Below are 56,761 nucleotides of genomic sequence, written 5' to 3'. Positions count from 1 at the left end.
ACCCGCCACAGCCAGTGGTTGCTGGACCAGGATTATTTGTCATCCTTCACCCTGCCTTTGTACGACGAGCAGCAGCTGATAGGTTTCCTGTTTTTTGACTCCTGCCAGGCGGCGGCCTTCACCCCCAAGGTGCAGCGGGATTTACTGCTCTATTCCAACCTGATCAATATGGCCATCAGTGCCGAGTTGAGGGCTATCCGCACTGTGCTGAACTCGGCGCGGGTGGCGCGGGAATTTGCCCATCTGCGGGATTTTGAAACGGGTGCCCACCTGGAGCGCATGGCGCGCTATTCCAGGCTGATTGCCATCGAGGTCAGGGAAGCCTTCGAACTTACCGATGAACAAATAGAGCATATTGCCTTGTTTGCCCCGCTGCATGATGTGGGCAAGATAGGTATTCCTGACCGGGTATTGCTGAAACCCGGCCCCCTGGACGCCGGTGAGTGGCAGCTGATGCGCAGCCATGTGGAAAAAGGAGAGTTGTTGATCCGCAAGATCCTGGGTGACTTTGGGGTCGAGCATCTGCCGGACTCGGACATCATGCTCAATTTGGTGGCCTGTCATCACGAGTTTCTTGATGGCAGCGGCTATCCCCGGGGCCTGAAGGGCGAGGCTATCCCCAAGGTGGCCAGAATAGTAACAGTGGCGGATATCTTCGATGCCCTGACCAGCAAGCGTCCCTACAAGACGCCTTGGCCAATTGCCCAGGCGCTGGAGGAATTGGAGCGCATGGTCGCCTTGGGTAAGTTGGATGCGCTTTGTGTGGCGGCGTTGAAGCGACGCGGTCAGGAGGCCCAGGACATTATTCTGGGCTTCCCTGACGGGGATTGAGCGTCAGTAGTAGGTTTTGAGATAACCCTTGATGTGCTTACGTAAGGACTTGGACAATTTGCCGTTGGCCATGGCACGCAATTGGGCTTCGTACTCTGCCTCTCCCGAGCTGGCCAGGGCCTTTGCCATCCAGGCGTAGGTGTCCACTGATAATCTGTCATCATTCAGGTAGCTTTGCCGGGCAAGTTCCTCGGACAATAGCTTAAGTAAAAAAGGATGATGGATGGCATCGGCTGTAATGGTACGGGCCGCTTCGCGCATCAGCGCCAGATGACCACTGCGCAGGCTGTTGGCCAGGGCATTAATTCTTGGACTTAGCTGCTGATCCCAATGTGCCCGATTGTTGATGATGGGCTGCCACAACTGTTGCTGCTTGAAAATGCTGAGTGCCTCCTTGGCGTACTTGCGCAGTTTCTTGTGGTTGTGTTTGCCTGTGTATTCCTGCAACAGGCTTTGGTACTTGGAATCGCCGGAGTATCCCAGGGCGCGCATTAACCAGGCGCTGAGCTGCAGTTCCTGCTTTCCCATGGACTCCTGCGCCTGGGTCAGTTTGGCCAGTTCAGTGGCAATATTGGCAAAGATTGCCGGTTCGCCCATGCCCTCAAACTGCAGCGCGTCCGAGGCCCGCCTCACTTTATAGACATTTTGGCTACTGAATGCCTCGATAAAATCCTGCTGACTGTATTCCCGGGCACTTAAGCTCAGCGGCGCCAACAACAGTGCCAACAGCAGGGCTGGTTTGCAGATGGTATTCAGTGTCTTGCGCCACATAAGTGAAGTCCTTGTCAGTTATTCCAGCGTTTGAAAATCAGTGAAGTATTGATACCGCCGAAGGCAAAATTATTGCTCATCACATAGTCGGTATCCAACGCCCGTATCCCCGAGTGCAAGTAATCCAGTTCGCCGCATTGGGGATCGATATTGTGCAGGTTCAGGGTCGGTGCAAACCAACCGGCATTCATCATCTCAACGCTGAGCCAGGCTTCCAGGGCACCGCAGGCGCCCAAGGTGTGGCCCGTGTAGCTTTTGAGGGAGGAGATGGGCATGCGGGCACCGAATACTGCTGCCGTGGCCTGAGTTTCGGCGATATCACCCCGGTCGGTGGCGGTACCATGGGCATTGACATAGCCTATGGCGTCGGGTGCGAGGTTGGCATCTTTGAGGGCCAGGCGTATGGCCTGCTCCATGGTGTCGGCATTGGGCTGGGTCACATGAAGACCATCGGCGTTGGTGCCAAAGCCCACAACTTCCGCAAAGATCCTGGCGCCCCTGGCCTTGGCATGTTCAAGCTCTTCCAACACCAGGGTACAGGCTCCTTCACCTATGACCAGACCATCGCGATCGCGGTCGAAGGGGCGCGGCGTCAGCTGAGGGCTGTCGTTGCGGGTGCTGGTGGCGAACAGGGTATCGAATACCACGGCCTCGCTGGCACACAGCTCCTCGGCGCCGCCGGCGAGCATGGCCGTCTGGCGGCCGAACTTGATCGCCTCGTAGGCGTAGCCCAGACCCTGACTGCCCGAGGTGCAGGCGCTGCTGGTGGTGTGCACCCGGCCCTTGAGACCGAAGTAAACGCCTACGTTAACCGCCGTGGTGTGGGCCATCATACGTATATAACTGGTGGCATCTATGCCGGACATATCACCATCGGCCAGCATGCGGCCAAAGCCTATCAGGGGATCTGTGCTGCCGGTGGAGGAACCGTAGGCTATACCCATATCGCCACTGGTCAGCAGAGGGCTGTTCAGCAGACCGGCCGCTTCCAGGGCCAGCTCACTGGCTCGGGTTGCCATCAGGGACACCCGGCCCATGGAGCGGATCTTCTTGCGCGAATAGTGCGCCGGTACCACAAAGTCGGTGACCGGTGCTGCGAGACGGGTGTTCAGGCCATCAAACCTGTCCCAGTCGGACATGCGCACTACCTTGTTTTCCATGGCCTTGAGGCTGGCGGCTATGCTGTCCCAATCCTGTCCCAGACTGGAAATGGCCGCAGCACCTGTGATCACTACCCGGCGGCTCACAGCATACCTCCGTTAACCGAGATCACCTGACGGGTGATGTAAGCGGCATCGTCGGACATCAGGAAGGCGGCCAGGGCGGCAATTTCCTCCGGCTTGCCCATGCGCTTGAGCGGTACCAGTTCGTTGACTATGTCCTTGGGGAAATCGCTCACCATGTCGGTCTCAATCAACCCCGGCGCTATGCAGTTGACTGTGATCTTGCGCTTGGCCAGCTCCAGCGACAGTGCCTTGGTGGCGCCTATGATGCCGGCTTTGGACGCGGAATAATTCACCTGACCACGGTTACCGGCCAGACCGGAAACGGATGCCAGGGTGATGATGCGACCGCCCTTGCGTGTCTGCACCATGGGCATGACACAGGGGTGCAGCACGTTGTAGAAGCCATCGAGATTGGTGTGGATCACTGCATCCCACTCCTGCTCAGACATGGCGGGGAAGGCTGTGTCACGGGTGATGCCGGCATTGAGTACTACACCATAAAAGGCGCCATGGGCTGCTATATCGGCCTCGATGGCTTGACGTACCGCCTGACGATCGGCCACGTCAAATTGCAGCAGACTCACCTTGGCGCCCAGAGCGGTCAGTTCGGCGGCTGTGGCGTCGGCGGCGGCAGCATTGCTGTGATAATGCAGCCCTATATCATAGCCGGCCCCGGCCAGTCTGAGTGCTATGGCCTTGCCTATTCCACGGCTGGAACCGGTAACCAAGATCCTGTTTTTCATTATTATTCTCCTATGTCGTCCGCTTCAATCCTGACGGCTTTCGGCTATATAGGCCAGGGCATCATCCGGCTGGAATACGTTGATATTGGCACTGGCCACCACTGTCTCGTCCACCAGGATCTGACAGTCGAATACCGCCAATCCCGTGTCTTCCTGATACAGGCGCTGTACCCGGACACGATATTCATGCCCCGCCAGGAAGCAGCCTTGATGCAGTTGCAGTTTGCGGCTGCCCAGCAAAAAACCAATACGGACCGGCAGGCCGGCCAGCTTGGCCTCAATGCCTGCCAGGGCGGCAATGCTTTGGGCCATGTACTCTATGCCCACATAATTGGGCACGCCGCCTTTGAGCCCATCGAAGAAGGGGCTTTGCTCATCAATGCACACCTGAGTTTCGAGGAAGTCCTTGCGATGCTCAAGGGCCCTGTCGATAAGCACCATGGGCGCGCGGTGGGGAATAAAGGTCTCAATCGGCAGTTCCACCAAGGCTGGGGTTTGCCACACAGCATCAGTCATCGGCTTGGCTCCGGCTGAAAATCAGGCTGGCATTGCTGCCGCCAAAGGCGAAGGAATTGCTCATCACATGCTTGGGCCAGAATCTGGGCGCCTTGGCGGACACCAGCCGCAGCTTGGGGTCGGCCGGGTCGGCCACACCATCCCAGTGCTGGAGGGGCAGGCCACCCCTGCGATTCAGATCGGACAGCAAGAGGACGCAGAAGGCGGCTTCCAGGGCGCCGGCGGCACCCAGGGCATGGCCCGTCAGCGGCTTGGTGGAGCTGCACCAAGGCCTCTCTGCACCAAATATGCCGGTGACGGCCCGGCTTTCCATGGCGTCATTTTTCGGCGTTGCCGTGCCATGGAGATTGATATAGTCGATATCTGCCGCGGTCAGGCCGGCATCGGCCAGGGCTGCGCTCATGGCGGCCATGGCGCCCTCTCCCTCGGGATGGGGCGCTGAAATATGATGGGCATCGGCCGATTCCCCTATACCGCTGAGCAATATACCGTTGTCGCCGCGCTCAAGGGCAAACAGCGCCGCACCCTCGCCAATGTTGATGCCATCGCGGTTGGCGCTGAAGGGATTGCAGTGGCCCTTGGACACAGACTCCAGCGCATCGAAACCGTTAAGGGTCAGCTTGCACAGGGTATCCACGCCGCCCACAATCACCATATCCGCCAGATTGGCATCCAACAGGCGCTTGCCACTGGCAAAGACCTTGGCACTGGATGAACAGGCCGTGGACAGGGTGTAGCAGGGGCCATCAAGGTCGAAAACCCGCCGTAAAAAGTCGCTGGTGCTGCCCAGCTCCTGCTGAAAGTAATGGTACTCCGCCGGGAAGTGGCCGTTCTCGGCCCGGTATTTCAGCGCTTCTTCACCCTTGGAAATGCCTGAGGTGCTGGTCCCCAGGACCACGGCAATGCGATCGGCACCGTAGCGGGCTCGCGCCGCGGCCACGGTTGCTTGCAGCGACTTGGCAGCGGCCAGCAACAATTGGTTGTTGCGGCAATCAAAACGGGCCAGCTCGGGAGCAATCTGCGGCAGATCTGCATCCCCGACCGCACCGACGAGGGTTTGCTGTTGCAACAGCAGGTCATCACGCCAGACCATGGCAGAGGTATCTGCTGCCAGCAGGCGGTTGAGCACGGTATCCGGGTCGCTTCCCAGAGGTGTACACAGTCCGATTTGTGTAATGGCTATCTTTGTCATATTTATCAACTACCCCAAGTCCGGCGGGGTTTATCAGGAATCCAGGGGGGTCACTGTCATGCTCAGAGCCACCGCTGGAATGCGCAGGTGGATTCTTGCCTGCCAGGGATCCCTGTGGCTGTAATCTATGCTGAGGATCTGCTCTTTGCCGCCATCGGGGTACAGTACCCGGCACAGTACGGCGTGACAGGGTTCCTGCACCAGGGCACCACCCTTGAGGCTGGCATTGATGCTGTCCAGGGGCCAATACATGAGTTGCATCAAGGCCATAAGATACTCGGCCCGAAACTCATCGCCCAGCAGCAGGCTCTGTTCGCTCTGTAAGCTGACGCCATCATAATCAAGGCTGAACAGGGGTTGTCCCAAAGGGGCCAGTCCCACCAGGGTCAGGCGTTGTGGCGTCAGTACCATTTGGCCCAGCAATTCATGCTGGGTTTCACCCAGTTGCAGGTTTACTTTTTGGGTTCCACTCTGGCCGGCGGGTTGCGATGCCCCGTGGGCCTGATCCTTTGGCAACAGATCTTTATCCTGCAGCGGTAATGGAGCCAGGCAGTAATTGATGTCCGTCGCCAGGCCGACACAGGTCTGACGCAGCAGCAACTGGCTGCACCCGCCAAGGGTCAACAACATTATGAGGCTGAAAGGCCAAAGGAATAATCGCTTCATTGACTAACTCGGCTCTGGGGTGGGGCTGCTTTGTCTATCCGCGCATAATTCTACCACCATATTCAGCCGCCTTAGCGAATCTTTCACAAAGGGGTTGTCCCTGTCCCAGGCATAGCCGGCGAGAATGGAGCAGATCATTTGTTTGACCTTGGGGTTCTGATCTTCGCTGAAGATCACCTGTTGAAAGCGGCCGTCATACCAGGCTTCCACATAGGTACGGAAGGTGTCGACACCCTGAGTCAAAGGCTGGCAATAGTCCTTGTCCCAGTTAACTTCTTCACCATTGTACTTTCTTATTAAACAATCAGCAGCATATGCACTTGATTGCATAGCAATGGTGACGCCTGAGGAGAATACGGGATCAAGGAACTCACCGGCATTGCCTAAGAGGGCGAATTTGTCGGTGGCCAGGGTACTGACCCGTGCCGAGTAGCCGCCCAGTTGCGCCGCATCCCTGACCGCCCTGGCATTGGACAGCAGGCGTTTCAGTCCAGGCTCTTCATTGACCAGGGCGAACAGTTGCTGCTCCAGTGTGCCTTGCTGGTGGGCAAGACGTGCAGGTTCGGCTACAACCCCCAATGAACAGCGGCCATTGCTGAAGGGGATCAACCAGTACCAGATATCCTGGTGCTGTGGGTGGACGCTGATGAGGATCTTATTGCGATCGAAGTCGGGATCGGTAATGCCATCTTCCACATGGGTGAAAATAGCCTGCCTGGGTGGCAAGTTTGAGGGGCGCTCCAAGTCCAGCAGCCTGGGCAATACCCGGCCAAAGCCACTGGCATCCAGGACAAAGTCGGCTTGCAAGCGGTATTGCTGGCCTTGATCATCGCTGATGTCGAGAATGGGGCGCGCATTGAGGTCGATGGCAGTGACGCTGTGGCCATAGCGAATATTGACCCCCTGAGCTGCGGCGGTATCGGCCAGCAACTTGTCGAAATGTGCTCTCTCCACCTGGAAGGTAGTACCCGGGCCTTGAGTGAATTTATCTGTGAAATCAAAGCAGTTGTAATTACCGTTGCGCCGGAAGGCCGCACCGTTCTTAAACTGAAAACCGGCCTTGTTGAGGGCTTCCAACATGCCGGCAGCTTCAATGAACTGCATGCAGCAGGGCAAGAGGCTTTCGCCGATGGAAAAGCGCGGAAATTGTTGCTTTTCCAGCACCAGTACCCGGATCCCGGCTTTGTGCAGCAAGCTGGCGGCAATGGCACCGGCCGGGCCGGCTCCTATGATGGCGACCTGGGTTTCAAATTCGGGGATGGCTGACATTCAGTTCCTCTTTAATACATGCAGCAGCGGCGCCAACAGAAAGGTAAAGCCAATTCCCAGCGCCAGGGTCAGGCCAAAATAGTGAATTGCCGGGGTCTGGCTCAGGGCCAGCAAGCCAAAGGCCAGCAAAGTCGAAATGGCCGACATGCACACCGCCAGCATCACCCGCTCGCCACCCTGCCCACAGCGGGCAAAGAACAGGCTATAATCCACACCAATGCCAAAAACCAGCAACAGGGCCAGGCTGTGAAACAGGGTCAGGGGAGAGCCAAGCCAGCCCAATAATCCGAGGGTGAGTGCCGCTGCCAATGCCGGTACACTTACCATCAGCAGCGCCAGGCGCCAGCCGTGGCCACGGGAGAACAGCAGCAACGCCAGGGTCAGAGCGACGGCCAGCAACGCCAATGTCATTTGCCTTAAGTGTGCCATCAAAGCCGATATATCACCGACCTTGTCCACCAGTTGCACTTCCGGGAAGGCCGCCAGCCTTTGCTTCAATGCCGGCAGATCCCGGATACCGCCCAGCAGCACCATGGCGGCATACTGCTGACCTTGCTGAAGCCACAGGGCGCGTAATTCCCCTGATAGCTGTGATGCAAAAAAGGCCTCGGGTAATAACCAGGCGTCTTTGGCTGCGGCATATTCCCCGGCCAAAGCAGTGGCAACGTCGGTTGTGAGCCCCAAAGAGTCGGTCACAAGCTCCAATCCGCCAGCGTAGATCTGTTGCTGCAGCTGGTAATCCTGTTGCTGACGGGCAATAGAAGGCAGGTACCTGGCCGGGTTCAGGTGACTTTGCAGCTCGCCTGCCTTAACCGCGGCGTCCAAGGTGGGCTGCACTGACTCCAAGGCCTGTAACAGCTGCTGCTGCGACCCGACTCTCAGCAGCAGGAACTGGTTGTCGGTGCCGCCCGCCAGTAATTGCCTGACCCTTGATTCTTCTTGGGTTAATTGTTCGCTGCCCTGTTGCAGCTGGCGAATATCATCATTGGCCTGCAGCAGGCCCAGGCCCAACAACGCCAACAACAGCAATGCAGGCAGAGCCCAAACAGCACGGGAAGCCAGCAGCTTGTGGTACAGCTGCAGCCATTGGTGAGCCAGGGACAGTTTGGGCTCGGGCAGGGGGCGGTCGCCGAGGGCGGGAAAGCAGAGCCACAGAGTGATAAAGGCGCCACTGAGGCCCGCGGCACAGAACACGCCCACCTGTTGCATGCCCGGGAAAGGTGTCAGTGCCAAGGCCAGGTACGCCAGGGCGCTGCTGGCCAATGCCAGCGTCAGTGCCGGCAGGATCCGCGTCAGGGTTGTTCCGGCCGTTTCCTTACGTCCAAGGCGCTCCGCATGGAAATGGAAACTGTAATCTATGGCGATACCGATAAGGCTGGTGCCGAACACCAGGGTCAGCAGGTAAATTTTGCCAAACAACACCAAGGTGCAAACAAGGGCCGACAACAGGCCACCGAGCAGGGTGAGCATGGCCAGCAGCAGTGGTGTCAGGGATCTGAATGCCAACAATACCAACAACACCACACCGGCAAGGGACAGGCCACCGATAAGGCTGATTTCCCGCTTGGCACTGGCGGTGGCTTCGGCCGCATGGAACAAGGCCCCGGCCCGCAGCACTGTGATCCCCTGCGGCAAGGCGGTTGCTGCGGCGTCTATGGCCGCCAGTTGCTGTTGCTGGGCTGCGGGATTGAACACACTGCCGCGCCCCTTCAATATCAGCAGCGCTGCCCAGCCTCCTCGGGTGGGACTGAGCAATATTCCTTGATCGCTTTGCAGTTGCTGCTGGCCCGCCAGTCCCTGGACAAAAGCGGGAAACAGCAATAATGGGTCGTGCTCCACCAGAGCGCTGTGACCCAGGCTGAAGCCACTGTAGAGCTGACTGAGACTGGCCTGCAGCAGCGGATCGAGGTTGGAGGCCTCAAGCAGGCGCCTTTGTTCTTCGGTCAGCAGCCCGAATCGATGGGGAAAATAGAATCTGTACCAGGCCTGGGGGTCAAGGGTATCGGCACTGTGCACTTCCACAAAGGCCTCCGATGCCTTTGTCAGTTGGGCTAACATGGTTTTGCCCGCTTGCACAGCACCTTCCCGGGTTGGGCTTTCCAGCGCCAGGTAAGATTTGTCACCCAATTGGTGTTGTAAGCGCTCCAGAGCCTGGGTCGTTAAGGCATCCTGTTGCATGCTGGGCAACATGGCGAGAATGTCGTTCTCAATCGGGTCGCCCTGCTGCCTGGCCCCCAGATACAGCAGGCCAAACATCAGCAGGCACCATAACAAAAGGCGGCGGAATGGGCTCATGGGGTCTGGCCGGGAATAAAGGTGGCAAGTTCGGCGTCACTTAACGGGCCCGCTTCCTGAGCGCTGAAGTGGATATCGCTGCAGTCGCCATTGGCACTGAACAATTGCAGGCGCTGCACCAGCTGCCCTGCGCCTTCAACCCGGATGCGGCTGAACAGGTTGGCCAGGGCAGGATCTTTTGGCACGAGTCCCAGTTGCCACTCTGGTCCGGCTTGCAGATACAACTGGAACCGCTCCTGTAACGGCGAGATGTCGCCAGAGAGTAAGCCCTTGACCAGTAAAGGCATAATTCCCGCAGGGGAATCGGCGCCACCGGTTGGAAACTGCTGCCAGTGTCCTTGACTGTCTTGCTGCCACAGCTGATGTTGTTGCAGTAACAAACGGTTTGGAAAAGGGGTCTGCTGTTGCCATACCAGTCCCTTATCCGGGGCAAACAAAAAATATCCTTCGCTGCGCAGTGGTCGCTTCAATACCTTGAGTTGACGCAATTGTGCAAATTGGCCGCGCAGCGACTGCGCCCCGCCCATGCCGGCACTGAAGTCGTTCAGCGCGTCGCTGCCGGCGGGAGAGTCGAACAAAGTATCTTCGGCCCAGGCGCCCGTGGTCAGCAGCGCGAACAACAGAATGCCGGATATTAACTTGCCAATCAGTTGCATTGGGGGCTCTTTGTTAATCCATGTTTTCAAGTAATGGCCTGATCTTGGCCTGGAACACCTCGGGCGTAACAAAGCACAGCTCCTGGCTGTCGATGGCGACCGCGGCCTGAATCGTATATCCCTTGGTCAAGCGTGTGCCGGAGTGCGCATCTGTTATCAGATAATCAATCCTGAGGCGGTTTTCCCACTCAACCAGTGAGGCAGTCACTTTGATTTTTTGTTCAAAGCTGCTGGCACGCACATATTTGACCTGCAGATCCACAATGGGCCAGGCATAACCCGAGGCTTGCATCTGGCGATAGTTGTAGTCCAGCTTGTCGAGCAACAGGCATCTGGCCACCTCAAAATAGCGCAGGTAATTGCCGTGCCAGGTAATACCCATGGAATCTACGTCGAAAAAGGGTATCTGAATCTCGGTTTCAACGCTCAGCAGCGCCTTCATCGGCACACCTCCCATTGGCGCTGCTGAATTTTCGCCACGGTATTGCGCAGCAGGGCTTCAAGTGGCCTGTCTTCGGTCAGCAGATCACAATCGGCACTGACCTGGTGCAGGGTTTGGGCCACTGAGGCCGTGAGTGAATCCTGTTGCAATTCGCCGGCGATGATCCGCAAACGGATACCCTGGGTCATGGCCAGCAAGGAGGCTGCGCCAACCTGCTCGGTCAATTGCAGCACCCGCAGACAATCACGCGCCGCTATGGTGCCCATGCTGACCTTGTCCTGGTTATGGCACTCGGTCGAGCGGGAAAACACGCTGGCGGGCATGGTGAGTTTCAGCGCCTCGGCGGTCCAGGCAGAGACCCCAATCTGCACCGCCTTAAAGCCGTGGTTGATGGGACGTCGCTCGCCTCGGGCCGCGGACAGATTGGCCGGCAGGCCATTGTTGAACTTGGTGTCCATGACCAAAGCCATCTGCCGGTCGAGCAGATCGGCTATGTTGGCCACGGCGTTTTTCATGGCATCCATGGCAAAGGCGATATGTCCGCCGTAGAAATGGCCACCGTGCAGTATGTGCTCACCCTCGCCATCCACTATGGGGTTGTCGTTGGCGCTGTTTAGCTCGGTCTCGATAAACTGGCGCAGGAAGGGCTGGGCATCGGCCAATACCCCGATAATGTGCGGCGCACAGCGGATGGAATATCTGTCCTGCAGCCGGTCGGAATTGCGGGGGTGCTCGTGGTGATTGAGATCTTCGCGGATCCAGCTCGCCACCCGGTTTTGACCCGGGTGGGGTTTTACCGCAAACAGCAACTCATCGAAGTGGTTGGAGTTACCCTTGAGCGTTAATGACGCCATGGCGGTAATGCGGCTGGCCAAACGGCACAGGTAATCCGCCCTGTGGTAGGCCAGGCAAGCCAGGGCCGTCATCACGGCGGTGCCGTTCATCAGTGCCAGGCCTTCCTTGGGGCGCAGTTTTAGCGGTGCCAGGTCCAACTGCTGCAATACTTCGATAGCCGGTCGCCTTTGGCCTTGATAGATGACATCGCGCTCACCGACCAATATGGCCGCCAGGTATGATAAGGGGGTGAGATCGCCGCTGGCTCCCACTGAGCCTTCTTCCGGAATGGCGGGGACAACATTGAGGTTTAGCAGGGTCTCTATACGCTCCAGCAATTCATAACTGACGCCGGATTTGCCAATGGCCAGGGAGTTGAGACGGCAGGCCATGACGGCGCGGGCCTGGGGCACGCTGAGGATTTCACCCATGCCGCAGCCATGGAAGCGGGACAGGTGCAGCGGCAGCTCGTGCACCAGATCCAGGCCGACATTGACCGTACAGGAATCGCCATACCCAGTGGTAACACCGTAGACAACACCTTCTTCGTGCAGCAGGCTGTCGATAAAGCGGGCACCCTTTTGAATGTACTCACGGTAATCAGCTTCTTTACAAAGGCTTACGCTAGCACCTTCGGCGATGGCGACGACCTGTTCCAGGCTGAGTATTCTGCGGCCAACATGAACAATCTCTTCATTTGGTGTTGATGGGTTAGCGTTATTCATGAGTGTGTCTGTCCTGTGACCTATCATCGGCAGTTTTGTGTTGCTGCCAAAAATCGAAAAAATTAAACCATTGCATGGGCTGGCGCCGGGCGTAGTGCTCCAACCGTGAGGCATAACGCTTTACCGCCTGCTCTATCCCCGAGGCCCTTTCCTTGCGGGGGAGTTTCAGACTGTCGGCAAAGGGTTCGACAAATACGCGGTAGCGCCCTTCTTCCTTCAGGCAGAACATCAGGTAAACAGGGCAATCCAGCAGGCCAGCCAGGATAAAAGGGCCCTGGGGGAATGCCGCTTCATCGTCGAAAAATGGGGCCATGGTGATGCGGCTCTGATTGCCTGCCGGGGTGCGGTCCGCGGCTATGACGACCAATTCGCCGGCCGCTACTTTATCGGCCAACATGACCGAGGTAGATGGATCCAGCTCATTGATATGTATGAGGTTAAGATCGCTGTCAGGATTGAGCTGCTTCAACACCCGATTGAAGTTGGCGGCATTGGCTGTCATCACCAACACATTCACTGTCACCTTGCGTTGGTTCACTGAGATGGCGCGACATAATTCCGGATTACCCAGATGGGATGCCAGCAGTATTGCTCCCTTGCCACTGTTCAACCTGTCCAGCAAGGATTGCCGCTCGGGAAAGTCCACTTGTTCCATGCCTGAGCGCTGACACCAGGCATCAATGCGGTCGAGGGCGGCATTACCGAATTGAATGAAGTGTTTGAAGCTGTGGTACCAGCGAACCTTGGGCTGTAATTGGGGATGCTTGGGATCCTGAGCCAGCACTTTATTGAGAAACTGCTGTGAGGCCTGTCTGGCCGCGCTGCCGGTCAGAAAGAAATAACCTATTACCGGGTACATGATTGCCCGGCACAGCCAGTGGCCACCAAGGCGGTAGCTGGCAGCCAACAGGCGAATGCCCCAATAACTGCCGCGTTCGCCTATGCTGGCCCAGTGATGTTCCGGCCTGTGGCTGAGCAGTTGCGGCAGGCGCTTCAGCATGCCGAAAAATAACCGGGTATGCAGCCAGCTGATACGCAAATTGTCCTGCAGTCCCTGGAAGTGGCTGATGCCTCCCTCCGGATAAATCACCCGCGTTGGCAAGTGTAATACCGGGGTGCGGCGCCAGAACAGCCGGACCAAAACCTCTATGTCAAAGTCCATGCGTTCGCCGAGACTTTCCTCTTGAAACAGGGCTTCGGTTGCTGCCAATGGATAAATGCGGAAACCACACATGGAATCCTGAATATCGAAACTCAGGGTTTCGACCCAAACCCAGAAATGGGTAATGTAGCGGCCATAGAGGCGCCCCTTGGGAATGGAGGCATCGTATTGGGGCAGGCCGGAGATCACGGCCTCAGGATTTGCCCGGGCCAGGGCTATCATGGCCGGGATATCATCCAGATTGTGCTGCCCGTCGGCATCCACCTGCAACGCGTGGGTGAACCCGGCACGGTATGCCGCCCTGAGCCCCGTCATCACCGCGGCTCCTTTTCCCCGGTTGTAGGGATGGTGCAGCAAGGTAACCCAGGCATACTGCTGTGCCAATTGTTGCAGCACATGGCGGGTGTGATCGTTGCTGCCATCATTGATGACAAATACCGGCAGCCCAAGGGGAGCCAATCGCTCCAGAGTGGCGGACATGGCATCACTGTGATTGTAATTGGGGATCACCAAAGCAAGCCGCATCAGTGCTCTCCCTTGGCGAGCAGTACCCGACCCGAGGCAAAACGGCTGTCACCCAGTTGATAACTGAAGCTGAATTTATTCTGTCCGGGCTGATTGTTCAGTAGCAGTTCAATTTTTGTATCAGGCAGCATTAATTGTTGAAATTTGAGCACTTCCAATGTGGCCACCTCAGTATGGTAACCAAAGTAGTCACAGCCAAAGCGAATAGCCCAATCCAGCTGTGCGACGCCGGGCAATACGGGTTGTGCCGGGAAGTGCCCTTGAAAAAATGGCAGCCCGGCATCAAGCGCCAGTAACAAACGCACTTGCCGTTCTTCTACCTGACGTTCAAGCACCCGGGGCAATTGGGATTCAATCATGACTGAACAACTCCAACAGGGATTGCAGCTGTCGTTTGCCCTGGCTGTTGACCGGTAGCTGCTTGGGGTAACGCCATCGCTTTGGTAAGGTTACCCGTTCAAACTCGGTCAGCAGTTGGGCTTTGAGCAGATTATTGAGCGCCAGCTTACCTTCTTCGGCCAAGACCCTTTGTCCCTCGGCGGACAGTTCTATCACGGCGCCCAATTGGGTGCGTGATTGCTCCAATACCACCAGTGCCGCCTGGTTGACCAGGGGGTGACGGGTCAGCAGTTGTTCCATTTGCACCAGCGACAGGCGTTTCTCTTCAATTTTTACAATCCGGTCGAGGCGGCCTTCAAGCACAAAACGACCATCGGCCAGCAGCGATATCTGGTCATCGCAGCGCAGAGTGTTGGTATCGGCGAGATAGGGTGAGGTCAACAGCAGCGCACCGTCCTTGTCCTGCTTAACGCCAATTCCGGGGAAAGGTTGCCAGGGCTCATCCATATTCAGCTGCCGCCTGTAACCTATGCCACCGGTTTCTGTGCTGCCATACACTTCGATGGGCAGCTTGCCGTACACTTTGGCTATGGCCGCGGCGGCTTCCTGACTCAGTGGGCCGCCGGAGCTGAAGATCAGGCTGGGGCTGTGCTGCTGTGGTTCAAATTCCAGGGCTTCCGGCAAACGGGAGAGCTGCGCCGGGCTGCTGATAAGACAGAGGTTGGGCAGCAGTGCTGTGTAGTAGCTCAGGGTCTCGGGATACTCAATTTGTTCACTCATAAAGGGACGGCTGGCGGCCAGCGGCCAGAGGATTTTAAACAGCAGTCCATAAATATGCTGGTGGGAGACGGTTGCCAGCACGCTGCAATGGGGCAGATGATCGGCGAAGGTTCGCTCCAGGGTTGCGACCTCGGCATCCAACTGGGCCAGAGACTTGGTCACGGCCTTGGGTTCGCCGCTGGAGCCAGAGGTATACAGGGTCAGGCTGCCCAGATGTGACGGGGTCGGCCAATGGGCGTCGGCCAAGCCGTTTTCCTTGCGCAACATCAGCTGAGTGCAACCCTGCGCCAGCTCGGTATCCGCCAGAATGGCATCAAAGGCATGGCTTAAGGCCTGCAGTGTGCCCTTCTGGGTATTGGGGGGTAACACCACTTCCTTTCCCGCCAGCAGGGCGGCACATAATCCAACCGCAAACAGATCGCTGGCTTCGCAGGCCAACAGCCAGCGCTGGGCAGGCTGCTGTTGCAACTTCTGCCACCAATGGCTCACTTGTTGCGTGAAGAGACTTCCCGTCACTATGTCGTGGTGGTTGAAACTGATGAGCTGTTGCCCGGTTGGGCCCTGTTTCAGCCAGTTGATAAGGGATGCTGTCATGTTCTTTTCAACCAGAGTTTACGGTAGAGCCATTCACCACCGGCCAGCAGCCCCATCAACAGATAGGCGATCAAGCCATTGTAAAGGGTCCAGGCATCCAGGCCGGCAAACTGTGCCGTGTAAAATGCCATACCGGCATTGATAACAAACAGGCCACACCAAAGCCGGGTGACATTTCTGAGATAGGGCCTGGCTTCGGCAGGTAAATCCGGTTCCTGCAGACGGGCCAGCCGCTCCACTATGGTGGGTTCCCTGAGCAGAGAGTAACCAAATAACCCCAACATACTCAGATTGATCACTATTGGATAGTAGAGCAACCAATGCTGTTGCTTTGCCAGCAGGCTTAAGGCGCTGAGCAGCAGCCCCGCCAGCAGCGGCAGGGTCAGCAGTTTCAGCTGCTGTTTTTCCAATGCCAGTCGGAGCAGCAGCAACAGGCACAGTGCCAGTGCCAGGGTGCCCGGTGGCAAATAGTTCAATCCCAGCCACACGGCCAAAGGGTAGGCCAGTAGCAGGGCGAATGTCAGCAGCTTAACTGCCTGCATCAGGCTTTAACCAAGCCTTCGATGGCATTGATTACGTCATCGACAGTACGGACGGATTTGAATTCGTCCGGTTGGATTTTTTTGCCGGTCAGCTGTTGCAGCTTAATGACCAAATCCACCGCGTCTATGCTGTCCAGATCCAGATCCTGATACAGGGAGGCTTCGGGTGTGATAGCCGCAGCGTCGATTTCGAATTCGTCTACCAATATGCCCGTGAGCATTTCCAGAATTTGTTCGCGATTCTGCATCTTCTTGTCCCTTAAACCCGTTGTGACTCAATAAAGCTTGCCAGTGTGGCAACGCTGAAAAAATGTGCCTTGGTGGCGTCTGAGTTGGCCTCGATTTTCACATCAAAATGTTTTTTGATCGCCAGACCCAATTCCAGGGCATCGATGGAGTCCAGTCCAAGGCCGTCACCAAACAGGGGGGCTTGGGTATCAATATCGGAGACGCTTACGTCTTCCAGGTCCAGGCAGTCTATGATCAACTGCTTTATTTCATCATGTATAGTCATAAGATTACTTTAAGGTTTTGTTTATAATAATTTTCTAGTTCTCTGGTCAGAACGCGGGCCTGTTTGGCCTCACAGCCGTCCTGCCCCAGAAAGTCCCTGATTGACACTGTGTCACCGGTCTCCACCGTCATGCCTATGGTGCGTCTGGGGATTTCCCACCAGGGCTCCTGCTTGGTCAATCCCGGCGGATGGGTATGCAGCATTACAGGTAATATATCGTTGCCGGTGCGCAGGGCAATATTGGCGGCGCCCCGGGCAAAGGCATTGATTTGGCTTCCCAGGACCGTGCGTGTTCCTTCGGGGAAAATGATCAGGTTGGTGCCCCGTTCAAGTACTTCGCGACAATCATTGAGCAGTAACTCGGCGCCGCGATTGGGAATATAGCCCGCCGCGGCAACAACACCCCGCAAAAACGGATTGCGCCACAGTCCCTGTTTGACTATGCATCCGGCATTGGGCATCAGGCTGATTAACACTACCACATCGATCAGTGTCGGGTGGTTGGCAATAACCAGCACATGGTTGGCATTGCGCAGGGCATCCAGATTGCGGGTCTGTAACCGGATCACACCGGCCCAGCTCAGCATATGCACAAAACCACGAAACATGATGTGCACCGCTTTCTGAACCCGCTTGACCCTGACCTCGGGCTTGCCAGGCCAGTACTTCAGCAGCGGCAGAATTGTCAGTGAGCTCAGCAGTCCACCGAGGCCGAACGCGATATAGCAGCTGATCCCCCCCAGCCAGCGTGGCACGTAGGCCAGACCCGAGAGACGTTTGGGGGATGGCAGGGTGTTTTCAAGCATGGCTGAGCTTCCAGTCCCAGCGGGAAAGTTGTCCCTGGCAATCCTGGCCGGTTGCCAGGGCATGCAACAGGCGACCAAATCCCATGCCGGGCAGTTCGCGACTGTTTTTCAGCGTCAATTGTGGTTTACCTGTGACACCTGCGGGGGCCAATACCAGTCCCATGGCCAGTGGCAATTCATATTCACTGGTGTATTCGTCATAGACGGGCGGGACGGGATCGTCACCGAAAACCAGCAACAGTGGCTCGGGATCTTCTGCCAGCTGGGCGTAGGCTTCCACCATTGCCTGGGACAAGGTTTCGGTGCCGGCGGCGATTGAAGTGGAAGCCGCGCGGTTTTGGTGCACTATGCCGAACAGACCACTGGCGGTGTTATGCACTGACTGGCTGAATCCCATTGGGGAAAGGGGTTCATCACCGATGATGTTTTGCAGCAGATCGATAGTGCGATTGAGTTCACCGTGGCGTGAGGCGAACACGGAACGGCAATTGTCAGGGGCACAGGCTTGGTGGGCTACTTCCAGCATCATCCGGGTCAGGCGACTGAAACGACGTCTTTGCATAGCCGGCACATGCGCAAGGGCAGGTATGGCCTCATTATTGGGCGATTCCTGTTGTGCATGCCAGGCCGACCAGGCATCCCTATGTTGACAATCCGGTGACCAGGCGCCCCAGGATATTAGGCTGAAAGTAAGTTGCACTGCGTTACCTCTGGCACTGCCTCAGCTGCCGTCGTTTTCCATCACTGAAGGTCAAAATGCGGCGAGCCGAACGCCTGACTGCGGCCTGTTGAAGGCCCAGCTTTTCCCATCATCCGCTTTGAGCCGGGTATTCTAAACCGAAAATGTCACATTGAAGAAGTGGAAATAATGAGGTAGGGGTAACCAATCTGTTACCCCTTTGTGAGATCAGCGGCTTAGTTCAGCCTGTAACTTACGGATGGCGGCTTTGATCTTGCGGGTATTTTCCGGTCCCATGCGCAACATCAGCTTCTGCACTGCAGGTAAGGCTTCCAGTTTGGGATCGGCAAAGCGGTAGTTGACGCTGACGCTGGTCAATTCTATCGGCTCTTCAATGACGGGGGCTGCCAGTACTTGCTCGAATGCCTGCTGCAAGCGACTTTCAAAGCTCATGTCGCTGTAGCCCAGCTCGGCGAACGCCTCATTGAATAAGGGGGCCAGTAATTTCAGGCTGGATAACAATTGCTGCTGATCCATGGCCGCTATCAGCGTGGCGTATTTGTCGTACCGGCGAAAACTGTCGGGATTCATATATATCTTGTCGGTGATTTCACTGACGCTGAATGTTTGTTCCGGGCCTTTCACCGGGCTGGTTTTGCGTGCCAGTTCACCCTGCGCCAGATTATCAACAAACACTACAAATTGGCGCGCCAGATCTGCCTGGGCCAGCAAGGGTTGCAGTGGTTTGTCTGCGGCCAACAACAAGGCCTGCTCCTGCACCAGTGCATCGCTGTCCGCCAATGCCGGTAACGGCTCGGGCTCCGCGGGCGCCTGAGTCGCCTCAGGTGCGGCCTCGGGTTCGTCGATCTCGGTGGTTACGGGCTCGGGAGCCGGTTCAACTTCGGGCTCGGCCTGGGCTGGCGGTTGAGGTTCGGGGGCTTGCTCTACCTGCTGCTGCGGTTCCGCCGGGACTGAGGTGGGCTTGGAGAAATAGAAATACAGCCCGGCACCGATGGCGACCAGCAGCACTATGACTACTATGGCCAAACGGTTGCCACTGCCCTGGGATTCGGTGTGAGAGATCCTGTCTTCTTGATTGACTTGCATACGAGGTCCTTGACTGCACTGACAAAAGGCGTTGTTTCCCATTCTGCGCTATCCACGGGCGTTGTCCATAGCCTTGGCGGTCGGAGACCGAATTTATCAGGCCTGGACGTATTGCTCGCGGTCACCGAGCCAACGGTGAATGATGGCATCGACATTGGCCGGCGCCTGTACCATCACGTGTCTGGCGAGTTTTTGTATGTGGGGGATCAGTGCCTGATCCCGCACCAAATCCGCCACCTTCATCTGTGCCAGTCCCGTTTGACGTGTGCCCAATACTTCTCCCGGGCCGCGGATTTCCAGATCTTGCTGGGCAATAACGAACCCATCGTTGCTCTGTCTCAGTACGCCGAGGCGCTTGGTGGCGGTCTGGGATAAGGGCGCCTTGTAGAGCAGGACACAGTGACTGGCGACGGCCCCGCGTCCGACCCGGCCACGCAATTGATGTAATTGGGCCAGTCCCAATCTTTCCGGGTTTTCAATGATCATCAGGCTGGCGTTGGGGACATCCACGCCCACCTCAATTACCGTGGTCGCCACCAGCAGATCCAGGGTGCCGGCTTTGAAGGCCGCCATGATTTCCTGCTTGTCCGCCGCCTTCATCCTTCCATGTACCAGGCCGACCCTGAGTTCCGGCAAGGCGGTGATCAGCTCGTTGGCGGTATCTTCGGCCGCCTGGCACTCCAGTACCTCGGACTCTTCTATCAGGGTGCAGACCCAGTAGGCCTGGCGTTTGTCCTGCAATGCCGCCTGTCGCACCCGCTCTATGATGTCCTGGCGGCGTCCATCGGGAATGGCGACCGTTGTAATGGGTGTCCTTCCCGGCGGCAATTCGTCTATTACCGAAGTATCCAGGTCCGCATAGGCCGTCATGGCCAGGGTTCTGGGGATGGGCGTGGCCGTCATGATCAATTGATGAGGATGATAGCCCTGGCCCATGCCTTTTTCTCTCAGTCCCAGCCGCTGATGGACGCCGAACCTGTGCTGCTCGTCGATAATCACCAAGGCTAGCTGTTTGAAATTCACCTGTTCCTGGAAAATGGCGTGGGTGCCTATGACCATCTGCGCGGCGCCGGATTCGATGTCGGCCAGGGATTGTTGCCTGGCCTTGCCCTTGAGTTTGCCGGCGAGCCAACCGACCTTGAGGCCAAGCGGGGCAAACCAGCGCTCGAAATTGGCTGCGTGTTGCTCCGCCAGTAGTTCTGTGGGGGCCATCATGGCGACCTGATAGCCGTTTTCTATGGCCGCGAGTGCTGCCAGGGCGGCCACCAGAGTCTTGCCGGAGCCAACATCACCCTGAACCAGGCGCATCATGGGGGTGGGCTTGGCCAGATCTTTGTGAATGTCCTTAACCACCCTCTGCTGCGCCGCCGTGGGGCTGAAGGGCAGGGCGGCAAGAAAATCGGGGATCAGCTGCCCCGTGCTGTGCATCTGGATGGCGCTATCCTGATTACTGCGTTGCCGCAGTTTAAGCATGCTGAGGTTGTGTGCCAGTAGCTCTTCCTGTACCAATCTTTGTTGTGCCGGATGCTGCCCCAGTTCAAAGGCCAGGGGATCGGCATCGGTTGGGGGACGGTGCAAAATTCGCACCGCCTGCGCCAAGCTCAATTGATTGGGTTGCAGCGTCGTGGGCAGCAGCTCCTGCAATCCCCCTTCTTCCAGCATTTCCAAAGCCTGCTCCGTCAGCCGGATCCAGCTGGCCTGCTTTAATCCCTCAGTGGTGGGATAGATGGGAGTCAAGGTTTCGCTCAGGGCCGGGGCTTCACCCGGTGCGGTAAGCTTATATTCCGGATGAATGATCTCCAATTGGGACTGGCCACGGCGGATCTCGCCATAGGCCCTGATGGTCAATCCGGGTTGCAGGCCGTTTTTTTGCGCCATGGAGAAATTAAAGAATCTCAGGGTCAGACCGCCACTGTTGTCGCGGACGTTGCAGGTCAGCATGCGCTTGCGACCATTGACTATCTGGGCCGATACAACTTCGGCCTCAACCGTGGCGTAACTGCCGGGCGTCAATCCTGCGATGGGATAAATGCGGGTGCGATCTTCATAGCGCAGCGGCAAATGAAACAACAGATCCTGGACGGTATGTACCCCCAGTTTGGCCAGCTTTTCCGCAACCCGGGCAGCAACGCCCTTGAGCTCGGTAATTGGGACAAGATCCAGTCTCTGCACGCGGTTTGCACCGAATTACTGTGAATTTATACATATACTAACAGAGAATAACGACTGAGCAACCAAGGCTTGTATCCGGTGGGCTTGTCGGATTATTTATTTGCCGTGGGCTGTGTGCCTGATATGAAAGGGGCCTTACGGCCCCTTCAAAATCGCTATTGGAATAATTCTTCCGGCGGTGAGTCGGTGAAGATAGTGCTGCTGTCCTGGGTCTCGGTGGCATATTCTGTTGGTTCAGTACCGGCGCGGAAATATTCAAAGTCGCTGGTTTGGTCTGTTTTGCGACTCAGTTTGCCACTGGCCAGATCTATGCGCGCTGAAACTATGCCTTCGGGCGGCACTATAGCTATCTCTTCCGTTCCCTCTAACGCGTGCAGCATGAATTCGTTCCAACCTGGACCTGCTGTTTTCGCACCGGCTTCGGCGCCTGAAATCTGATCTTTGGCGCCATTGGCGTTCCAAGCTGTACGGCCAAGCTCGCGGCTGTGGTCATCAAACCCGACCCAGAAGGTGCTGACCAACTTGGGGTTGAATCCACTGAACCAGGTGTCTCGGGATTCGTTGGTGGTACCTGTCTTACCGGCAATATCATGACGTTTTATCAGCCTTGCCGCCCGCCAGGCTGTACCGTTCCAACCTGTGCCCTGACTCCAGTCACCGCCACCCCAGATCACGCTCTTGAGTGCATCACCAACCAAGAATGCGGTTTGCTTGGAAATAACCCGCTCGGCATAACGCGCATCTGTGCCGCCGCATGGCGCCTGTGGCGTGCCCGCTTCCTGCTGCATGGCATTGATTAAAGATTGCATTGCCTGATCGTCGCTTTGTGGTGGCTCACAGGCCAATGCCGGGTTCGCCTTTTCCGCCAGTGTGCCATCGGCATGCTCAATGCGATCGATAAAGTAGGGCTCCAGCAGGAAGCCACCATTGGCGAAACTGGCAAAGGCGGTCACAACCTGCAGCGGGGTAACCGAGGGGGAGCCCAGGGCCAGGGATTCGTTACGGGGCAGATCGGCAGGATCAAAGCCAAAACGGGCCAGGGTCGCTATGGTCTCGTCGAGTCCAATGTGGCGCATGGCCCGCACCGACATCACGTTGATAGACTGAGCCAGACCCACTCGAAGTCGGGTCGGCCCGCCATAGATATCCGGTGAGTTTTTGGGGCGCCAAGCGGTTCCCTGACGGATATCGGGTTTGTTGATGGGGGCGTTATTGATCAGGGTCGCCAGGGTAAAGTCTTTTTCCAGCGCAGCAGCGTAGATAAAGGGTTTGATATTGGACCCCAGCTGGCGTTTGGCCTGAGTGACCCTGTTGTACTGGCTCTGTGAGAAGCTGAAACCGCCCACCAAGGCCAAAATGGCGCCATTTTTAGGATCCAGGGTGACTGTGGCACTGGAGACTTCCGGTACTTGGGACAGTTGCCATTGCTCGCCATTATGACGGACCCAAATACGTTCGCCGGGGTTGAGCACCTCAGAGGCCTTGGTCGGCGCGGCTCCCTGACGTTTGTCGCTGATAAAGCGGCGTGCCCATTTGATGCCATCCCAATTCAGCGTCAGTCTCTCGCCGCTGCCAAGCAACACTTCTGCCGCCTGCTCAGCCACACTCAGTACCGCGGCGGGCTGTAATTCCTGAACGGCTACGGTGCGTTTGAGTGTCTTGATGATTTCCGCATCGGCAGGTGGGGTATCCTGCCACAGACGCTCTGCTGCTCCCCGATAACCGTGGCGCTCATCGTAGGCATACACGTTGTTGCGCAGCGCCTGCTGTGCCTTAAGTTGCAGGTCTGAGGAAATGGTGGTGTAAACGCTGTAGCCACCTGTGTAGGCTTCTTCCTCTCCGAATTTTTGGACCAGGTAATCGCGAGCCATTTCTGAAATATAGGGTGCGTACAGATCAATCTCTGCGCCGTGATATTTGGCGACCAGAGGTTCAGCCAGTGCTTCCTGATACTCGTTGGCGCTGATGTACCCCACTTCATTCATGCGCATCAATACCACATTGCGGCGTGCCAGAGCGCGATCGGGGGAGGTCACGGGGTTGAGTGTCGAAGGCGCTTTGGGAAGACCGGCAATAATGGCCATTTCGCCAAGGGTGAGGTCTTTCACTTCTTTACCAAAGTACACCTGTGCCGCTGCACCTACGCCATAGGCCCGCTGGCCCAGATAGATACGATTTACATAGAGTTCGAGAATTTCATCCTTTGTGAGAAGCTCCTCAATATGGAAAGAAATAAAAATCTCTTTTACTTTCCGTATGATAGTTTTATCTCTGGTGAGGAAGAAATTGCGGGCAACCTGCATGGTGATGGTACTGGCACCTTGTTTTTTCTCTCCGGTAGCCAGCATAACCAAGGCAGCTCTGACCACACCGATAGGATCGATACCGCTGTGCTCATAGAAACGGGCGTCCTCGGTGGCTAAAAAGGCCTGCAGCAAGGGTTTGGGAACTTCATCCAATTTTAGGGGAATGCGGCGTTTTTCGCCGAATTGGGAAATGAGCTTGCCATCACTGCTGTATATTTTCAGCGGAGTTTGTAATTTCACCGTTTTCAGGGTGGCGACATCCGGCAGATCGGGTAAAACATAGAAATATGCCGCTGCAATAGCACCAACACAGAGGAGAGCTAGACTAAAGAGGGCAATAAGAATACGTTTTAACCACTTCACCAGAGTTTTCCAAATTTAATCACGGGCCACACAGTATATAAGGCAGCATTGTCTTGGTGAAGTAAAATACGGCGTCAAAAAATTGCCAATTGTAAAAGCCTCAAACATTTAATACAAATAGCTATAACGAGTTGATTTTGTGCTAATCTAACTTCTGCAACCAAAACAATAAGTGACAACAGACTATGCTTTCAAACTTATGGAAGCGTCAGGCTCCGCAGATGGTGGGTGTTGATATAGGCTCCCACGAAGTTAAAGCGATACTGCTGAGCAAGACGGCTGATGGCTATAAAATAGTGAGTCATGCGGCGGTCCCCGTTAAAAAGGGGGCCGTTAACGATCATGATATTCGGGATTCTGCTGCGGTAGTTGAAAGTTTACGGCAAGTGCGGCGCGCGCTTCCCAAGACTTGCAAATTTGCCTCTGTGGCTGTTTCAGGTTCAGCGGTGATGACCAAGGTCATCTACATGGATGCAGCGCTGAGTGAATCTGAAATGGAAGCCCAAATCGAGATTGAAGCTGACAACCTGATACCCTATTCCCTGGACGAAGTCAGTATCGATTTTGAAACGCTCAGCGCCAATCCGACAGATCCCTCCAAGGTGGATGTCCTGCTGAGCGCCTGTCGTACCGAGAATATTGATGCCCGGGTAGATGCTTTGGAGGAGGTCGACCTCCAGGCAAAGGTCGTTGATATAGAAGGTTATGCTCTTGGTCGTTCTGCTGAACTGATTTATCAGCAGCTGCCGGAGGGAGCCGAACAAAAAGTCATCGCCCTGGTCGATATAGGTGCCAACATGACCACCTTTGCCGTGGTTGAGGCCGGCGAGACCGCCTTTATCCGCGAACAGGCCTTCGGTGGTGAGCAGTTCACCCAATCGATTTTGTCTTTCTATGGCATGTCCCATGAACAGGCTGAAAAAGCCAAGATTGAAGGGGATTTGCCTCGGAATTATATGTTTGAGGTGTTGTCCCCCTTCCAAACGCAGCTGCTGCAGCAGGTAAAACGTACCCTGCAGATATACTGCACCTCCAGTGGTCGCGATAAGGTGGATTACATAGTGTTGTGCGGCGGTACTTCACGACTGGAAGGCATGGCCAACTTACTGACAAATGAACTCGGTGTGCACACTATCATTGCAGATCCCTTCCAGGGGGCGCTGCATGCCGACGAACAGACTAAAAATATCCTGCAGCCCAATATCAGCAAATATATGGTTGCCTGCGGCTTGGCATTAAGGAGCTATGGTCAATGGCGAACATAAACTTATTGCCTTGGCGTGAAGAGGCCAGGGAAAAAAGTAAACGGGATTATCTTGGCGCACTTGCGGCCACTTTTCTGTTATCAGCCCTGCTGGTATATGGCGCTTTGGCGGTGCTGGATATGATGACCGAGGAACAGCGTGGCAGAAATGCTTATCTGCAAACGGAAATTCAGTTACTGGAAAAGCAGATCGCGGAAATAAAGAAGATCACCGAGCGTAAAAAGGATATTGAACGCCGCACCGAGATTATTCTCAACCTGCAAAGGTCCCGTAATCTGCCGACCCACGTGTTGGATGAGTTGGTAAAAATAGTTCCTCCAGGCATTTATCTTTCCAGTGTGGAAAAGAAAGGCAGCGTGGTGTCTATTGAAGGACGCAGTGAGTCGAACAATAACGTGGCTAACATGATGCGTAAAATGAAGGCTTCTCCTTGGCTCGATGATCCCACAATGCAGTCGATTGTGGCTCAGAGTGATGATGTCCGTCAGCTGCAAAGATTCACGCTCAAGGTGAATGTGGTTGACAAGGCAATGCTTGAGGCTGGGAAAGATAGCAAGGCTGCCGGCACCAAAGGAGCTGCAAGATGAGTCTGGATCTGAGCCAATTCAACGATATTGACTTTGAGAATGTAGGTGGATGGCCTAAACAGGTTAAGATCGTATTTGCCACTTTTTTGGCATTGCTGGTATTGGTTGCCGGCTATTTTATGTTTGTTGCGGATGCGGTTGATGTTCTCAAGGCAGAGCAGCAAAAAGAAGTGCAGTTAAGAGAGGACTTTAAGTCCAAGTATCAACTGGCTGCGAATTTAAAGCTGTATCGCGAACAGTTGCAGGAAATGGAAGCCCAGTTTGCTGAACTGCTGAAAATGTTGCCTTCAGAAAATGAAATGCCGGGTCTGCTCGATGATGTGACCTTTGTGGCAACCGATTCAGGTCTGAAAATCAACAGCTTGGATTGGGAGCCTGAGGTGCCAAGGGACTTCTACATCGAGTTCCCAATCAGAATGTCAGTGGCCGGTGATTATCATGATATGGGACATATGGTCAGTGGTGTTGCCAAGTTGCCGCGTATTGTGAGCCTGCATGACTTTGTGATAAAGCGCACTGAGAGCGGTTTGTTGACCATGGATATTTTGGCGAAAACTTACAGATTTAAAGAGGGGGCTGAATTACCCTCTGAAAAAGACGCCAAGAAAAAGGCGGGAGGAAAGTGATGATGAAATACTTGCCTCTGGTCTTAACCAGCTTATTTTTGACAGCTTGTGTTGACGATCGTAGTGATTTGGAGCTATTTGTTACTACAACCAAGGCACAACATGTGGCCAAAATTCCGCCACTGAAATCGCCACCCCAGTTCGAGCATTTTGCTTATCAAGCCGAATTAATGCGCAGTCCCTTTGTACCTCCTTCACGGGAATTAACTGAAGAGGTATTGGATAAGACCAAGGATTGTCTGCAACCAGACTTAAAACGTCGCAAGAGCCGCTTGGAAACCTATGCATTGGATAACCTTAAAATGCGAGGTACCTTGCAGGAAGGTGAACAAATTTGGGCTCTAATCCAAACCAATGATGGTGACGTGTTTAGATTGGGTGTCGGTGCATATTTAGGCATGTATCACGGTCATATCAGCAAGGTGACGCCCGTGAATGTCGAAGTCATAGAATTAATTCCGGATGGTTCGGGCTGCTGGTCTGAGCGCACCAGCAATATGGAACTCTCTGGAGAATAACCTGCGAAGGATATGGGAATGATGGAATCTTCTGCCGCTTTTATTACAGTGTCCGGCCGGATGTTTAGATTAATGCTGGGATTAAGCCTCCTGATGGGAGCAACATCCGTGGCGCAGGCAGCCAATCGTCTGGTTGATGTTAAATACCATGGCGTAGTTGATCATCAGGTTGAGCTTGACTTGCAGTTCGAGCAGCCGATATTTGAGCCTCAAATCGATTTGAATGCGACACCGGCTCAAATCAAGATGACCTTTGCCGACAGTATTTCTGGTCTGGAAAAAGACAATTTGCCCATCAATGTGGCCGGGGTAGAGTCTCTGCTATCCACACAGGAAGGCGGTGATTTGGCTTTGACCTTGAACCTCAGCCGGGTAAAGCCCTATCAGGGCCTGGTGATGGGCAACAGCTACAGACTGGTCATCAATGACGAAATTGCTGCCGAGGGCCAGGATCGTAGCAGTCCTTTTGTGAATGGTATCAAGAGTCTGGATTTTCACCGCAATGAGACGGGCGGTGGGGAATTGCTGGTTTATCTCAATAATCCGACCGTGGCCGCCAATGTTGAACAGGTAGGTGCCAAGCTGGAGATCAGTTTTTTCAATACCGATATCCAGTCCGACATGCTCTACGTCATGGATGTGCAGGATTTTGCCACGCCGGTGAAGAGCTTTGAGACCTTTAAAGAGGACATGACCACCCGGATTCAGGTGGATGTAGCGGGCAATTACGAATACAGCTACAAGCAGGAAGGTAATTTGTTCCGCGTCAGCATGAACAAGGTGGAGCGTGCCGATGCCATTAAGGAAGAGAAGAAGTACAACGGTCGTACCTTGTCTCTGAATTTCCAGAATATTTCTGTGCGTACCGTGCTGCAGATTATTGCGGATTACAACAACTTCAACCTGGTAACCAGCGATACGGTAGAAGGCAGCATCACACTGCGTCTGGATGATGTTCCCTGGGATCAGGCCCTGGATTTGATTCTGCAAACCAAAGGCCTGGACAAGCGCATTGAAGGTAACATCCTGATGGTGGCTCCGGCCGAAGAGTTGGCCATTCGCGAAAGTCAGGAGCTGAAGAATCGTCAGGAAGTGCAGGAGCTGGCACCACTCTATTCTGAATACCTGCAAATCAATTATGCCAAGGCCGCGGACATAGCCGAACTGCTCAAGGGCAAGGACACCAGTCTGTTGACCAGTCGTGGCAGCGTGGCCGTTGATGAGCGCACCAATACCCTGTTGGTCAAGGACACTGCCGAAACACTGGAAAATATTCACCGCATGGTGGATGTACTGGATATTCCTGTGCGTCAGGTATTGATTGAATCGCGCATGGTGACGGTGAAAGACAATATTGCCGAAGACCTGGGTATCCGTTGGGGTATCTCAGATAAGCAGGGCACCAAGGGCGCCTCTGGCACCATTGAAGGGGCGCAGGATATGTCCAATGGTGTGATCCCGTCGGTCAATGATCGTCTTAACGTTAACCTGCCTGTGACCTCCACCAGTGCGGCGAGCCTGGCGTTCCATGTGGCCAAATTGGCTGACGGTACCGTATTGGATATGGAGCTGAGTGCGCTGGAGCAGGAAAACAAAGGTGAAATCATCGCCAGCCCCCGTATTACCACCTCAAACCAGAAAGCGGCATATATTGAGCAAGGTGTGGAAATTCCCTATGTGCAGGCGGCATCCAGTGGTGCCACCACGGTAACCTTCAAAAAGGCGGTACTGTCTCTGCGGGTAACACCGCAAATTACGCCTGACAACCGGGTGATACTGGATTTGGAGATTACCCAGGATACTCAGGGTGACACAGTGGACACACCTACAGGTCGCGCCGTGGCCATCGATACTCAACGTATCGGTACTCAGGTGTTGGTGGATAACGGTGAAACCATAGTACTAGGTGGTATCTACCAGCAGAACCTGATCTCCAGGGTCAGCAAGGTACCTGTATTGGGCGACATCCCCTTGGTGGGCTTCCTGTTCCGCAACACCTCGGATTCCAATGAACGGCAGGAGCTGCTGATCTTCGTGACCCCGAAGATAGTGACCGAAAAGATCTGATTTTAGCGTGACACACAAAAGGCCGGCATCTTGCCGGTCTTTTTTTGTCTTCAGCTAATTCCATCATTCATGCAGGACAAACTTGCGTTTCATGGTACTGAACTGAGATAATCCCGGGTCAAGTCTCATTAGAGCAAGGTAACACATAGGTCGGCTTGAAACTAAGTCGGCATAGGCAAACTCTTCATAAGATTCAGACGTACAAGAAATGGCTGAAAAACGTAATATTTTTCTCGTAGGCCCTATGGGCGCAGGTAAAAGCACCATAGGTCGTCATCTGGCGCAAATGCTGCATTTGGAATTCCACGACTCAGATCAGGAGATCGAAAACCGTACCGGTGCTGATATCGCATGGGTGTTCGACGTTGAAGGCGAAGAGGGCTTTCGTCGCCGCGAGGCTCAGGTGATTGCTGATTTGACCGAAAAGCAAGGCATAGTGCTGGCAACCGGTGGCGGCTCAGTACAAAGCAAAGACATACGTAACTTCTTGTCTGCCCGTGGGATAGTCGTATATCTGGAAACCACAATAGACAAGCAGGTCGCCCGTACCCAACGTGATAAGCGTCGTCCGCTGCTGCAGGTGGATGATCCCCGTTCCGTGTTGGAAAATCTGGCCGAAGTCCGCAATCCTCTCTACGAGGAAATTGCCGACGTGATAGTCAAAACCGATGACCAGAGTGCCAAGGTTGTCGCCACCCAAATCGTAGAACAATTGGGATTTTAAAATGTTATGAAACAGGTCTTGGTCGATTTAGCGAGTCGTAGTTACCCCATCTATATTGGCCGGGACCTGTTTAATCATAGCGAGCTTTGGTCCGGCTATTGCCGTGGCAAAAAAGTGCTTATCGTCAGCAATGACACAGTTGCCCCCCTGTATCTCCATGAGCTGAAGCAGCAATTGGGATCCTGTGCCAGCCAGGTTCAGCAAGTGATCTTGCCCGATGGTGAGCAATACAAGACCCTGGAGCAGCTCAATACCGTCTTTACCGCCCTGCTTGAAGGCAACTTTGCCCGCGACAGCTTGCTGGTGGCTTTGGGTGGTGGTGTGATCGGTGACATGACCGGATTCGCCGCCGCTTGCTATCAGCGAGGGATCGATTTTATACAGGTTCCCACCACCTTGCTGTCCCAGGTTGATTCCTCTGTGGGAGGGAAAACCGCGGTCAACCACCCACTTGGCAAGAATATGATAGGTGCTTTCTATCAGCCCAAGTTGGTGATGATAGACACGGATTGCTTGCAAACCTTGCCTGCAAGGGAGTTTGCCGCCGGTATGGCCGAGGTTCTCAAGTACGGCATTATCTGGGATGCTGCCTTCTTTGAGTGGCTTGAAGGCCATATTGAGGCGTTGAAAGCCTTGGATGAGCAGGCGTTGCAGTATGCCATTGGCCGCTGTTGCGAGATCAAAGCCCAAATCGTCGCCGAAGATGAAACCGAGCAGGGGGTGCGCGCCTTGCTGAATCTGGGACATACCTTTGGCCATGCAATCGAGGCTGAAATGGGCTACGGCAACTGGCTCCATGGCGAAGCAGTGGCCACTGGCATGGTCCTTGCTGCGCAAACCTCGGTGGCCATGGGGCTCATGGACGCGTCAATTCTTGGACGTATCGAGGCCTTGATAGAGGCATTCGACTTGCCCACCCAGGCACCAGAATCCATGGGCTTTGACAGCTTTATTCAACATATGCGGCGCGACAAGAAAGTGCTCGCCGGCCAAATCAGATTGGTGTTGCCCCTTGGGATTGGCAGCGCCAAGGTGACAGATGCCGCCGGTGACGAGCTACTCAGAAAGGTCATCAACCGCACGTAACAGCGGGTGAGACGTGACAGATTCCACATCCATACTTCTGCCAACCCAGGAAGCGCTGCTTGAGCGTTTGCTTTACGTTGCCAGTTACAGTCCGCAGCTGCGGGTGCTTTCCGGCACCAAAGGGGTGGGAAAATCCACTTTGGTCACCGCCCTGGTGAGTGAATTGGAGGAGTACAACTCGGCGCTGGTCATATGCCCCATGCATGTCTCCGCGGCTGAAATACGCCGCAAAATACTGATCCAACTGCTCGCCGATCCCCTGTTTGATGACGAAGTGCCCCTCACGGAAACCCTTTTGCGTTTGGCGGCGGATTTCTCCAGGCCCATTCACATAGCCATAGATGATGCGCACTTTATGCCGCTGGAGCTTTGGGCCGAATGCCTGCTGCTCAGTGAAATTCGTTGTGGCGGTCGACCCATATCGGTAACGCTCACCTCAGAGCCGGATATGTTGGAATCCCTGTCGTCCTCCCTGGCGCCGGAGCAAAGGGAGCTGATATTGCAAATCAGCATTGAGTCTTTGCCCATGGCCGAACGGGAAGCGCTCTATTTTACCCTGATGAGTCGCAGCGACAGCCTGCCCTATGTGCCGCGTGAGATAGTAAAAGCCCAGTTGGAGAAGCAATCAGGCAGCCCGGCTGACGTTGTTAATCTATTGCGTAAGGCGCTCGAACCTGAAACCGCTGCCATTAAGGCTCACAAGCCCCTGTGGTGGGTGGTCGCTGCGGCGGTTGTTATGCTCACTGTCGCCATAGGATGGTTCTGGCCAGCCGACAAGCCGGCTACTCAGTGGCCAACACTCACGGGAGAAGCCATCCCCTGGGGAGAAAAGCTGTTACAGGGATACTTTGCTGAACGCCAGCAAAAAGTTGAAGATGAGCAAGAGCTTGTAAGCCATGAGCAGACGGAAGCCGAACGCGCTGAACCACAAGAGGACAATATTGTCGCAGTAGCTGATGCCGTTGAGGATGAGCAAGGCATGGCATCAGAATTACTGGCAGACGCCCAGGCGGTGGCACAAGTCCAGACGGGCGAGCTGCCGGAGGTCGAAAATGGAACCCCCGTGGTTGAGTTGATCCCCTCTTCGCCGCCACAGGAAACGGAGCAGGTCGCACAGACGCAAGAGGAGCAGGAAGTGGGGATGCCTCCTGTATTTCCTGTTGAGGGCTTTACCCTGCAACTGGCGACCGTCAGCAAGCGCAGCTCTATTCCCCGGGTACTCAAGATGCTGCCCAAGGACGTCAGCCCCATCCTGGCCCGCTACCGGCAACAAATTGTGATATTGGTGGGTCAATATGACAGTATGGAGCAGGCTAGGCAGGAAGCCGAAGCCCTATCACGTCACAATCCCAAGCTATCCCCCTGGATAAGGAACTGGCGCCATCTGGCGCAGTATCAGCCACTGGGGGAGGAAGCGCAGTGAATTTTGCTATTAAACAGAGTACAATCATTCACTTCTTTAATTGGGGCGACCTTTCCTGCAAATGACCAAGAAACAAAGAGCCTTTCTGAAATGGGCCGGTGGCAAGTTCAAATTGATGGACGAGCTGGCCAGGCATTTGCCCAAAGGTGACAGGCTGGTGGAGCCCTTTGTCGGTGCAGGTTCGGTATTTCTCAATACGGATTACCCTTCTTATCTCTTGTGTGACATCAACCAGGATCTCATAGGCCTGTACCAGATTGTCAAAGACAGGGCGGAAGAATATATAGTTGCTGCCAAGGCCTTGTTCTGTGAAGAAATGAACAACAAGGAAGCCTATTACGACGTTCGTCAGCGCTTTAACCGCAGTAAAGATCCCTTCAGTCGTGCTGTGTACTTCCTGTACCTCAATCGTCACGGTTTCAACGGCCTTTGTCGCTACAATCGCAAGGGTGCATTCAATGTGCCCTTTGGCTCCTACAAAAAGCCTTACTTTCCTGAGCAGGAAATTCGCGCTTTTTCAGTGAAGGCCAAGAAGGCCGAGTTCAAATGCATCGGCTATGAGCAGGCCTTTGAACTGGCAGGTCAGGGCGATGTCATTTATTGCGATCCCCCCTATGCGCCACTGTCGAGTACGGCCAGTTTTACCACCTATGTAGGTGCCGGCTTTACACTCGATGACCAGGCACTGCTGGCGCGTTATTCCCGCCATACTGCCATGGAGCGTGGTATTCCTGTGTTGATCAGCAACCATGATATTCCACTGACCCGGGAGTTATACCACGGGGCCAGATTGGCGACCCTACAGGTGCAGCGCAATATCAGCCAGAACGGCAGCAAGCGTAATAAAGTGGATGAATTGATGGCGCTCTATGATGAGACTTATCATCTGGAGTCCATTGACTGAGCCTGAAGCAAGTATTTTAGCTACAAGCCATTGGCCAGCTTCAGCCGAAGCTCAGGGCGCCAGCACCACAGACACCAACAGCACCAATCCCAGCACCAACCCAATGGCCAGTACCAATCCCATGATGATATATGGCATGGGGGAGGCTTGGCTGAAATCCTTACGTCGATTTTGATCGGACTGCACCCCGAAGAAGGCGGCCAGGGTGCTGAGAAAAACCTGCCAGAAAGAAGACTGCATCAGATCTCGTCGCGGGCCGAGGACGGTGATTTGTCCATGGGCTTGTCCTGATGGCCGTTAAGCAACTCCAGCAGGTCGATGAAGTGAAATTGTCCTGAGCGGCTGTTGCCGCTGAGCCAGGAGCCCCAGGTTAAATCCCGGGTTTGGGTTGCACAGCGGTTATTGGGGTGACTTGCAGGTAAGCTGTTGTTATAGCTTATTTCGCTGCTGCATGCACAAGCAACCGTGGCTGAATCATCTGCGGCCTGGATCCAGGCGCCCAAGCTGGCAAAGCATACTGCGCTCAAGCCAAGAAGCGCGGCCGACTTCACGCTGGCGAATTTCCTGAACTGATGGTTTGTGCCTTTCATTGGGCTTCCTTGGCCGAAAATGCAGATGGGCGGATTATATCAAATGCGAGCGGTTTTTGAACAATTTTCTGGGCAGACCTCCGCTCGGGTCTGGGGTTGTCGCTGTTCCGGGCACAAAAACGTGCTGTAGCAGGGGGAATTAAACCGGTTTTCGGGTAAAATAGCCGACTTCTCAACCAATGCAGTGAGTCCGCTATGCGCCCATTTTTGATTGCTCCTTCTATTTTATCCGCTGATTTTGCCCGTCTCGGTGACGATGTTAAGGCCGTGCTCGACGCCGGTGCCGACGTGGTGCATTTCGATGTTATGGACAACCACTATGTGCCCAATCTCACCATAGGCCCCATGGTGTGTAAGGCGCTGCGTGATTACGGCATCACCGCTGAGATTGATGTGCACCTGATGGTTAAACCCGTGGACCGCATCATCCCCGATTTCGCAAAGGCCGGTGCCTCCATCATCACTTTCCATCCGGAAGCCACCGAACATCTGGATCGCACCCTGCAATTGATCCGCGAGTCCGGCTGTAAGGCTGGCCTGGTGCTGAACCCCGCCACCTCGCTGCATTGTCTGGATCATGTGATGGACAAGCTGGACGTGATCCTGCTGATGTCGGTCAACCCTGGCTTCGGCGGTCAATCCTTTATTCCGTCGACCCTGGATAAGCTGCGTCAGGTGCGGGCCCGTATTGATGCCAGTGGCTATGACATTCGCCTGGAAGTGGATGGTGGGGTCAAAGAAGACAACATCGCTGAAATTGCTGCCGCCGGTGCCGACATGTTTGTGGCCGGCAGTGCCATCTTTGGCAAGCCGGATTACAAGGCCGTTATCGACCAAATGCGCGCCGAGCTGGCCAAGGTCGACGCCTGATGAGCCAAAGACTCAAGGCCATTGCCTTTGACCTTGACGGCACCCTGGTGGACAGTGTGCCGGATCTGGCCGCTGCCACCAATTGCACCCTGTCGCAGCTTGGACACAAGACGTGCAGCGAGCATGAGGTGCGCACCTGGGTGGGTAATGGCGCCAGGGTGCTGCTTTCCAGGGCCATGAGTCATGCCTTGGGGCGCGAGGTCAGCGAGGCAGAGTTGAATGCCGCCATGCCGGTATTTTTCGACTTTTATGAGCAACATCTGGAGCGCCACAGCCGCCTTTATCCGGACGTCATCGAAACCCTGACGGCATTGCGCCAGCGGGGATTAAAGCTGGCCGTGGTCACCAACAAGCCCCATCGTTTTACCTTGCCGCTGCTGCGGGCCTTCGGCCTGGAGGAGCTGTTTGAGTTGGTTCTGGGTGGGGATTCCCTGGCCAAGATGAAACCCGATCCCCTGCCTCTGGAGCATGTGCGAGCCCATTGGTCCCTGGAGAGAGACGAACTCTTGATGGTCGGTGACAGCCGCAATGACATTTTGGCCGCCAAAGCGGCCGGAATTGCCTCGTTCGGCTTGACCTACGGCTACAACTACGGTGAAGATATTGGGCTTTGCGGTCCAGAGGCCGTTTGTAACAGCTTTACAGAGATTTTGTCCCGGCTTGATGCGGGATACTGACAATTACGGAGTAAGCACTGAAATGACCAAACCCATAGTACTCAGCGGCGCGCAGCCATCGGGCGAGTTGACCATAGGCAACTACATGGGTGCCCTGCGTCAGTGGGTGGCCATGCAGGACAGCCATGATTGTCTTTATTGCGTGGTGGACTTGCATGCCATCACGGTGCGCCAGGATCCGGCCGCATTGCGCGAAGCCTGTCTTGATACCCTGGCGCTGTATCTGGCCTGTGGCGTCGACCCCAAAAAGAGCACAGTCTTTATTCAGTCCCAGGTGCCCCAGCATACCCAGTTGGGTTGGGTGCTCAACTGCTACACCCAGATGGGCGAACTGAGCCGTATGACCCAGTTCAAGGACAAGTCACAGAAGCACGCCAACAACATCAACGTGGGTCTGTTTGGCTATCCGGTGCTGATGGCGGCCGATATTTTGCTGTACCAGGCCAATGAGATCCCCGTTGGTCAGGATCAAAAGCAGCATCTGGAGCTGACCCGAGATATCGCTATCCGCTTCAACAATGCCTATGGCGATACCTTTACCGTGCCGGAGCCCTTCATTCCCGAACACGGTGCCAAGGTGATGTCGTTGCAGGACCCGACCAAGAAGATGTCCAAGTCGGATGACAACCGCAACAACGTTATTGGCCTGCTGGAAGATCCCAAGGCGGTGATGAAGAAGCTGAAAAAGGCCATGACCGACAGCGACGAGCCGCCGGTAGTGCGCTTTGACTTGGAAACCAAGCCCGGTGTATCCAACCTGCTGAGCCTGATGTCGGGCGTGACCGGCCAGAGCATCGCCAGTCTGGAAGCCGAGTTTGAAGGCAAGATGTATGGTCACCTCAAGGTGGCAGCCGGTGAAGCCGTGGTCGGCATGCTGGAACCGCTGCAGCAGCGCTTCCGCGAGTTCCGCGAAGACCGTGCTTTCCTGGATACTGTCATGCACCAAGGTGCCGAGAAGGCCCGTGCCCGCGCCGAAGTGACCCTCAAGCAGGTGTACGAGAAGATTGGCCTGCTCGCCTGAGTCGCCATTTAACAAAGGTCGCGACATAAAAAAATCAGCCCGAGTGGCTGATTTTTTATGGCTAACATTGGGCATCATTATTCGATGTATTCGAATACCTTAATGACCTTGCGAACCCCGGCGGTATTGCGCGCCACATCCACCGCCAGATCGGCTTGGCTGCGGGCAATCAGGCCCAGCAAAAACACTTCGCCATTTTCGGTGACCACCTTGATGCGGGTGATGTCCAACTCCTTTTCGCCCAACATACGCCCCTTGACCTTGGTGGTGATCCAGGTGTCATTGCTGCGGGTGGTGAAGGAGGTGGGATTGCCGATACGGATCTGGTTATGGATCTTGCCACCCAGCTGCAGACTCTGAACGATTTGCACCGCCTTGTCGCGCAGCAATGAGCTGGGCGCCTGGCCTATCAGCAGCACGTTGCCATTGACCACCACGGCGGTGATATTGGCCTGCTGCTTGAGCTCGGCATCGTTGGCAAAGGCTGTGGCAATCTTGAGATCGGCGTTGGTGTCGTCTATCTGAGTCTTGAAGGAGCGCTCGTCGTTGGCCATCACGGCCCCGCCGACGGCACCTACCATTACAGCACCGGCGCAACCGGACAGGGCTGCGCAGGCCGTCAGAGCCAGCAGCCACTGTTTCATTGCTGTTCGTCCTGGGGGAACAGGGTGCGATCTATGTTGTCGCACAGGCAGTGGATCACCAGCAGGTGCACTTCCTGAATGCGGGCCGTTACGTTGGACGGTACGCGAATTTCCACGTCACCACCACCGAGCAGACCGGCCATGGCACCACCGTCCTTGCCGGTCAGTGCCACTATGGTCATATCGCGGCTCAGTGCCGCCTCCATGGCCTTGATCACGTTGCCTGAATTACCGCTGGTGGAAATCGCCAGCAGAATGTCACCGGGTTGTCCCAGGGCCAGGATCTGCTTGGAGAACACTTCGTCATAGCTGTAATCGTTGGCGATGGCGGTCAGGGTCGAGCTGTCTGTGGTCAGGGCAATGGCCGGTAGCGGTGGACGTTCCACTTCGTAACGGTTCAGCAGCTCGGCCGAAAAGTGCTGGGCATCGCCGGCACTGCCACCGTTGCCGCAGGCGAGGATCTTATTGCCACCGAGCAGACAGTGCACCATCATTTCGGCCGCCTTGGCAATGGATTCCGGCAGGGCTTCAGCGGCATCGATCTTGGTTTGGATCGACTCGGTAAAGCTGTCTTTGATACGTTCTAACATGGATAAACCCTTACAAAATAAACTGCCGCTATCATGCCACAAAGCGGCAGGGGAGTAGAGCCGTCCCCGGCAAATTCTTGTTTAAAATGCATTCTGCAACCATTCGACCGCGCCGGCATCTATGGCCACCAGATCGAAACGGCAGGGGGCATTTATCCCCTGCAATTGCAGGAAATGGCTGGCGGCGGCACGGATGCGTCTTATTTGGGCGGCACTTAAGGCGGTCAGGGCGCCGCCAAACCGGCTGCTGCTGCGGTACTTGACCTCGACAAACACCCAGCAACCGCCCTGGCGCATCACCAGATCCAGCTCGCCGAAGGGATAGCGCACATTGGTCGCTACCGGGGTTAAGCCCTGAGCGCAGAGATAGTCCTGCGCCTGCTGCTCGGCGAATTGGCCCCAGTTCACAGTGGCCTCAAGGCGCCCCGCTGGTACTTGCCCCAGCTTAATTGACGTTTGATGACACCATCGGCACCCACCGATAGCTTGCCACCGCGGCCCTGGTACTGAAAGCCGGGGAAGGCGCGCATCTGGGCCAGGCGGCCGACAAGTTCAAAGGCGTCATAACCCATGATAAACAAGCGCTTCTGGCTATTGTTCCAGTCCGGCCACAGACCATTGATCTCGCGATTCTCAGCCCCCAGCTGCATCAACCAAGGGATGTCGCTGACGATCAGGTTGTTGAATTCGGGTGGCACCGGGGCGGTGTTGTCCTGATTGCGCGCACGGCTGGAAACGTACATGGGCACGGGCTCGGCAAACACGCTGAAACTGACGTCGATAAAGGGCTTCAGCAGGGCGATATCCTGTGGGGCCGAGATCATATAAATGGCATCTATGTCCTGGCGGGAACGGAAGTCGGCCTTGATTTTGCTGCCTAGCAGTTCCTTGATGCGGGCGATACGCTCCTGGCTGTCACTGACGCCCAGAGCCTGCTGTACCGTCAGCTTCATCTTGTCGCCGCCGTCGTAAAAGTGCACCTCGGCCCTGTCCTGGGTCAGCTGTTGCCAGGTGTGGTTAAAGGCCTCGGCCATGCGGCGACCGGTGGCATCGTTGCTCACCAGCAGCAAGGGATGGGCTATGCCGTCCTTGAACAGGTGTTCGGCGGCGTCGCTGGCTTCTTCGGCCGGTGACAGGGAGAAGAAGAATCGGTCGTTTTCGGGGCTGAAACGTTCGGCCTTATTGAGGAACAGTTGCGGAATGCCGGCGCTGAGTCCGGGCTGCAGCAGTTTCTCAATTTCACTTTGCAGCAGCGGACCTATGATGAACTCGGCTCCCTCTGCCTGTGCCTGGGTGAGCGCAGCCACTGGATCTGCCGCGCTGTCAAAGAAGCTGATGCTCATCTGACTGTCGTCCTGGGCCAGATAGCTGCTGAGAATGCCGTTGCGTATGGCGTTGGCGGCATTGGCGGCCGGGCCGCTCAGGGGCAGGAGTACCGCAACTTTCTGTGGCTTATAGGGCTTGGTATTCAGGGCATTTTGCAGATCCCCCGGCAGACGCTTGGCAGCCGGGTGGGATGGATTGGCTCGCTGCCAGTCTCCCAGATTACGCACCAGCTCGTTGGGCGACACGGCATAATGCTTGGCCAGATAGGCCAGTTGCAGCCAGCCGCTGAACAGGGACTGGCTGTTGTCATCCTGCTGCAGCTGGGTCTCGGTTTGGGCAGCCAGTATCTGCCACAGGGCATCGTGGGCTTCGTTGGCCTGTTCTTGGGGCAGGTATTGCGCGAGGGCGCTCAGCTCCCGGGCTTGCAGCATGGGTTGCTGGGTTTTATGGAATAATTGCGCCCTTTGCTGGTGAAAGGCGGCCTTTTGCCATTTGGCCACCCCGGCAGGCAACACCAGTTTGGTCAGGGCCTCATCATAACGACCTTGTTGCTCCAGCAAGCGGGCGCTTAGGGCGCTGTGCTCGGCCAGTAATTCGGCTGTGCTCAGGTTGGCTTTCAGTTTTGACAAGAGTTGCCCGGCAGCCTGTTCATTACCTTCGATTAGCAGGGCATGGGCCGCCAGCAGCCGCAGCCGGATACGGTTGTCACCGCTGCTCTGCTCCGCCTGGGCCAGGTATTGTGCCGAGCCCAACTCTACCTTGGCCAGGGAAACCTGTGCCGGGCCAGGGTCCACGGGGACGGGACGACTGCCACAGGCCGACATGAAAACGGCGAGCAGGACAACAAGAATAAACTGCAATGAAATCTGGCTTTTCAACACTTGGCTTCACTCTGGTAATATGCTGCGCTAAGTTTAACCTTCTCTTGGTCGGGGTGAAAGCCTGGGCCGCCATACTCCAGAGGTAAATATGTCACTGCCCTGCGCGCTTTATATCGTTCCCACTCCCATAGGTAATCTGGGGGACATGAGCCCAAGGGCAATCGAGGTGCTCAGCGGCGTCAGTTTGGTAGCCTGCGAAGACACCCGTCACAGTGGCAAGCTGCTGAGCCATTTTGGCATTGCGACCCGCACCACGGCGCTGCACGATCACAATGAGCGTGCCCGGGCCCAGTGGATAGTGGATAAGTTGGCCGCCGGTGAGGCTGTGGCCCTGATAAGCGATGCCGGTACGCCATTGATTTCCGATCCCGGCTATCACTTGGTGTCCCATGTGCGTCAGGCCGGATTCCAGGTGATCCCCCTGCCGGGTCCTTGCGCCGCTATTACGGCCTTGTCGGCCTCGGGGCTGCCATCGGACCGGTTTTCCTTCGAAGGCTTTTTGCCGGCCAAGGAAAAGGCGCGCCTGGATAAGTTGCAGGAGCTGAAGGAAGATCCGCGTACGCTGATTTTTTACGAGTCACCCCACAGGATTTGTTACAGCCTGGAGGCCATAGTTCAGGTCTTTGGCGCCGAGCGCCAGCTGGTGATGGCCAGGGAAGTGAGCAAGACCTTTGAAACCTTCCTCTCCGGCACGGCTGCCGAGGTCTGCGCCATGGTGGCCGCCGATGCCAACCAGCAAAAGGGCGAGATAGTGCTGATGTGCCATGGGCACAGCAGCGTTGATGACGAGGCGCTGCCCGCCAAGGCGCTCGATACGTTGAAGTTGCTGTGCGAGGAGTTACCGCTGAAAAAAGCTGCGGCCCTGGCTGCTCAAATCCACGGCCTGAAGAAGAATGCCCTCTATAAATACGGTCTGGAACAGAACTGGTAAGCGGCATCCGGGCGAAAGCCCTTGGTCTGGCCCCGTGCTTGGGCTATAATCCGCCGCGAGTTGGCCGGGCAGTCGCTGCGTTCGCAAGAACGGGGAGGAAAGTCCGGGCTCCATAGAGCAGGGTGCCAGATAACGTCTGGGCGGCGTGAGCCGACGACAAGTGCAACAGAGAACAGACCGCCTGCCTTCGGGCCGGTAAGGGTGAAACGGTGCGGTAAGAGCGCACCGCGCGACTGGCAACAGTTCGTGGCAAGGTAAACTCCACCCGGAGCAAGATCAAATAGGGTTCCACTGCTTACTTAGGTAAGTTAATGCGTGGCTCGCGTTGGAACCGGGTAGATTGCTTGAGCCTGTGAGCGATTGCAGGCCTAGAGGAATGGCTGCCGCTCCTTCGGGAGAACAGGACCCGGCTTATAGGCCAACTCGCCTCATTCAAAGAAACCCGTTTGCCGAAAGGCAAACGGGTTTCTTGTTTACCGCAGAGCCGAGTGAGCCACCTTAATCCTGAGTGCTGCTTTTAACGGACTCAGGCGCGCGCACCATCTTCACAAGCGCGGTAGTAGCCCTTGACTATGCTTTCGCTACCGAAACCTTGCTTGGTATTTTTCTCTTCAATCAAAGCTTTGGATGTGACGGCCGGACCTATGGTCATTCGTAACACGCCTTCCAGTTTCCAGTCGGGGTATTGTTCCAGCACGGCATGAACAATCTCTTGCTGAGGCACCAAAGGCTTGGCCACGCTGTGGTAGAAGGTTAGATATTCGATAGCCTCATCAAATATTTCCAATCCACCAACGGCTCCATGGCCAGGTACGACCCTGTCTATCTCAAAACGACTCTGAATATCTTCTATAGAGGCTATCCAAAGGTCGGGACGATTTAGGCCTGGACCTACGTAATAGTGGCAGCGGTTATAGCATTGATCACTGGCGATATAGGTTTTCAATTCAGGAATATAACAGGTCATCAGGTTAATGGTTTCCGATGGCAGACTGTCTATCAGTTCAATCTTGTGTCCTTCAAAATCAAACACATCGCCTTCAAAGGGCTCGACCGGGTAGAGTTCCGTCGGCAGTTCGGCATCGAATATGCCGGTCCAGCGCAGTAGCCGGGCCTTGAATTCCAGCTCCATTTCCGTGATGGCAACAGGTCTGGCATAAGCCTGGGCCTCTGGAAAAGCCTTAAGTAGCTCGACCCCTCCCCACACATGATCGGGATGACTGTGGGTCAGAATGATATGGGTGAGTGTCTTGCCGGCGTCCTGCAGGCGCTTCACGAGGGCCTTGGCATCTGTCTTGGTAAATTGTGCATCAATAAGCAGTGCCCGATCACCCGAAAACAGCAGGGTAGTATTTGACCATGGGGCCATGGTCCCGTAATAAACTTCAAGTTCCAATGTATTGGTTTGCATGATGCGCCTCCTATGGGGGCTGGCTCAAAAGGGTGGATACAGAAGGCGGTGACACGACAACTAGGGTGGTGTGACATTTCTGCATCAAACGAATGGTAATGGTGGTTACCATCTGTTTTTTAGGTTATGGTAATGATCGTTACCATGTCAAGGGGCTTTTTAAAGCAAATGAACAGGACGGGGGATATGTCTCAAAATAACAGTCGTGCCAGTAGCGAAAGTCGTCGCGAGATTATCTTGCAAGCAGCGGCAGAACTCTTCTTCGAGCAGGGTTATGCTGCAACCAGCATAGATGCCATCATCGAGCGTGTTGGGGGATCAAAACGCAATATTTACAGTGAGTTTGGTAACAAGGAAGGGCTCTTCAATGCCTTGGTCTCGGGCTGCACCGAGAAAATGACTCTGGCACTGACACTGCCTGAAACACTCGGCAAAGATCTGCGTGATACCTTGATGCTGTTGGCGTATCGAATGTTGCATTTCTATATGAGCCCCATGATGCTTGGGATCTACCGCACAACCCTGATGGAGGCGCATCGTTTTCCCGAGTGGTCCCAGACTTTCTATGACAACGGCCCTAAACAGGCCATAGACTTGTTCGCCAGGGTGTTGGGCGATGCGGCGGATCGTGGTGAGCTGAGGGGAATAGATTGCCAACTCGCTGCCGGTCACTTTATCGGCATGCTCAAGGACAACCAGTACTATCAGGTGGTGCTGGGGCTGAGGCCGCCACTCACCGAGGCTGAGTCACGTAGACAGGTGCAATCCATAGTCGACATCTTTTTGCATGGGGTGCTCGTGGATAAAAGTTGATGTTATGGGTGCTGACTGAATTGTGCATGTAAGGCTTTGATTTTTCAATCGCTAGAAATGGTTTCTGACCTGAAAACGCCATTCCCAGCTGTCCACATTTTCCCCGTCCACAAAGGGGACTGTGATATCTATGTGGGCCACATGGCCGTAGCTGGAGCGGGATGAATAGATGCGGGCCCCCAGGCCCACGGCGCCTATGGGACCCTTGATTTCATTATTGTTGGCGGCCTCGCCACCGAAGGACTGGCCCAGGTCCACAAAGGCGGCCCAGCCCAATTCGGCCAGTTGGTACAGGTTGATATTGGGATAATTGCGGATCTCGGCGCTCAGCAACCATTGGTTATCGCCATGCTGGTAGTCGTTGGGAAATCCCCGCAGGCCGGTCTCGTCGCCGAGGGCCAGTTGCTGATCGTAATAGGCATTGCGAGACGAGGTGAGTTTGAGTTTTCCGTAGGCGGTCCATTTGGGATTGATCTGGTAAAAATACTCGGCCAGCAGACTGGTCTTGAAATTGTTCGCTTGACGGGTCGCCAGTGTGGCGCTGGCATCCAGGTTAAGCAGCAGCAGATGCTCTTCGCTCATATAGCCACGACTGCTTTGCCAGCCCAGGTGATAGCCAAGGGTATTGTCCGTATCCCGGGTTTCAAAACCCAGGCGGGCGCTGTGATGCCAGCCCAGATTGTAGTCTTCGTTGTAATTAATCAGGTGCACATTACGCAGTACCCGGAAGTCATCCTGCAGGTACTCCCAGCCAACCCAGGGATAAAGAAAGTCGCGGTCCTGGGGTAGCTGGCCACCGGGATATAGGGGAGAGGGGGAAAATTCGTTGCGATCCCGGGTGAGCCCCAGGGACCAGCGTTGCAGACTGTGGCCATCGTAATAGCTCAGCCAGCCATAGTGCACATTGGCGTAATCGACACTGTGTTCAAACTCGTTGATATCCTGACCGTTCTGCCTGATGGTATCGGTGCGCAAATCATCCAGGTATTTCAAACCATAGCTTTTGTCACCGTCCAGGGTGTAAAAGGGCCGCTCGAAGTACAGATGCTTGGCCTGACCGTCGCTGTTGTCGTAAAGATCGAAGCCCACACGTCCGTGGGGCACTATAGCTAAAGGCATGTCAAAGGCCAGCTTGTATCCCGTCCTGTCTTCGTTGGACTGGTACTTGACCCGGGTGTGAATGCCTGTGCCCAGCAGGTTGTCTTCCTTGATACCAAAGGAAAAACTGCTGGCGCCACCGGTGCGGCTGGCACTGAAGGTTGGCAGCAGCGACCAGTTGTCCCAGGTCTCCACCACCACATCTTTTCCCGGGCCAGTGTCGTCGGCCTGCGGATCCGGCTCGGCAAAGTGAATCGCCGCATCCCGCAGGAAGGGCTCTGCCCTCAGCAGCCGCTGGGCTTCCTCCAGATCTTTGTTGTCGACCTCGTCCTGCTCCTTGAAGCTCAGCAGTTTGCGCACCGTCGATTCGCGGGTGTTGATGTGCAGGAAGTTGGCCCAGCGATGGATAAAGAAGGTGTCGGGATCCGACTCGTCAAAAATGGGGTGATTGATGACTATGATTCTGTTGACCGGACACTGTGGCGCCTCTCGGGCGTCCCCGGTCTGGGCTGTTTTTGCCTGCCGCTCGTCGGCCGTCAGCCAGGGGCTGAGCAGTAGTGCCGGGGTCAGCAATAACAGCCTGATCTTCACCATCATCTTTGTCCGAAATGTCTCAGCCATAGTCTAATAACATATGCCTGGGACGGCTTCGTCAAGGGCGCAGACTAAAAATAAGACGCTGGGAACAGCGGGCCAAGCCTGGCGGCCGGACCCACAAGGGTCAGAGCGTGCGCCTTGGTGGTACGGCCACGTTGGCGAAAATAAGGCCTGCGATCAGTGACATAAAGATCAGAAAAATCTGCGAGCCTATGTGGGCCTGGTTGAGCATGGTTTCGCCGGATATGAGCGCATTGAGACCGATGTAGGTCTTGCTGCCCGGCACCAGTATCACTATGCCCTGCAACAGGGCGATGGAGGCGGGGGCCTTCATCCAGCGGGCAAACAGGTTGGAATAGATACCGACCGCAAAGGCGCCGAAGAAGATACCGATGGAATCGCCCAGATAGATACCGCCGAGCATGGCCGAGAAAAAGGCCACAATACCGGCAAGCACGCCCCAGGGGGCGTCCTTCATCCGCGCCTTGAAGATGATCACCAGCGCCATGGACAATATTGGCACCGCCGACCAGACGGCAAACTTGGGCAGTGGTGCCGGCTCAACATAGAGGTGTTCGCCGAACAGGGCCCGGCCCACCACCATGCCCAGCACGGCGCCGAAATAGAGTTTGAACAGCAGCATCACGGCATCCATGATGCGCATGGTGCCGGACATGAGATCCCGCGCCGCCAGCTCCGCCAATCCCAGGGTCAAAGCCAGACCGGGAATAAAGATAATGATGCTGGAGAGGATCACCACGGGAATATTGAGGCCGGGATCGAAGCGGCTGATGGCACAGGCGCCGATGGCGCAGACTATGGCCGCCAGCGGTTCGAGCATTTCCGCCATGCGCTTGGAACGTTCGGCGCGGTACACCAGGCCATATACCAGCAGTCCCAGGATGCCGGACCAGAACACATTGGTCCAACCGCTGCCTACCAGCATGGCAAAGGCTGCCGCCGAGGAGCCGAAGGCCAGCAGGGTCAGCAGCGGGCCATAGGGATTGGGCTTGTTGGCGATTTCTTCGAGTCGCTCCATGGCTTCGGTGAGGGTGCGCTTGCCGCTGATAAGCTCGTCCACCAGTTCATCGGTGCGGGCCAGTGAGCCCAAGTCCAGCTCGCCGGGTTTCACCCTGGCCAGGTGGTTGTATTCCTGATCGGCATCGTGTTGCAGCACAAAGGTCATGGAAGTGGGGGAGATCAGGAAATAGCCTTCGATGCCGAGCATGCGCGACACATTTTGCAAATGGGTCTCCAGTCGGTACGCCGGCGTGCCAAACTTGTGCAACGCCTTACCCAACTTAATGATAAAACGCCTTTTTTCAATGAATTCCGCGTTATCCACCACTGTGTTCCATAAACTGAAAACCTGACCTTAACCGGACGGCGTCTGTTGGCCCCGGATCGGCGCGAATATTACCCTATCTTGCCTACAAAGGGTTAACGGGTTTTAATGACATTTCAAATTTTTAGCTGACCTCCGGCTCCCCGTCGGAGTCACAGTATCGAGAGTGCAGGGAGACGCCATGTCATTGGCCATTTCGGGTGTATATATCAGTCTGACGGCTGTATTGATGATAGTGCTGAGCTGGCGGGTTGTCCGTATCCGGCGCCGGGAAAAGATTGGTGTCGGCAGCGGTGGCAATCGTCAGCTGCAACTGGCTATGCGGGCCCACGGCAACTTAATGGAAAATGCGCCGCTGACCATGCTGATGCTGGTGGTGGCCGAGAGCAATGGCATGGCGCCGGCCTGGCTGCACCTGCTGGGCAGCGTCTGGCTGGCGGCGCGACTGCTGCATGCCATAGGCCTGACCCAGGGCGGTGGCGGTTACCACTTTGGCCGTTTCAACGGCACCTTGTTCACCTGGCTGGTGCTGCTGACGTTGGCGCTGTTCAATCTGTGGGCCTTTATCCAGGGCTGATCCCAGAGCTGACAATAGCCACAGCTTAATTGTGGCTACTGTCATTTGGACAAAAAAACTCGGTTTTTGGTGATTTTTTAGTCACACTTAAGGGCGACGGCCTGCTATACTCCGCGCCCTTGGAAAGGCCGCCTCCGCGCGGTCGTTTTTATCAGTGTGAGCCAGTTGTCGGGTACCAGTAATGCGCCTTGAATCCACCCTTTTCAGTTATCCCAAATATTGGGCCGAGTGTTACGGCAATGCGCCCTTTTTGCCCCTGTCCCGCGCCGAGATGGACAAGCTGGGCTGGGACAGCTGTGACATTATCCTGGTGACAGGGGATGCCTATGTGGATCACCCCAGTTTCGGCATGGCGGTTATCGGCCGTATGCTGGAGGCCCAGGGCTTCAGGGTAGGGATCATTTCCCAGCCCGACTGGTCCAGCAAAGATGCCTTTATGACCCTGGGCAAACCGAACCTGTTCTTCGGGGTCACGGCCGGCAACATGGACTCGATGATCAACCGTTACACGGCCGACAGAAAACTGCGTCACGACGATGCCTATACCCCTGGCAACGTTGGCGGCAAGCGCCCCGACCGTGCTGTGACCGTCTATACCCAGCGTTGTAAGGAAGCCTTCAAGGACGTGCCCGTGGTGATAGGCGGTATCGAGGCCAGCCTGCGCCGCATAGCCCACTACGACTATTGGTCCGATAAGGTGCGCCGCAGCGTGATCTTCGATGCCAAGGCCGACATCCTGGTCTATGGCAACGCCGAGCGCCCGCTGGCGGAAATTGCTCACCGCCTCGCCAAGGGGGAGCCCGTCAGTGAGCTGACCCAGATACGCGGTACGGCTGTGATCAGCAAGACCCCCATGCCCGAGTGGCGTGGCATGGACTCGCGCAAAATCGATCAGCTGCACAAGATTGACCCCATACCCAATCCCTATGGCGCCGACGATGTGGGCTGCCAAAACCTGTCCGGCCCCACAGACACCAAGGTCTTCAATGAAGAGACTGCCCCCGATGGCGTGACCGTGGCCAAGCCCATCAGCATTCAGCCGCCCAAGCCGCGGCCCTGGGAGCAGACCTATGTGCTGCTGCCGGCGTTCGAGCGGGTCAGTGAAGACAGATACCTGTACGCCCACGCCTCGCGCATTCTGCACCAGGAGCAAAACCCCGGTTGTGCCCGTGCCCTGTTCCAGCCACACGGCGATCGCGGCGTTTGGGTCAACCCCCCGGCCTGGCCGCTCAATACCGATGAGATGGATGCGGTGTTCGACCTGCCTTACCAGCGGGTGCCGCATCCCGTCTATGGCAAGGAGAAGATCCCGGCCTACGACATGATCAAGACCTCGATCAACATCATGCGTGGCTGCTTCGGCGGCTGTTCCTTCTGCTCGATAACCGAGCACGAGGGGCGCATCATCCAGAGCCGCTCGCAGGAATCCATAGTCAAAGAAATAAAGGATATCCAGGCTAAGGTGCCGGGTTTTACCGGGGTGATCTCCGATCTCGGTGGACCCACAGCCAACATGTACCGCCTGGGCTGCAAGAGCGAAAAGGCCGAGAAGACCTGCCGTCGCCTGTCCTGTGTATTCCCCAGCATCTGTGGCCATTTGGACACCGACCATCAGCACACCATAGATCTGTACCGCGCCGCCCGTGATGTGCCCGGTATCAAGAAGGTGCTGATTGCCTCCGGGGTGCGTTACGATCTCGCCATCGAAGACCCCCGTTACGTTAAGGAGCTGGCCAAGCACCACGTGGGCGGCTACCTGAAAATTGCTCCCGAACACACGGAAGAAGGCCCACTGTCGAAGATGATGAAGCCGGGCATGGGCACCTACGATAAGTTCAAGGAACTGTTCGACAAATATTCCAAAGAGGCGGGTAAGGAGCAGTACCTGATCCCTTACTTTATCTCCGCCCACCCGGGTACCACGGATGAGGACATGCTTAACCTGGCGCTGTGGCTCAAGGAGCGCAAGTTCAAGCTCGATCAGGTGCAGAACTTCTATCCGTCACCCATGGCCAATGCCACTACTATCTATCACACCGAGCTGAACTCGCTGAAGAACGTCAAACACAGCAGCGAGCAGGTGCCCGTGCCCAAGAAGGGCCGTCAGCGCCGCCTGCATAAGGCGCTGCTACGCTACCACGATCCCGCCGGTTGGCCGCTGATCCGCGAGGCCCTGGTGGCCATGGGCAAGGAACATTTGATTGGTACCGGTCCCCAGCATCTGGTGCCGCCCGAGGGCCGCGCCGAGGCTTGGGCCGGCAAAGGTGCCAAGGCCGAGAAAGGTCAGCAGGCCTTTACCCGCTTCAGCGGCAACCAGTTTGACGACCGCAAGGGCACCAACGCAGGAGCAGCCAAAGGTAAGGGGCGAAGTGCTGACGGCAAGGCTGCGGGTAAGGAAATGGTCAAGGCATCGGGCAAAGCGCCAAGTAAAAGCCCAGGCAAAGCCCAGGGCCAATCTCAGGGTAAAGGCAGCCCCCGCCCCGGCGCCAAGCCGGTCTTTGGAAAACCACAAGGCAAGCCGCAGGGTGCCAAGCAGGGTGGGAAACCCAAAGCCAAATAACGAAAACGCCGCTGCAAAGCGGCGTTTTTATTTCAGCCGCTTTGCTCAGGCTTGTCTGTGGAGCTTAATCGGCATAGTCTGCATTGAAGCAGAGGACAGGGAGAGAATTGTTGATGGAGCGTTATGTTTGGATAGCCATGGTCATTATTGCAGCCAACTTGGTGGCATTCTCAGCCAGAGGTGAAGCAAGTCTGAGTGACATTCAATCCGGCATGATAAATGAGGTGATTACGGCGCAGGTCCAAGAGGCTTTTGAGGCCATTCAACCGAATTTAAACAACGTCCAAATTGGATTAGCTGTGCTACCTATCAGTAGAAAATATGTTGGGGAAGGTTACAAGGAGCCTTTTTTATGTGGTTCAGGTGACTACATAATAGCGCCAAGGGTTCCTCGAATTGATTACTTACTGATATTTAAAGGTAAGCTGTCAGGTCACAGCGCCTTTTCTCCCTATGCTCGATTTGCCAGCAATGATTACTGGCAAGTTGTTTATTCCAAGTAGAGTTTAAACGCCGCATCGCGCGGCGTTTTTTATGGCGCAAACTCACCCGTTATGCCTAGGACTTTTTACTTGTACTCAGCCCCCCTGCTTTTCCTTGGTAGTGTGAACAGCGCGGCTGTTGCGGCAGGGTTCGACACAGGCTGGTGGCTATGGTCTCTGCCGCCTTGGGGTTGTCATTGGCCCGCAAGTAATCTGCTATCTCCCAAAAGCCTTCGGAATTCTTTGTATCGCGTTTTATGCCGTGCTCAATGGTCAGGGCGGTATTCTGCTCCCCCTCCGGAGTACCTTGCATGGCAAAATAAGCGCTGAGTTTTTGCAGCAGTTCCTGGCTGATTTCGGCATCGAACCCCAGACGGGCACCGAAGTCGCGGTAATGTTGCTCCAGCGCCGGAAATGGCCCGGTTTTGGTTTCATAGCCGGGTTGCCAACCATAAAAGGTCCCCCGCAAGGCAAACATCAGTGACGCATGGCGGCTGCTGCTGTGGCTCTGGTCGCTCAGGTGTGTACTGCGAAATCCCTGTGCTTGAACGGCTTGCAGGCGGGCCGTTATCTGCTCAAAGGGGTGTTGCATATGCTCACCTTCGTTTGCCAGGGTCAGGGTCAGGGGTGCCTTGGCGCTGATACTTGCATCGTCGAGTGTCGACAGTTTGCTGCTGAGCTGGCCATCATCTATGGACGGGCTGAAGGCATAATAGGCGGAGAAAGCCTGACCGTCCCTGAGCCATTCGTTCATAACAAAACGTCCCGAATTGGAGTGTCCCGACAGGATCCGCATGGACCCCGACCGGTAGTTGGCAGCGATAAGCGGCAACAGTTCATCGTTGAGAAAATGGGAATAGGGCGTCTGGGATTGAGTGTCGCTGCCGGGGAGTAAGTCGGCGCCGCTGCCCTGCACACCCACCAGGATCAGTTGCGGTATTTCATCCCCCAACAAGGCGAGGGTGGCGACTGCAGGCAAGGTATCCCATTGTCCGTGCAGCAAAAACAGTACAGGGTACTTTCTTGTCGATTCCTGGTAGCCTTCCGGGAGGTGAACATAGTAGGCTTTTTCCGAGGCCAGCGCCTTGGAGTGCAACGTGTGCTGCTCCGCATATATCAAGGGACTGGCATTGGCGCTGAAAATCCACAGCAGCAATATGAGTGTCAGCATGGGGTGTTTCATCTGTACTTCTCCGGTTGTTTTTTTGCATCCTTGCTCTGTGCCGGAATTCAGACAATAACTGCAGGCTTAGCATTTTCTTATGAATTTCTTATTGACTGTTAAATAAGGTAATTTTTTTGATTTTTACTATGGATGAATTCAGACTGGGGGACGCGGAGATAGACGTCAGGCGCTGCCGTATTACCCGGGCAGGGCAATCCCAGACCATAGAACCCAAGGTGATGGATGTGCTCTGTTACTTGTGTCACAGCCAAGGCAAGGTGGTTAGCCAGCAGGAGCTGCATGAGGCGCTGTGGCCCGGCACCACTTTCAGCAGTTCCGCCATTCAGCGCTGTATTGCGCTGGTGCGAAAAGCCCTGGGGGAAAATGCCAGGGAGCAAAACATCATCATCACCCATCCCAAGCGGGGTTATAGCCTGGGACTCACGGTGGAGCCTTTGCTGGAGCAAAGAAAATCCCGCTTACCAAGGTTTGTTTTGCTGATTGTACTGGTCGCGGCGGGAATGTTGGCACTGCTGCAGTTATTTTCCCCAAAAACCGACACCCGGCATAAACTGGGCTCCCTGACACCCTTGACCTCCAGCGGCGCCGAAGAGTATCTGCCGGTCTTGTCCCATGATGGCGCCAAGGTCGGCTTTATCAGAGAGCATGTCGACGGGCAGCAACTGGTGGTAAAAGATTTGCTCAGCGAGCAGGAAACCGTCCTGGCCAGTCGCCTGAGTCAGGTTCGGGCCCTGTCCTGGACTCTTGCCGATGACGCTCTGACCTTGGTGTTGCAAACTGCTGAAGGTGATTTGGTCCGGAAGGTTGCCATGGCAGGCGCAGCAGAGCCAGTGTTGGTCAGTCATAAAGCCATTATCGACAAGGTGGAATGGCTTTCCGGCACCGAGCTGGTTTTGCTGCGCAAGGGAGCTGGGGCCGAATATGATCTGCTGCGCTACTCGCTGCTGGACGGCAGTTATACCTTGATGCAGAAACTCAACGACGTTGAGCCGATGCGGCTGAGTTTAGCGCCGGACTTAAAGACCCTGGCGCTGGCCAGCCACGAGCGGGAGAATATCTATCGGCTGGATCTGGTCGACATCGCGACCGGCAGTATTCGGCTGCTGACCCGAATGGAAAATGGCGTGCAGGGCCTGAGTTGGGAGCCGGATGGCAAGTCATTGCTGTTATCCAGTAGGGAGACGTTGCTCACTGTGTCTTTATCCGGAGAGGTTACAACCCTGCCTCTGGCAAATTACAAGATCATCAAGCAAGCCGGCTATTCACAGGCACGCCAGGCAACGGTCATGGAGCTTGGCAGCTATGATATCGACATTCAGGAAGTGAGTCTGGGCGCTACTGAGGTCCCAATGACCCTGGTCGACAGTGATGCGCTGGATATTTTGCCCCGCTACCTAACCGGTGATGGGGTGGCTAACGACAATAAACTGGTGTTTCAAAGTCACAGACATGGTCGTGCCCAGCTGATGGTGCGCAGTGACAACACGGAGCGGGTGCTGTTCCTGAACCCGCAAGCCGAGGAGTTCTTCGGATTTGCGGTTGCCCCCGATGGTCACAGGGTGGCTTTGGCGACTCAGACCCGGCTTTACCTCTTCGATACCGCTTCAATGGCGCAACTCAGTGTTTGGTCGTTGCCGCACAGGATATACATCCGCGATTGGTACCACAGCGGTGATTCGCTCTTGGTTAAGGCTGGCAGGGGGGAGGCACAGGTGCCGGCCAAATGGGACCTGACCCTGGGCCGGATTGACTATCTAACGTCTGAGCCTGCTTCCTGCCCGGCCCTGGATGCCGGCGATAAGGTTTATTTCGCCAGGCAAGGGCAGATTTTCAGCTTGGATGCTGCGCAGTTACAGCCCCTCTGGTTGGCACCCGAAGGGGAAATACAAAACCTGGTGCTTGCAGGGCAATATCTCATTGCCGAAGTGGAAACCCGCTCGGGTAACCGTTTTTGGCAAATTGCTCTGGATTCAGGGGAGGCGCTTACTCTGCCACTGGTCGACAATGTGTCCTTGTCTGATATCAGTGCCGACGGTACCCGCCTGTTGCTGCATTCGCCATATCAAACCCACAGGGAACTTGCCTTGTTGGCAGCGGAACATCAATAGATCCCGTTATCTCTTTGACCGAGCGGCCCATATCGGCCGGGTCAGGTCAGATCCAATACCTGGGGTAATGCCGCTTGGGGTTGGAGGAGAGGTTGTTGACCAGCAGGGCGACCAGCAGCAACACCAGGGAACCGCTCAAGACCGGTGTCAGCGCATACTGATAGCCAAGGGAATGCACTGTATCGCCGCCGATCACCGCTATCAGGGCCGCGGCGCCCGCCGGGGGATGCATGGTGCGGCTCAGGTGCATGGCGGCAATGGCCAAGGACACAGCCAAAGCAGAGGCCAGCACTATATCCTTGCCACAGAGCAGGTACACGCTGACACCGATAACGGCCGAGATAAGGTTACCGAAGATCAGATTGCGCGGCTGGGAAAATTCGGCCATGGGCGCGCCATAGATCAGCACCGCCGAGGCACCGAAGGAGCCGATAATGAACATCTGCGCCAGCCCCAACATTTGGCCGAGACTGGCCACCAGAAAGATACCCACAAAGGCCCCGAGCCAGGACCAGACAATCTTTTTCAACGGCTTGCGCGGTGGGCAAGCGTCCTTGGACCGCATCCTGCGCAAATAACACTTCATCGACTGCTTCCCCCAACTCAGACTGCTGCCTCCGGGATGAGTCCCTTTGTACCGAGTGCCGCAAAAGGTAACCAGAGATGGGGTTGATATCAACCATGGGTATTGTGAGGCTTTAGTGTCGGTGACCTTTGAGCTTGCAAGTTGGGATTTGTGATCTTAGCTGTTGATTTCCTGAGCTATATTTCTGATACAACGTCTGGCGGACTCGCTGATGCCGGACAGTTGGAAGAAGCCGTGGATCACGCCAAGGTAGCGCTCACATTGGGCCTCAACGCCTTGGGCCAACAGTTGGCGATACAAGAGCTCGCCTTCGTCCCGCAGTGGGTCATATTCAGCCGTGATGATAAAGGTGGGCGGCAAGCCTGCCAAATCGGCATGCTGCAGCGGATTAAGCTCAGGATTATTCAGGGCAGCCGCGGCATCACCCATTTCTTCACCTATGTAGAAGTCGAAACCCGACAGCAGCATTTGGCGGGTGATGATGTAATCCGTGCCGTTTTGCGTATGGCTTGCTGAGCTACCTTGTGGATCGAGCATGGGGTAGATGAGTATCTGCTTTTTCGGCAGCCAGGACTGGTGTGCTTTCAAGCGCAGGGATGTGATTAGCGCTAATTGGCCGCCGGCACTGTCACCGACAAAGACCATCTGCTCCGTATCACCGCCGTATTTGTGACCCTGGGCCTTGATGCTCAATACCGCCCGATAGACATCATCATGGGCAGCTGGATATTGGTGCTCTGGCGCCAGGCGATACTGGATGCAAATGACCAGATTGCCTGAGGAGTGCGCCAGTTGCCGCAGTTGTTGCTCGTGGGTGTCAAAGCCGCCACTGATAAAGCAGCCGCCGTGAAAATACACTGTGATCGGCAGATTTTGAGCATCAATGGGCTTAAAGATCTTGACCCGGATGCCGTCGAGTTCATCGACAAACTCCTGCGCCATAGTCGGGCTCGGTCCCGCCAATACAGTGCTGGCAAGGTAACCGGCGCGCCGTTCGGCAATCGTTTGCTGCGATGGGCAGGGTTTACCCGCCGAAATAAAATCCTCAACCAGGGCCTTGATGCCCGATTCCAAATGCGATTCCAAATGCATAGCCACAATGAATTTTCCATCTCTTACAACAGGCTGCCAAGGATAGTGAAAAGCGCCGGCAAAAGCTGCTCATTTGATCTGTATCGAAGAATAAATTTGGGCCTCTGAAATTCGCATTTGCGGGGGCGCCATCCTGATTCAGGTCGAACCCCAAACCACCAAAAGACTCACAGCGCCGAATACCATCCAAGACAGATGTTTGCCTTTGGAGCCCAGGAGTGCCACCAGGAAGTGGGCCGCAAAAGTCAGTGCAATAATTTGCCCAAGCAAGGACTTATTCAGTTCCGGTTGCGCCATCACTGCCACTATCGCAGACATGCCCAACCAGGCAACGGATGTCAGATGCCACGCAAACCTCAGGGTGCGTTTGGTAAAATCGTCACTACCAAATAATTTGGGCAGATTGTCGCGCTTGAACAATCTGCACAGGATATAGCGTTCACCCAGGTATGAATGAGCGAACGCCAGTGAAATCAGTAATAACGCGGCCAAGTAAAAGATAAATTCCATTTTTCTTCCTTGTCTGTAGCAATACCGCAAGTTGGTTTTTGAGGTTTAATGATTGTGGACAGCAAGTCCCTTCAAGATCCTCTGAATACAGAGTTTGGGATCCAGGGTCCACAGGCCATAACTGATAGGCAGGACGTTAAGACCGGCCCGGTGCAGTATTTTGTAGGTGTTTATTTCAAAAAAATCCTGCCAGGGGCCAGGGAAGCCGATGAGATCCAGAGCCAGGTACTTGCCACTGTGTCGGCACAGTACATCGATTTCGGTACCGGCCAGCTCATAGCCACACCAGGTTTCGATACCTTGACCAGTCAGCGCCTCGCACAGGATGCGCTGAAAGTCATCAATATGATTATTTTGACTGTGACTGGCGATAAATTCCCGGGCAGATTTCAGATACCTTGCCAGCAGGTTGTCGGCGGGCAAATCGTCGGCGTCGACCGATATAAACAGATGCTGTTGCTCTCTGGCGCGGGTGATGGTGACATTGAACACATCTTCGCGATTCAGGTAGACGGTGGCACGTCTGGAGGCGGCATCAACGGCGAAAGACAGCAACATGATGTCCCGCTCTTCCCCCTGGAACCCGAAGGGGGTATCTGCCCTCAGCCGAAAGTTTGCCAGTTGTTGGCTGCTGAAGCTCTCAAGCAGAGCCTGATTCAGGGCATCGGCCTGGGCACGAAAAGGGGAGATAACCCCTATGGACTTATGCAGGGCGGAGGACTCCATGGCTGATATTTGTGTTTTCAACCAGCCGATTAGGGCATCTATCTCTGCCTGATTCACTCCCTGTTCGCTGCGTGAGCCCTTTATCTGGTGTAGATGCAGGTGGCCGCTGCTGGTGCAGGGACGGTGTTGCATCACCCTGAGTCTCGATTGATAAAACTGTTGATTGCTGAAGTGGATAAGCTCTGGTGCGCTGCGAAAGTGTTCATCGAGAAAGGCGATTTGCTGCTGGGAGTCCAGCCTTTCCGCCACCAGATCGAGAATGGATTGGTCGCGATAGCTGCTGACACCAGGGCTTGATGGTGAAAGATCATACTGTTGCTGCAGTGCCATCTCCTTGGCTCTGGATAAAAAGGAAACATGCCGCAACTGCTTACCGTCTCCAACCACTAAGGCGCGCTTGGCACGGAATAATGCCGGCAGGGCACTGGTAATGTTGCTCTGGGTCGCTTCATCAAATATCACAAGGTCGAACAGTTCCCGTTGCAGCGGTAATACTCTGTGCAGGGTATTGAGGCTCACCAGCCAGATTGGAAATGCCTTTTGTAACAGGCGGTAATCCAGATTTTCAAACAGCGCCTGTTGCCTTTGTGAAGTGCGTGAGCGAATTGCCTGATTGAAGGTTTTCAGCTGTTGCCGGTGGAGGTTCATGAGTTCAGAGACTCTGGCGGTTTTGCTGGTCTGCAAAAACTTCGCTGCCAGCCGCTCCTTGGTGGCTTGAGTATCACTGAAACTTTCAAGCTCGCCCCAATGATGTTCCAGCTGGCGAATGCGCCCACTCGTCAGCTGCAGATACAAGCGGTGCAGTAAGTGATGGCCTGAGCGTTCGAGCCGGTGCAGTCGCTGGCCCCGGCGAATGGCTCGGCCAAGGAACTTCAACAACCTTGC

Annotated in this window: 55 protein-coding genes and 1 other RNA gene (2 of these 56 running past the window's edge); 20 read left to right on the top strand and 36 right to left on the bottom strand. The window is 55.4% G+C overall.

Features of this window, described 5'->3' with window-relative positions; all coding sequences use genetic code 11:
- A protein-coding gene (locus tag JYB85_RS17680; RefSeq protein WP_207380336.1) for an HD domain-containing phosphohydrolase crosses the window boundary here: on the top strand, positions 1-831 show its 3' portion. 294 nt of this gene lie to the left of the window's left edge; only the last 831 of its 1,125 coding nucleotides appear in the window; its start codon lies beyond the left edge, outside the window; the stop codon is at positions 829-831.
- Between the two features lie 3 nt (positions 832-834).
- Here the strand turns inward: JYB85_RS17680 and JYB85_RS17675 are convergent, their stop codons facing one another.
- The 22 genes from JYB85_RS17675 to JYB85_RS17570 form a co-directional block, all read right to left on the bottom strand.
- Complete coding sequence (locus JYB85_RS17675; protein WP_207380335.1) at positions 835-1,602, bottom strand: hypothetical protein; 768 nt, start codon at positions 1,600-1,602, stop codon at positions 835-837.
- A gap of 14 nt (positions 1,603-1,616) precedes the next feature.
- The gene (locus JYB85_RS17670; RefSeq protein WP_207380334.1) at positions 1,617-2,849 is read right to left on the bottom strand and encodes a beta-ketoacyl-ACP synthase; all 1,233 of its coding nucleotides are present in this window, start codon (positions 2,847-2,849) and stop codon (positions 1,617-1,619) included.
- On the bottom strand, positions 2,846-3,571 hold the full coding sequence (locus JYB85_RS17665; RefSeq protein WP_207380333.1) for a 3-ketoacyl-ACP reductase FabG2: 726 nt from the start codon (positions 3,569-3,571) through the stop codon (positions 2,846-2,848). The genes JYB85_RS17670 and JYB85_RS17665 overlap by 4 nt, the downstream gene beginning before the upstream one ends.
- Positions 3,572-3,595: 24 nt before the next feature.
- A complete protein-coding gene (locus JYB85_RS17660) occupies positions 3,596-4,087 on the bottom strand; it encodes an ApeP family dehydratase (RefSeq protein WP_207380332.1) in 492 nt (163 codons plus the stop codon).
- Positions 4,080-5,279, bottom strand: coding sequence for a beta-ketoacyl-[acyl-carrier-protein] synthase family protein (locus JYB85_RS17655; protein WP_207380331.1), 1,200 nt, complete (start codon positions 5,277-5,279; stop codon positions 4,080-4,082). The genes JYB85_RS17660 and JYB85_RS17655 overlap by 8 nt, the downstream gene beginning before the upstream one ends.
- Positions 5,280-5,312: 33 nt before the next feature.
- The gene (locus tag JYB85_RS17650; RefSeq protein ID WP_207380330.1) at positions 5,313-5,945 is read right to left on the bottom strand and encodes a DUF3261 domain-containing protein; all 633 of its coding nucleotides are present in this window, start codon (positions 5,943-5,945) and stop codon (positions 5,313-5,315) included.
- Positions 5,946-5,948: 3 nt separating this feature from the next.
- Positions 5,949-7,214 (bottom strand): NAD(P)/FAD-dependent oxidoreductase, encoded by a 1,266-nt coding sequence (locus tag JYB85_RS17645; RefSeq protein WP_207380329.1) that lies wholly within the window; start codon positions 7,212-7,214, stop codon positions 5,949-5,951.
- Complete coding sequence (locus JYB85_RS17640) at positions 7,215-9,470, bottom strand: MMPL family transporter (protein ID WP_207380328.1); 2,256 nt, start codon at positions 9,468-9,470, stop codon at positions 7,215-7,217.
- Positions 9,471-9,505: 35 nt separating this feature from the next.
- Positions 9,506-10,165, bottom strand: a complete 660-nt coding sequence (locus JYB85_RS17635; protein WP_207380327.1) for an outer membrane lipoprotein carrier protein LolA — start codon at positions 10,163-10,165, stop codon at positions 9,506-9,508.
- A gap of 13 nt (positions 10,166-10,178) precedes the next feature.
- Entirely contained in the window at positions 10,179-10,607 is a 429-nt protein-coding gene (locus tag JYB85_RS17630; RefSeq protein WP_207321225.1) for an acyl-CoA thioesterase, read from the bottom strand.
- Positions 10,604-12,166, bottom strand: coding sequence for an HAL/PAL/TAL family ammonia-lyase (locus JYB85_RS17625; RefSeq protein WP_207380326.1), 1,563 nt, complete (start codon positions 12,164-12,166; stop codon positions 10,604-10,606). The genes JYB85_RS17630 and JYB85_RS17625 overlap by 4 nt, the downstream gene beginning before the upstream one ends.
- Positions 12,159-13,853: a glycosyltransferase family 2 protein gene (locus JYB85_RS17620; RefSeq protein WP_207380325.1), complete on the bottom strand. Its 1,695-nt coding sequence runs from the start codon at positions 13,851-13,853 to the stop codon at positions 12,159-12,161. Before JYB85_RS17620 ends, JYB85_RS17625 begins: the two co-directional genes overlap by 8 nt.
- Positions 13,853-14,212, bottom strand: coding sequence for an ApeI family dehydratase (locus JYB85_RS17615; RefSeq protein WP_207380324.1), 360 nt, complete (start codon positions 14,210-14,212; stop codon positions 13,853-13,855). Before JYB85_RS17615 ends, JYB85_RS17620 begins: the two co-directional genes overlap by 1 nt.
- Positions 14,205-15,566, bottom strand: coding sequence for an AMP-binding protein (locus JYB85_RS17610; protein ID WP_207380323.1), 1,362 nt, complete (start codon positions 15,564-15,566; stop codon positions 14,205-14,207). Before JYB85_RS17610 ends, JYB85_RS17615 begins: the two co-directional genes overlap by 8 nt.
- Positions 15,563-16,108 (bottom strand): COG4648 family protein, encoded by a 546-nt coding sequence (locus JYB85_RS17605; RefSeq protein WP_407695867.1) that lies wholly within the window; start codon positions 16,106-16,108, stop codon positions 15,563-15,565. The genes JYB85_RS17610 and JYB85_RS17605 overlap by 4 nt, the downstream gene beginning before the upstream one ends.
- A complete protein-coding gene (locus JYB85_RS17600) occupies positions 16,108-16,356 on the bottom strand; it encodes an acyl carrier protein (protein ID WP_207321220.1) in 249 nt (82 codons plus the stop codon). Before JYB85_RS17600 ends, JYB85_RS17605 begins: the two co-directional genes overlap by 1 nt.
- Positions 16,357-16,367: 11 nt before the next feature.
- Complete coding sequence (locus tag JYB85_RS17595) at positions 16,368-16,622, bottom strand: phosphopantetheine-binding protein (protein ID WP_207321219.1); 255 nt, start codon at positions 16,620-16,622, stop codon at positions 16,368-16,370.
- Positions 16,619-17,428 (bottom strand): lysophospholipid acyltransferase family protein, encoded by an 810-nt coding sequence (locus JYB85_RS17590; protein ID WP_207380322.1) that lies wholly within the window; start codon positions 17,426-17,428, stop codon positions 16,619-16,621. Before JYB85_RS17590 ends, JYB85_RS17595 begins: the two co-directional genes overlap by 4 nt.
- On the bottom strand, positions 17,421-18,128 hold the full coding sequence (locus tag JYB85_RS17585; RefSeq protein WP_207380321.1) for a beta-ketoacyl synthase chain length factor: 708 nt from the start codon (positions 18,126-18,128) through the stop codon (positions 17,421-17,423). Before JYB85_RS17585 ends, JYB85_RS17590 begins: the two co-directional genes overlap by 8 nt.
- A gap of 207 nt (positions 18,129-18,335) precedes the next feature.
- The gene (locus tag JYB85_RS17580; RefSeq protein WP_207380320.1) at positions 18,336-19,214 is read right to left on the bottom strand and encodes a DUF3014 domain-containing protein; all 879 of its coding nucleotides are present in this window, start codon (positions 19,212-19,214) and stop codon (positions 18,336-18,338) included.
- 96 nt (positions 19,215-19,310) lie between these two features.
- Entirely contained in the window at positions 19,311-21,386 is a 2,076-nt protein-coding gene (gene recG / locus JYB85_RS17575) for an ATP-dependent DNA helicase RecG (RefSeq protein WP_207380319.1), read from the bottom strand.
- Between the two features lie 155 nt (positions 21,387-21,541).
- Entirely contained in the window at positions 21,542-24,055 is a 2,514-nt protein-coding gene (locus tag JYB85_RS17570) for a penicillin-binding protein 1A (RefSeq protein WP_207380318.1), read from the bottom strand.
- Positions 24,056-24,240: 185 nt separating this feature from the next.
- On the opposite strand from JYB85_RS17570, the gene JYB85_RS17565 reads away from it, so the two are divergent.
- From JYB85_RS17565 to JYB85_RS17525, 9 genes are all read left to right on the top strand, one after another.
- On the top strand, positions 24,241-25,320 hold the full coding sequence (locus tag JYB85_RS17565; protein WP_207380317.1) for a pilus assembly protein PilM: 1,080 nt from the start codon (positions 24,241-24,243) through the stop codon (positions 25,318-25,320).
- Positions 25,308-25,907: a PilN domain-containing protein gene (locus tag JYB85_RS17560; RefSeq protein WP_207380316.1), complete on the top strand. Its 600-nt coding sequence runs from the start codon at positions 25,308-25,310 to the stop codon at positions 25,905-25,907. Before JYB85_RS17565 ends, JYB85_RS17560 begins: the two co-directional genes overlap by 13 nt.
- On the top strand, positions 25,904-26,533 hold the full coding sequence (locus tag JYB85_RS17555; protein WP_207380315.1) for a type IV pilus inner membrane component PilO: 630 nt from the start codon (positions 25,904-25,906) through the stop codon (positions 26,531-26,533). Before JYB85_RS17560 ends, JYB85_RS17555 begins: the two co-directional genes overlap by 4 nt.
- A gap of 2 nt (positions 26,534-26,535) precedes the next feature.
- Positions 26,536-27,051, top strand: coding sequence for a pilus assembly protein PilP (locus JYB85_RS17550; protein ID WP_207382125.1), 516 nt, complete (start codon positions 26,536-26,538; stop codon positions 27,049-27,051).
- 60 nt (positions 27,052-27,111) lie between these two features.
- Positions 27,112-29,118 carry a type IV pilus secretin PilQ gene (locus JYB85_RS17545; RefSeq protein ID WP_407695903.1) on the top strand — a complete coding sequence of 669 codons (2,007 nt, stop codon included), beginning with the start codon at positions 27,112-27,114 and terminating at the stop codon, positions 29,116-29,118.
- 208 nt (positions 29,119-29,326) lie between these two features.
- The gene (gene aroK / locus JYB85_RS17540) at positions 29,327-29,842 is read left to right on the top strand and encodes a shikimate kinase AroK (protein ID WP_207321210.1); all 516 of its coding nucleotides are present in this window, start codon (positions 29,327-29,329) and stop codon (positions 29,840-29,842) included.
- A 6-nt stretch (positions 29,843-29,848) separates the two neighbouring features.
- Positions 29,849-30,928, top strand: a complete 1,080-nt coding sequence (gene aroB / locus JYB85_RS17535; protein WP_207380314.1) for a 3-dehydroquinate synthase — start codon at positions 29,849-29,851, stop codon at positions 30,926-30,928.
- Between the two features lie 13 nt (positions 30,929-30,941).
- Positions 30,942-32,351: an ATP-binding protein gene (locus tag JYB85_RS17530; RefSeq protein WP_207380313.1), complete on the top strand. Its 1,410-nt coding sequence runs from the start codon at positions 30,942-30,944 to the stop codon at positions 32,349-32,351.
- Between the two features lie 61 nt (positions 32,352-32,412).
- Positions 32,413-33,255 (top strand): Dam family site-specific DNA-(adenine-N6)-methyltransferase, encoded by an 843-nt coding sequence (locus JYB85_RS17525; RefSeq protein ID WP_207380312.1) that lies wholly within the window; start codon positions 32,413-32,415, stop codon positions 33,253-33,255.
- Between the two features lie 51 nt (positions 33,256-33,306).
- Here JYB85_RS17525 and JYB85_RS17520 read toward each other — a convergent pair whose 3' ends face one another.
- Positions 33,307-33,495, bottom strand: a complete 189-nt coding sequence (locus tag JYB85_RS17520) for a DUF2970 domain-containing protein (RefSeq protein WP_207380311.1) — start codon at positions 33,493-33,495, stop codon at positions 33,307-33,309.
- Entirely contained in the window at positions 33,495-33,845 is a 351-nt protein-coding gene (locus JYB85_RS17515) for a hypothetical protein (protein ID WP_207380310.1), read from the bottom strand. The genes JYB85_RS17520 and JYB85_RS17515 overlap by 1 nt, the downstream gene beginning before the upstream one ends.
- A 195-nt stretch (positions 33,846-34,040) precedes the next feature.
- Here JYB85_RS17515 and rpe point away from each other — a divergent pair, with 195 nt between their 5' ends.
- From rpe to trpS, 3 genes are read left to right on the top strand one after another with little or no spacing between them, the layout of a single operon-like run.
- A complete protein-coding gene (gene rpe / locus JYB85_RS17510) occupies positions 34,041-34,715 on the top strand; it encodes a ribulose-phosphate 3-epimerase (RefSeq protein WP_207380309.1) in 675 nt (224 codons plus the stop codon).
- Positions 34,715-35,392 carry a phosphoglycolate phosphatase gene (locus tag JYB85_RS17505; RefSeq protein WP_207380308.1) on the top strand — a complete coding sequence of 226 codons (678 nt, stop codon included), beginning with the start codon at positions 34,715-34,717 and terminating at the stop codon, positions 35,390-35,392. Before rpe ends, JYB85_RS17505 begins: the two co-directional genes overlap by 1 nt.
- Before the next feature lie 22 nt (positions 35,393-35,414).
- Complete coding sequence (gene trpS / locus JYB85_RS17500) at positions 35,415-36,413, top strand: tryptophan--tRNA ligase (RefSeq protein ID WP_207380307.1); 999 nt, start codon at positions 35,415-35,417, stop codon at positions 36,411-36,413.
- A gap of 77 nt (positions 36,414-36,490) precedes the next feature.
- On the opposite strand, the gene JYB85_RS17495 is transcribed toward trpS, so the two are convergent.
- From JYB85_RS17495 to JYB85_RS17480, 4 genes are all read right to left on the bottom strand, one after another.
- The gene (locus tag JYB85_RS17495; protein WP_207380306.1) at positions 36,491-37,057 is read right to left on the bottom strand and encodes a BON domain-containing protein; all 567 of its coding nucleotides are present in this window, start codon (positions 37,055-37,057) and stop codon (positions 36,491-36,493) included.
- Complete coding sequence (locus JYB85_RS17490; RefSeq protein WP_207321200.1) at positions 37,054-37,647, bottom strand: phosphoheptose isomerase; 594 nt, start codon at positions 37,645-37,647, stop codon at positions 37,054-37,056. Before JYB85_RS17490 ends, JYB85_RS17495 begins: the two co-directional genes overlap by 4 nt.
- A gap of 81 nt (positions 37,648-37,728) precedes the next feature.
- Positions 37,729-38,055 (bottom strand): YraN family protein, encoded by a 327-nt coding sequence (locus JYB85_RS17485; RefSeq protein WP_207380305.1) that lies wholly within the window; start codon positions 38,053-38,055, stop codon positions 37,729-37,731.
- On the bottom strand, positions 38,052-39,854 hold the full coding sequence (locus tag JYB85_RS17480; protein ID WP_207380304.1) for a penicillin-binding protein activator: 1,803 nt from the start codon (positions 39,852-39,854) through the stop codon (positions 38,052-38,054). Before JYB85_RS17480 ends, JYB85_RS17485 begins: the two co-directional genes overlap by 4 nt.
- Before the next feature lie 88 nt (positions 39,855-39,942).
- Between JYB85_RS17480 and rsmI the strand changes: the two genes are divergently transcribed.
- Positions 39,943-40,785: a 16S rRNA (cytidine(1402)-2'-O)-methyltransferase gene (gene rsmI, locus JYB85_RS17475; protein WP_207380303.1), complete on the top strand. Its 843-nt coding sequence runs from the start codon at positions 39,943-39,945 to the stop codon at positions 40,783-40,785.
- Between the two features lie 56 nt (positions 40,786-40,841).
- Positions 40,842-41,215: RNase P RNA component class A (rnpB, locus tag JYB85_RS17470), an RNA gene on the top strand.
- A gap of 96 nt (positions 41,216-41,311) precedes the next feature.
- Here rnpB and JYB85_RS17465 read toward each other — a convergent pair.
- Positions 41,312-42,196 (bottom strand): MBL fold metallo-hydrolase, encoded by an 885-nt coding sequence (locus JYB85_RS17465; RefSeq protein WP_207380302.1) that lies wholly within the window; start codon positions 42,194-42,196, stop codon positions 41,312-41,314.
- Between the two features lie 186 nt (positions 42,197-42,382).
- Here JYB85_RS17465 and JYB85_RS17460 point away from each other — a divergent pair, with 186 nt between their 5' ends.
- Positions 42,383-43,009, top strand: a complete 627-nt coding sequence (locus JYB85_RS17460) for a TetR/AcrR family transcriptional regulator (protein WP_207380301.1) — start codon at positions 42,383-42,385, stop codon at positions 43,007-43,009.
- Positions 43,010-43,060: 51 nt separating this feature from the next.
- Here the strand turns inward: JYB85_RS17460 and JYB85_RS17455 are convergent, their stop codons facing one another.
- Positions 43,061-44,704, bottom strand: coding sequence for a ShlB/FhaC/HecB family hemolysin secretion/activation protein (locus JYB85_RS17455; protein ID WP_228730143.1), 1,644 nt, complete (start codon positions 44,702-44,704; stop codon positions 43,061-43,063).
- Positions 44,705-44,828: 124 nt separating this feature from the next.
- On the bottom strand, positions 44,829-46,049 hold the full coding sequence (locus JYB85_RS17450) for a threonine/serine exporter family protein (protein ID WP_207380300.1): 1,221 nt from the start codon (positions 46,047-46,049) through the stop codon (positions 44,829-44,831).
- Between the two features lie 181 nt (positions 46,050-46,230).
- Here JYB85_RS17450 and JYB85_RS17445 point away from each other — a divergent pair, with 181 nt between their 5' ends.
- The 3 genes from JYB85_RS17445 to JYB85_RS17435 all read left to right on the top strand — a co-directional run bounded on the left by JYB85_RS17445 (position 46,231) and on the right by JYB85_RS17435 (position 49,689).
- The gene (locus JYB85_RS17445; RefSeq protein ID WP_207380299.1) at positions 46,231-46,626 is read left to right on the top strand and encodes an MAPEG family protein; all 396 of its coding nucleotides are present in this window, start codon (positions 46,231-46,233) and stop codon (positions 46,624-46,626) included.
- A gap of 181 nt (positions 46,627-46,807) precedes the next feature.
- A complete protein-coding gene (locus tag JYB85_RS17440; RefSeq protein WP_207380298.1) occupies positions 46,808-49,186 on the top strand; it encodes a YgiQ family radical SAM protein in 2,379 nt (792 codons plus the stop codon).
- A 113-nt stretch (positions 49,187-49,299) separates the two neighbouring features.
- A complete protein-coding gene (locus JYB85_RS17435; protein WP_207380297.1) occupies positions 49,300-49,689 on the top strand; it encodes a hypothetical protein in 390 nt (129 codons plus the stop codon).
- 55 nt (positions 49,690-49,744) lie between these two features.
- Here JYB85_RS17435 and JYB85_RS17430 read toward each other — a convergent pair whose 3' ends face one another.
- Entirely contained in the window at positions 49,745-50,851 is a 1,107-nt protein-coding gene (locus JYB85_RS17430; protein WP_207380296.1) for an alpha/beta hydrolase, read from the bottom strand.
- Positions 50,852-50,979: 128 nt separating this feature from the next.
- Here JYB85_RS17430 and JYB85_RS17425 point away from each other — a divergent pair, with 128 nt between their 5' ends.
- On the top strand, positions 50,980-52,962 hold the full coding sequence (locus JYB85_RS17425) for a winged helix-turn-helix domain-containing protein (protein WP_207380295.1): 1,983 nt from the start codon (positions 50,980-50,982) through the stop codon (positions 52,960-52,962).
- A 46-nt stretch (positions 52,963-53,008) separates the two neighbouring features.
- Here the strand turns inward: JYB85_RS17425 and JYB85_RS17420 are convergent, their stop codons facing one another.
- From JYB85_RS17420 to JYB85_RS17405, 4 genes are all read right to left on the bottom strand, one after another.
- Positions 53,009-53,548, bottom strand: a complete 540-nt coding sequence (locus JYB85_RS17420) for an HPP family protein (RefSeq protein WP_207380294.1) — start codon at positions 53,546-53,548, stop codon at positions 53,009-53,011.
- 156 nt (positions 53,549-53,704) lie between these two features.
- Positions 53,705-54,640: an alpha/beta hydrolase gene (locus JYB85_RS17415; RefSeq protein WP_207382122.1), complete on the bottom strand. Its 936-nt coding sequence runs from the start codon at positions 54,638-54,640 to the stop codon at positions 53,705-53,707.
- 138 nt (positions 54,641-54,778) lie between these two features.
- Positions 54,779-55,150 carry a hypothetical protein gene (locus JYB85_RS17410; protein WP_207380293.1) on the bottom strand — a complete coding sequence of 124 codons (372 nt, stop codon included), beginning with the start codon at positions 55,148-55,150 and terminating at the stop codon, positions 54,779-54,781.
- 45 nt (positions 55,151-55,195) lie between these two features.
- Positions 55,196-56,761: the 3' portion of a DEAD/DEAH box helicase gene (locus tag JYB85_RS17405; RefSeq protein WP_207380292.1), read on the bottom strand. 1,119 nt of this gene lie beyond the right edge of the window; the window shows 1,566 of its 2,685 coding nt (coding positions 1,120-2,685); its start codon lies off the right edge, out of view; the stop codon is at positions 55,196-55,198.

The sequence above is a fragment of the Shewanella sedimentimangrovi genome (genome assembly GCF_017354965.1).
In the GTDB taxonomy this organism is placed as follows: Bacteria; Pseudomonadota; Gammaproteobacteria; order Enterobacterales; family Shewanellaceae; genus Shewanella; species Shewanella cyperi.
This window is presented reverse-complemented; position numbering and strand designations above follow the sequence as displayed.

Bases quoted from the DNA above. Each gene is read 5' to 3' on its own strand.
- JYB85_RS17675 (WP_207380335.1), bottom strand. From the start codon at position 1,602: ATGTGGCGCAAGACACTGAATACCATCTGCAAACCAGCCCTGCTGTTG.
- JYB85_RS17665 (WP_207380333.1), bottom strand. From the start codon at position 3,571: ATGAAAAACAGGATCTTGGTTACCGGTTCCAGCCGTGGAATAGGCAAG.
- JYB85_RS17660 (WP_207380332.1), bottom strand. From the start codon at position 4,087: ATGACTGATGCTGTGTGGCAAACCCCAGCCTTGGTGGAACTGCCGATT.
- JYB85_RS17655 (WP_207380331.1), bottom strand. From the start codon at position 5,279: ATGACAAAGATAGCCATTACACAAATCGGACTGTGTACACCTCTGGGA.
- JYB85_RS17650 (WP_207380330.1), bottom strand. From the start codon at position 5,945: ATGAAGCGATTATTCCTTTGGCCTTTCAGCCTCATAATGTTGTTGACC.
- JYB85_RS17645 (WP_207380329.1), bottom strand. From the start codon at position 7,214: ATGTCAGCCATCCCCGAATTTGAAACCCAGGTCGCCATCATAGGAGCC.
- JYB85_RS17640 (WP_207380328.1), bottom strand. From the start codon at position 9,470: ATGTTTGGCCTGCTGTATCTGGGGGCCAGGCAGCAGGGCGACCCGATT.
- JYB85_RS17635 (WP_207380327.1), bottom strand. From the start codon at position 10,165: ATGCAACTGATTGGCAAGTTAATATCCGGCATTCTGTTGTTCGCGCTG.
- JYB85_RS17630 (WP_207321225.1), bottom strand. From the start codon at position 10,607: ATGAAGGCGCTGCTGAGCGTTGAAACCGAGATTCAGATACCCTTTTTC.
- JYB85_RS17625 (WP_207380326.1), bottom strand. From the start codon at position 12,166: ATGAATAACGCTAACCCATCAACACCAAATGAAGAGATTGTTCATGTT.
- JYB85_RS17620 (WP_207380325.1), bottom strand. From the start codon at position 13,853: ATGCGGCTTGCTTTGGTGATCCCCAATTACAATCACAGTGATGCCATG.
- JYB85_RS17615 (WP_207380324.1), bottom strand. From the start codon at position 14,212: ATGATTGAATCCCAATTGCCCCGGGTGCTTGAACGTCAGGTAGAAGAA.
- JYB85_RS17610 (WP_207380323.1), bottom strand. From the start codon at position 15,566: ATGACAGCATCCCTTATCAACTGGCTGAAACAGGGCCCAACCGGGCAA.
- JYB85_RS17605 (WP_407695867.1), bottom strand. From the start codon at position 16,108: ATGCAGGCAGTTAAGCTGCTGACATTCGCCCTGCTACTGGCCTACCCT.
- JYB85_RS17600 (WP_207321220.1), bottom strand. From the start codon at position 16,356: ATGCAGAATCGCGAACAAATTCTGGAAATGCTCACGGGCATATTGGTA.
- JYB85_RS17595 (WP_207321219.1), bottom strand. From the start codon at position 16,622: ATGACTATACATGATGAAATAAAGCAGTTGATCATAGACTGCCTGGAC.
- JYB85_RS17590 (WP_207380322.1), bottom strand. From the start codon at position 17,428: ATGCTTGAAAACACCCTGCCATCCCCCAAACGTCTCTCGGGTCTGGCC.
- JYB85_RS17580 (WP_207380320.1), bottom strand. From the start codon at position 19,214: ATGCAAGTCAATCAAGAAGACAGGATCTCTCACACCGAATCCCAGGGC.
- JYB85_RS17565 (WP_207380317.1), top strand. From the start codon at position 24,241: ATGCTTTCAAACTTATGGAAGCGTCAGGCTCCGCAGATGGTGGGTGTT.
- JYB85_RS17560 (WP_207380316.1), top strand. From the start codon at position 25,308: ATGGCGAACATAAACTTATTGCCTTGGCGTGAAGAGGCCAGGGAAAAA.
- JYB85_RS17555 (WP_207380315.1), top strand. From the start codon at position 25,904: ATGAGTCTGGATCTGAGCCAATTCAACGATATTGACTTTGAGAATGTA.
- JYB85_RS17550 (WP_207382125.1), top strand. From the start codon at position 26,536: ATGAAATACTTGCCTCTGGTCTTAACCAGCTTATTTTTGACAGCTTGT.
- JYB85_RS17545 (WP_407695903.1), top strand. From the start codon at position 27,112: ATGTTTAGATTAATGCTGGGATTAAGCCTCCTGATGGGAGCAACATCC.
- aroK (WP_207321210.1), top strand. From the start codon at position 29,327: ATGGCTGAAAAACGTAATATTTTTCTCGTAGGCCCTATGGGCGCAGGT.
- aroB (WP_207380314.1), top strand. From the start codon at position 29,849: ATGAAACAGGTCTTGGTCGATTTAGCGAGTCGTAGTTACCCCATCTAT.
- JYB85_RS17525 (WP_207380312.1), top strand. From the start codon at position 32,413: ATGACCAAGAAACAAAGAGCCTTTCTGAAATGGGCCGGTGGCAAGTTC.
- JYB85_RS17520 (WP_207380311.1), bottom strand. From the start codon at position 33,495: ATGCAGTCTTCTTTCTGGCAGGTTTTTCTCAGCACCCTGGCCGCCTTC.
- JYB85_RS17515 (WP_207380310.1), bottom strand. From the start codon at position 33,845: ATGAAAGGCACAAACCATCAGTTCAGGAAATTCGCCAGCGTGAAGTCG.
- rpe (WP_207380309.1), top strand. From the start codon at position 34,041: ATGCGCCCATTTTTGATTGCTCCTTCTATTTTATCCGCTGATTTTGCC.
- JYB85_RS17505 (WP_207380308.1), top strand. From the start codon at position 34,715: ATGAGCCAAAGACTCAAGGCCATTGCCTTTGACCTTGACGGCACCCTG.
- trpS (WP_207380307.1), top strand. From the start codon at position 35,415: ATGACCAAACCCATAGTACTCAGCGGCGCGCAGCCATCGGGCGAGTTG.
- JYB85_RS17495 (WP_207380306.1), bottom strand. From the start codon at position 37,057: ATGAAACAGTGGCTGCTGGCTCTGACGGCCTGCGCAGCCCTGTCCGGT.
- JYB85_RS17490 (WP_207321200.1), bottom strand. From the start codon at position 37,647: ATGTTAGAACGTATCAAAGACAGCTTTACCGAGTCGATCCAAACCAAG.
- rsmI (WP_207380303.1), top strand. From the start codon at position 39,943: ATGTCACTGCCCTGCGCGCTTTATATCGTTCCCACTCCCATAGGTAAT.
- JYB85_RS17465 (WP_207380302.1), bottom strand. From the start codon at position 42,196: ATGCAAACCAATACATTGGAACTTGAAGTTTATTACGGGACCATGGCC.
- JYB85_RS17460 (WP_207380301.1), top strand. From the start codon at position 42,383: ATGTCTCAAAATAACAGTCGTGCCAGTAGCGAAAGTCGTCGCGAGATT.
- JYB85_RS17455 (WP_228730143.1), bottom strand. From the start codon at position 44,704: ATGATGGTGAAGATCAGGCTGTTATTGCTGACCCCGGCACTACTGCTC.
- JYB85_RS17445 (WP_207380299.1), top strand. From the start codon at position 46,231: ATGTCATTGGCCATTTCGGGTGTATATATCAGTCTGACGGCTGTATTG.
- JYB85_RS17440 (WP_207380298.1), top strand. From the start codon at position 46,808: ATGCGCCTTGAATCCACCCTTTTCAGTTATCCCAAATATTGGGCCGAG.
- JYB85_RS17435 (WP_207380297.1), top strand. From the start codon at position 49,300: ATGGAGCGTTATGTTTGGATAGCCATGGTCATTATTGCAGCCAACTTG.
- JYB85_RS17430 (WP_207380296.1), bottom strand. From the start codon at position 50,851: ATGAAACACCCCATGCTGACACTCATATTGCTGCTGTGGATTTTCAGC.
- JYB85_RS17425 (WP_207380295.1), top strand. From the start codon at position 50,980: ATGGATGAATTCAGACTGGGGGACGCGGAGATAGACGTCAGGCGCTGC.
- JYB85_RS17420 (WP_207380294.1), bottom strand. From the start codon at position 53,548: ATGAAGTGTTATTTGCGCAGGATGCGGTCCAAGGACGCTTGCCCACCG.
- JYB85_RS17415 (WP_207382122.1), bottom strand. From the start codon at position 54,640: ATGCATTTGGAATCGCATTTGGAATCGGGCATCAAGGCCCTGGTTGAG.
- JYB85_RS17410 (WP_207380293.1), bottom strand. From the start codon at position 55,150: ATGGAATTTATCTTTTACTTGGCCGCGTTATTACTGATTTCACTGGCG.